This is a genomic window from Luteolibacter sp. (assembly GCF_039920825.1).
Classification (GTDB): Bacteria; Verrucomicrobiota; Verrucomicrobiia; order Verrucomicrobiales; family Akkermansiaceae; genus Luteolibacter.
In genome coordinates this window covers 57672-115342 of the sequence record NZ_JBDSCX010000077.1, presented here as the reverse complement: position 1 = coordinate 115342, position 57671 = coordinate 57672, and the positions used below count along the sequence as shown (strand labels likewise).

The window sequence follows — 57671 nt, the reverse complement described above, 5'->3', positions numbered from 1 at the left end:
CGAACAACGTCATCCGTAAACCGGAAGAGGGTCTTCATGCAACGATGGGGGGATGGGACGGCGGAAGGAAACCCGTGCAACGGGAGAGTGGAGGGAGCTCAGTCAACAAAGCGGGAGGGGTATGGCGGCGGCGGGCAAAAGGGGAATGTATGAGTGGGAAATCAAGGCTGATTGACCTTCAATATCAGGACGCCGGATCACGCCATTGTATCACAAGAGACATAGCAATCCCACCGTCGCGAGCAAGTCATTTCTCCCGCAGCCATGCTACTGCCGGAGCCCGATTCGATAGAAGCTCATCGCGTTTGGCTGCGATTCGGAGTGAGGGAAATCGATCGTCCCGGCTTGGGTGATAGTGATTTCGCCGACCGTTTCCCAAGTGATCAAATCGACCGAGCGTTGGAGAAAATACGTTCCCGGTTGAGTGGCAGCGATTTGGACGACAATTGATCCCGGAATTCCCAACAACGTCGCAGGTCCAAGCACCGTCGTTTCCGGAGGCAGGCCGTTGTCGGTCGGTGGCGCATAAACCCGCACGTGATCGAGCAGGAGGTCGATCGACTGTGTCGTAGTCGATCTATCCTTGAAAGTAAGCAGTGTGGAATCACTGTCCGCGACGAACGTGAATACCTGTGGCACCCAGCGGACGGTTCCGTTTCCGAGGCCGGTGATGACAATTTGGTGCGACAGCAAGGTGCCGTTGCCTGTCACCGTGATTTGAAGTTGTTGTTGGTTGGTATTGTAGGACAGAACACCGACGTCGAATGCTAGCGTGTAGGTTACGCCCGACCGGGTCGGGACTGTTTGTGATACCACTCCGGTATGGACTTGATTTGCGCCGTTGAAAACCAAGGCCTTCGTTCCGTCTGTCCCGCCGGTGAGGATCGCTTGGTTGCCGCTCGCATTCCATGCCGTGTAGTTCAACTCGAAGCTTCCGTTAACCGCCAACTGGGGACCGGGTGCGGGTGGGGCTTCTCCGGTCAGGCGTAGGGCGATGTCTTCCTGATAGATCGGAGATGCGAGCGTCCGTTGGCCTCCGGCGTGGCTGAACGCGGCGATCGATCCGGCCACCGCGCCGGTCTTGGTATCGATCCAATCTCCCTGATAGGTTGCGGCGGGAAGATTTAAGATCAGATTGGCCTGGCTCCCGCCTCTCAGGTAAACGCCGTATTTTTTTCCAGGCAATCCGATGGCCCGCGCCGCGCCGCCGGATGGAATTCCGCCAGCAACCAGATCCGGCTGTGGCGCGATTTGCACCAGCGGCAGATTTTCCATAAATCGGCGCAACACGCCGAGCTGGCGTCGGATCGCAGGACCGCCGCCGCCCGGAGCCGATTGCAAGGCCATTCCATCCTCACGAGCGGTGGTGAACGAAAAATCGAGATGATCGAAAAGCGCGCCTCCCGACATCATGAATTCCCACGCCTCGCGACGATAAGGAAAATCCGTTTGCCCGGCGAATCCGGTTTCATCATCACCGATGGCCCGGTTCAATCCTTGATTCTGCGACGCGGCTTCTGGATAAGCGTAGTGGAAATTGAGAATCGAAACCGCGGGATGGGGATTCGAGATAACACCCTGATAGTTGGCGACATTTCTGGCGATCAAATGCCGGACCGGCAAGGACGCCTCGGTCGCGGTGAGTTCGTCGATGATTTGATTTTCCCATGCTGACGACACGCTGCCGTTGTAAGGCTCGTTACAGGTTTCATAAATCACATTGTCGTATGCGTTCAGCTCGGTGGCGCATTTGCGGACCAGACTTTTCTGATAGGCAAGCAGGTCGCTGGTGGAGCTGTAACAATTGATCCTGCCGCCGGATCCGACACCGTTGATGTGGTTGGCACTGTTCATCGGGGAAAGCTTCCACAGGTTGTCATCATAGATCGCACTGTAGAATGTCAGCTCAACGATGATGCCCCGGCTTCCTGCTTCACTGACGAGACTGCGCAAACGATTGAAATAAGCGGGATCCCACTGGCTCAGGTCAAACTTGGTTCCTCCATCAGCCGCTCCCGCAGTGGCAGTCCGTTTCCATGGCGCAATGAATCGCGCGGTGGGTGGTGCCAGCGTGTTGTCCTGGATCCCGAATGAGCCCGTCGCTTCCCGGTAAGTTCCGCTGAAGATGCGGATCAAATTCAAACCCCGGCTGCGCACCTCGTCGAGATAAGGAATGTAGTCGAAATCAAGATTGATCAGAGCCCCATAATGCTCGGAAGAACCTACCAAGACGACCGGCTTTTGATGGAAATTGAAATACCGCGGGCTGTCCGGGTGCAGGCGGATCGGATCCTGCGCTATGGACCGCGCTCCTGACACGATCAGGAACAGCGCGGCCACGAGAAGTGTGCGGTGGAGATTGGTATTTGACCTGGATGGATTTTTCATGCTTCACGCTCGTTGGATCAGATCCGAGGGGAAGAAATGATGATGCTTGTCGGTTAGGTGGAATCAAGTTGACGATCGCCGCTTTCGTGGATCGGATATCACTGGCTTAAGGAGTGGAAATCACCGCGACGTTATCGAGCAGGAGATCAAGTGAGTTGCTTGAGCTGGAGATATCGCGGAAGGTGAGTATGGAGGTCGAACTGTTTGCAACAAAAGTGAAACTTTGAGGCAGCCAGCGATTTGTCCCGTTGCCGGATCCATAAAGTGTCACGGAGCCGGAAAGCAAACTGCCAGAGCCGGTGATCGCTACCTGAAGGGTCTGTGAATTCGTATTGTAGGAGAAAACACCGGCATCAAACGTCAGCGTGTAGCGACTCCCCGCAGTGGTTGGAAACGACTGGGCGAGCGTTGCGTTAGGCGCGAGATTTCCGCCGTTGAAAGCTACAAGTTTGGATCCATTGGTCGCGAGATAGGGAGCCGCGGATTTGAGTTCCTGGTTTCCCGAGATCGTCCAGTTGTTGAAACCGGACTCAAAGCTACCGTTGACCAGAGCGGTTGATCCACCGGATGTTGCGTTGACGTTGATAGTCACCGCAACGACATTGGAACTGAGACTTCCATCGTGGGCATGATAGGTAAAGGAATCGGTTCCCGTGAAATTGTTTGCCGGGTTATAGGTAAATCCGCCGTTGCTGCTCAACGAAACGCTCCCGTTGGAGGGATTCGATCTGAGAACAGCTGTGAGGGGTTGAGATTGCGCATCCGAATCGTTGGCGAGCACGCCGTTTGCTGGAACCACCAGCGCTGTGTTTTTGTTGGTGGAATGAGTGTCGGGGGCCGCAGTCGGCGCCGTATTGGAAGTGCCGCCGCCTCCTCCGCCATTTCCCGTGACTCGGACATTGTCGAGCAGCAGATCAAGGGCGTTGGTCGTTGTGGACATGTCGCGAAAGGTCAGGGTGGTGGCGCTGCTGTTGGCCACGAAGCTGAAATTCTGTCGAACCCAGCGCGTTCCATTTCCCGATCCCGAAACAGAGACCGTCTGCAGGAGCAACGAGCCGGATCCCGTGACGGCAACCTGAAGTCGCTGCTCGCTGTTAGTGTAAGCCAGCACTCCTGCATCGAAGGAGAGGGCATAAGTAACTCCTGGAGTCGTCGAAAATGTCTGGGCGAGAATACCGTTAGGTGCGGAGTTGCCTGCGTTGAAGGCGACCAATCGAATACCGTCGGTGGCCGTATAGGCACCGGACGACTGGATCATCTTGTTCCCGGAGCCGCTCCAACCCGCGAAGTCGGACTCGAAGCTGCCGTTGGTGAGAACCTGCGGCCCTGTGGCAGGAGGCGGATTGGTTCCGCCGCCGATGGCACCGAACCAGAAATCACCCATTTGATTGTATCCGGCCTGCCCTGGGTGGGTGCCGTCACCGGGTTGGAAAAAATTCTTGGATGGATCCGAAAAGGTATAAACCAAGCCCGCACTCATATCTGTGAGGAAGACCTTGCGACCTTGATTCGCGTATTGCGCAACGAGTGAGCGCACTTGGTCGTTATAGGCGTCGATGATGACTTTCCATTCCGCCGGGGTGTGACCGTCGCGGGTGTCGATGATCGGGATGATCGTGGCGACATAGAGTTTCCGGTTAGGAGAATTGACGGTGATTTGCTGGATGATTTGGCTGAGATTGCCGATGGCGGTGCCGATCGCCACATGTTGGATCATGTCGTTCGTGCCGAGGTGCACGAGCACCACATCGGGATTGACCGCAAGCCATCCGGATAGAGCTGATAGCGCCTGATCGGTACGGATGCCCGGATAGCCATTGTGATCCGGATCGATGCCGGGAGCTGGATTCAAGTTGCTGTTGCCCACGAAATCGTAGCTGATTCCAGCACCTGCGAGCCGGATCCCGAGCTGTTTTCGATATCCCCCCGGAGGACTTCCGTTGGGATAATTGATTCCATTAAAGCCGTAAGTGATCGAGTCGCCCAATGGCATTACCTTGAGTGGGGTTTGTGCGCCAGCGGGACACATCATCAGAAATAGCGACGCGATCAATAATGTTAGAAACCCGGTGTGCTGAGGGGCTTCGGACTTGCAGCGAGTTGCATCTTGGGGAGGTTGGGATATTGCTTTCATAACAGATAGATGTGATCTTGTGAGTTCCATCGGGGGCGGTTGGACTCCATGGCTTAAGTCGCAGATGCCATGCCCCGCCTCGCTGCATTGCCCGAACACGCCGCAGGTCAACGGAATAGAGAGATCTCAAAGAGAACTGCTCGATGTCGTGAAATGGCTTTTTTGCAGGGTATTCGTGCAAACCGCATGGCCTCCGCGGATTATGCGTTGACCCCGTATCGAGACTTCGCCACCGTGAATTTGATGATTTTTGAAGCAAACCAAGTGGCGGTCGTCACCGGTGCCAGCAGCGGGGTGGGCAAGGCAATTGCACTCGCGCTTGCACAGCAGGGAGCGTCGCTCGCCCTCGTCGGCCGCGATCTCGGCGTGCTGCAACAAATCGCACCCGACGGCCCCGGGAAAGTCCGCTGCTACGAAGCCGACCTCACCGACGACGCCGAACTGGCACGCTTCACGAAGCAGGTCATTGCCGACTTCGGCCATGTCGATGTCCTCGTCCACAGCGCGGGTGTTTTCGCGATGGGGAAATTAGAAACAGCGCCACTCGCCGAGTTCGACTTGCAATACCGTTGCAATGTCCGTGCTCCCTACGCCCTCACGCAGCTACTCTTGCCGAAGCTGATCGAGCATCAGGGCCAGATCGTTTTCATCAACTCCACCGCCGGACTGAATGCCGGCGCGGGTGTCAGTCAATACGCCGCCACCAAGCACGCGCTCAAAGCCGTGGCCGACAGCCTGCGTCAGGAAATCAATCCCCGCGGTGTCCGCGTCCTCAGCGTTTTCCTCGGTCGCACCGCCACTCCCATGCAGGAAGCCATCTGCAAACAGGAGGGTAAACCCTACGATCCCGCCTATTTCATCCAGCCCGCCGATGTCGCTGCCACTCTCGTCCACACCCTCGGCCTGCCGCGCAATGCGGAAATCATCGACCTAACAATCCGGCCGATGAAGTCGCCACCCGCTGCGAAATAGATTTCCGGACCTCAGGGTCTTTCGAGTAGCAAATAATCGATACCGAAATAGAACTTCGCTCCGACGGCTGCCGGATTCGCCGCGGAGACTTCGATGCGAAGTTTGATTCGGCCGTTCTGTGGCTTGAAGGTTCCCAACAGCATTTTTTCCGCAGGCCTGACATCTCCAGCGTATCCATCAAACTTCGCTGTCACAGGTTGGTCGTTCACGATGAATTTCAGGATGCCGTAGTCGGGAGCTTGGGTCGCGATCAGGAATAATTTGTGGGACGCACTATCCGGAGCGGGGATTTCCAATTCCGTGAAATCTCCAACCTTCCCAGCCTTTGCTAACAACTGAGCGCCACGGCTCCAGCGCACGCCTCCGAACGGCTCCATGTCCTGCGGTTTTACCTCGATGCCAAGGGTGCTTGCCGCGACCTTGAGCAGTTCGGCATCAATGGCGCCGGGAAATGGCGCTGTCGGAGCTTGCGCTTCGGCCAGCGTGGGGATGGGTGCGGTCGCGTTTTCCAATTCGTGAACACGGTTCGACGAACCGCCGGGAAACGCATACCAATGCGTGGTCGCCGCATAAGTCAGGCGGGTCGGTTTCCATGAAATGAGCTCGATGTCGAAATCGAGCGACTTGCGGAATGGGATGCCATCGAGATTGCGGGTGCGGGTCAGGACGTTGTGGCCCTGAGTCATTTCCTGATCGATGCGGGTCTGATTTGAAAACGGAGTCTGCATGATTCCTCGCGGTGCGAAGGAATAGCCGTAATAGTCCTCTGTCCCGGTGCCGAGGTGCGAGGGGACTGCTTCTCCGTCCACGCGGATCTTCTCGTCGCCCTCGCCATACCACGTCGCCACCGGATTGAAGAGCGAGAGCGTGTCGCCGACGTAGACCCCGCGTCCAGCGAGGCGGATAAAATTCCAGTCCCTCGACGGTGGTGTAGTTAGATTGCTTTCATAATGCCAGGCGGAGTGGAAATACATCGAACGGTCATCCCATTTCCAGGATCCGGTCTGGCATTGGAGTTGGACTTTCACGGGGTGCTTGCCGGCATTGAAAAGCGTGATGCGCCCTGTTTTCGCATACGGCATGGTCCAGCGACAGGTCATCGTGCCGTTGGTCAGGACGCTGCGATACCAGCTCTTCAATTCATTGAGACCGGCTCCGCTACCGAAGAAATCACTGGCAGGACACCACACCGTTTCCTTTCCGTCGAACTGGATAAGCACGATCAACGAGCGAAGCGCAGCCGCATCATTAGGCTCCAAACGAAGCTCCATCATCTTCACCGCGGCGGGCCCCGCGGGCAGATCCAGCGGCACCTCGCCGCCAGCCGGAATCGTCGTGGATTTGGAAAATGAAGCCGCAAGCTTGGAGGACGGTGGGGCAGATAATACCTTGTTAGTGCGCTGGATGGAAGGACCCGCCGCTTCAAACGAAGCGGTGGTGAATGTTTCCACGTTCGTTCCCGCTGCGTATTTTCGGAAATTGATCTGATAGTAGCGCGGGCCTTCGCCTTGTTCCTCCCAAGTGACCTTGCAATGCTTCGCGTAGGGGATCGGCAGCATCAGGGTGTTTCCACCGTTGTCCGTGGCGCTGTAGCCGGGATGGGGGATGGCTAGCGATTCGCCCAATTTCAAATCACCTGCCAGCAAGTCGAAAGCAGGAAAAAACAGTGCGGGCTCCGGATTTTCATCCAGGTAAACACGCAGCACGCCCTTCTTGTTTTTAATCGTCGTCACCCAGAGCCGCACGATGCAACCCGGGCCATCGTCCTCCATCATGACATTTTCCCGGCGTCCTGCGGTTTCTTCGGTGCGGATATATTGCGTGTGATCATCGTTGGCAAACCAGCCCGGCTGATCGGGAGCGACGGTGCGGCGGTCGTAACTGCTCGCCTGAAGGCAGGTGAATTCCGGCTCCGGCCATCGCGCCACCGATTCGAAATCCGTCATCTCGGCAAGGAGCGACTCCAGTGTCACCGGTGGCGCGGCCTGCAACGGAAGCACGGCGAACGCTAGCGCGGAGGAGAATTTCAGAATGGGTTTCATTTTGGTGAAGACTCTTTAATCACGTTGTCCGGAGTAAACAGCATATGCGAAACTTGTGAACAATCCTGCCATGCCAGATCGAGCAACCTGTCAGGGGATGAATGCATTTGACGCTCCATGCCCCTCCCTGCATTTTGCCGGGCGGTCACCGGCCGTCATTGAAAACAAAATCAAAGCGTGGAGCAGGGCGGCAGAGTGATGCGGTGGAATTATCCCAAGGAACTTCCGGTGGTCGAGCACCGGGAGGAAATCCTCGCGGCCATCCGCGCGCATCCGGTCGTCGTGGTCGTCAGTGAAACGGGGTCGGGAAAAACTACCCAGCTTCCGAAAATGGTCTGCGAGGCGCTCGGCGACGACGGCGGACGCATCGGCTGCACCCAGCCACGCCGGATCGCGGCGGCGAGTGTTTCGAAACGCGTGGCAGAGGAACTGCAAGTTCCGCTCGGTGATTACGTCGGTTATCAGGTTCGTTTCGAGGACAAGACCTCCCGCGAAACGCGGATCAAGTTCATGACGGACGGAATTCTGTTAGCCGAAACGCAGGGAGACCGGGATCTTAAACAATACGAAGCCCTCATCCTCGACGAAGCGCACGAACGATCCCTCAATATCGATTTCCTGCTAGGCTACGTGAAACGCCTGCTCGAACGCCGCAAGGACCTCAAGCTCGTCATTTCGTCCGCCACGCTCGACGCCGGATCCTTCGCCGAATTTTTCTCAAACAACGGCGTGCCCGCGCCCGTGATCGAAGCACCCGGCCGGATGTTTCCCGTCGCGGAGTTTTTCCTTCCTCCCTTCGACGACGAGGATCTGCCGCAGCACGTCGCCCGCGCGGTGGACTATCTCGGCGAAGTGGAACCGAATGGCGACGTTCTGATCTTCCTGCCAGGCGAGCGCGAGATCCGCGAGTGCGCCGACGCACTCGAAGGCCGTCAATACCGTGGCACGGAAGTTCTGCCACTGTTTGCAAGACTCGGCCTCGGCGACCAGCAACGCGTTTTCAATCCCGGCAACAAACGCCGCCTCATCCTCGCGACCAACGTCGCGGAAACATCGCTAACAATTCCTCGTATCGCCTGTGTCATCGATTCCGGCGTCGCCCGCGTCAGCCGTTGGAGCCCGGGAAAAGGCGTACAGCGCTTACAGGTCGAGCCTGTCAGCCAAGCCAGCGCCCGCCAGCGGAAAGGCCGCTGCGGTCGTGTCCGAGATGGTGTTTGCGTCCGGCTTTATGAGGAAATCGAACTCACCGAGCGTCCCGAATTCACCGATCCGGAAATCCGCCGCAGTTCTCTAGCGGGTGTGATCCTGCGGATGAAAGCGCTGAACCTGCCGGAGATCGACGAGTTTCCTTTTCTTGATCCACCATCGCCGAAAGCTGTCTCCGAAGGCTACCGCACGCTGCGCGAGGTCAACGCGCTCGATAAGGAAAAGAACCTCACCGACTACGGCCGCCAGATGGCGCGCCTGCCGGTCGATCCGCGGTTAGGCCGCATGCTGATCGAAGCCCGCAAGGAACATTGCCTCGCGGAAGTGTTGCCCATCGTCGCGGCGCTGGAGTCCAACGATCCCCGTGAACGTCCCGCTGAAAAAGCCCGCGAGGCCGATGCCGCGCATGCGAAATGGAAGGATGGTGACAGCGATTTCATCTCACTCCTCCGCCTGTGGAACGAACTCGCAAAATTCCGCGACAACCGCGGCCGCTGGCAGCGCAACGCCCTGCGGAAATTCTGCGGTCCCGCATTTCTCAACGCCCGCCGCGTGATGGAGTGGGCGAACGTCCGCGACGAACTCGCCGATCTGTTGGAGCGTGAGTGGAAACTCAAACTCGGTGAGATCGGCAAGGATTTGTCGGGTGCGGGTGCCTATTCGACCATCCATAAGGCGCTTCTGTCAGGCGTGCCGCGCCAGTTCGGCCTATGGGACCGCGAGTCGAAATCCTACCGCAGCGCGAATGGCGGATTCTTCGCCGTGTTTCCCGGCTCCGGCCTTTTCGGAATTCCCAAACGCCACGAGTGGGTGATGGCCATGGAGCTTGTCGAAACCTCACGGCTATGGGCGCGCCGCGTGGCGCGGATCGATCCGGCGTGGGTCGAGCAAGTCGCGCCGCATCTCTGCAAGAGCAAGTATGGAGAGGCGCATTGGGATGAAAACCAAGGCGCGGTCTATGGCAAGGAAACCGTCGTCTGCGGCGGACTACACATCGTCGCAGGCCGGCGAATCCACTACGGCCGTGTCGATCCCAAGGCTGCTAGAACAATTTTCCTGCGTGAGGGTGTGGTCGGCGGTGCTTTGAAGCAACGCAGCAAATTCCTCGACTACGTCGCCGACATGCGCGCGGAGATTGAGGCCATCGAACAAAAGCTTCGCCGCCCCGGCGGGCTGTGGAGCGACGAGGCGATCATCCGGTTTTACGAAAACCACATCCCCGGTGAAATCCACACCGCCGCCGCGTTCCACAAATGGCTTGAGAGGCACGAGGACAGTTTGATGTTAGGTGTGGGCGATGTGGTGGACGAAGATCTCGGCTATCTCGGACTCGAGGGATTTCCCGATACGCTGCTCCACGGCGGCGTGGAGTATTCGCTCTACTATCACACGGCTCAGGGCGAACGCGACGACGGCGTGACCATCGGGGTGCATGTCGATCAATTGCCGAAATTTCCCGACTGGCTTTCGGCTTGGGGCGTTGATGGAAATCTCCGCGAACGCGCCGAAATCCTGCTGCGTTCGCTGCCGAAAGACTACCGCCGCATCTGCCAGCCGATCGGGCCCTCAGCCGAAAGTTTTGCTGAATTATGGAGCTTCGCGCCCAAGGATCGTTCCATTTTCCAAGCGCTCTCCGAGCACATGAAGGATCGCAACGGAGCCTATGTCCCGGTCGGCGAATACGATGTTAGCAAACTGCCACCAGAACTCGTTACCAAGATCTGGGTCTGCGATGACAACGCCGAGGAACTCGCAATGGGTGACGATGTGGCTGTCCTCAAACTTCAGCTCGCCGACCGCATGCGTGTCCGCTTCGAAGCCGCGGCTAATGCCGACGTCGAGCGAAAGGGCATCAGCACGTGGGATGGCGAAAGCCTGCCGGAACTTGTCATGACTCCCGGCGGCGCGGCCTATCCGGCGTTGGTGGACGAGGGGGAATCCGTCGGCGTCCGAGCCGTCACCAGCGCCGCGCTCGCCGCCGAGTCCCACCGCGCGGGTGGAGCGAGATTGCTCTGGCTGGCGCATCAGGATCAGGTGAATTACTTGAAGAAGAAATTTCCGCTAGGTCTGATGGCAAAGGTGGAAATGCCGAGACTCGGAGTCGGCGGCACGACCCTTGATACACTGATCTTGTTAGCCGCCGAAGGTGCGGCGGGCGGAGTCTTCCCACGCTCGCCGGATGAGTTTAGAGCTCTCACCGAAAAGGCGAAAGGAGGTTGGTATGACGCCGCCGCTGTCCTTGGAAAATCGATCGACGAAATTTTCGAAATCCTGCCGGAGATTCAAAAGTGGGTTGCTGCCAATCTCAAGGACCGCAACCTCGGCGAGATCGCGGAGGACATCGAGGAGCAGCTCACCTGGCTATTCCGCAAGGATTTCGCCTGGCGTGCCGGTTTCGCGAGTCTTCGTGAATATCCGCGGAGGCTGCGTGCCATCCGTTCCCGGTTAGGCCGGCTGTCCTCATTGCCGATCGTCAAGGATCTTGAGAAAATGGATCGGTTCCGGCGTCTTTGGCTGCCGTGGTTTAAGGATCACACAGAGTCTCCCGATGATCCCGCTCATTGGCCGGCAGGGTGGGCGTTGGAAGAATACCGCATCTCACTTTTCGCTCCGGACATTCAGCTGTTAGGAAAGGTCTCGGAAAAAAGGATCGAAGAAATGCTCTCGGAAAAGCGCTAGCGTTCCGATCTTCCACAACAGCCGCTATGAAAAGCCGGTCAGCTTTTCATTTCGTGCGGGTGCTTCATCATGTGAAGCTCGTGGATCCGTTCCTGCTCACGGTTTCTCTCGTCCATTTTCTGCTGCTTGTGCTGCTGCTGTTGGGCTTGAGTCTTCCGTTTCGCCTTTGGATTTTTGTCACTCATGACAGTGGAGGTTGAGTTTTCCGCCTCGATTGCGGGCATGGCGGCGGCGGAAAGCCGCCAGCGGGGAATCAACGATTCCAGACACCATCGCCCGGAACTTGAATTTTGCCACGGAAATCTGCGCTGCGAAGTGGGGCCTGCAAAATGTTTGGGTTACGAAGGGGATGTGCCATATTCCGGACCATGACGCCTGAAGGAACCCGGAAAATCGGCATCCATTTCGATCCGTGCTACGAGCGGCACGATACCGGACTTGGCCATCCGGAGTCAGCGGAGAGATATCAGGTGCTGGAAGCGGCGCTGGCCCGACTACCGGATGATTTTGTGCGGCTGCCGGGTCGGCGGGCGCGGGTCGCGGAAATCCTCCTCGCGCACGATCACGATTATCACGATCTGGTTTACCGCGACGTGGAGACTTTTTCGGACTGCCTGCGGACGGGTGACACGGCGATCTGTCATGAGAGCTACGATGTCGCATTGGAGGCGACTGGTGCGGTGTTAGGGGCAGTGGACGCGGTGATGCTCGGTGACGTTTCCTCGGCATTCTGCGCGGTGAGGCCGCCGGGTCATCATGCGACGGCGACGCGCGGGATGGGGTTCTGTATTTTCAACCATGTCGCGATTGCCGCCCGATATTTGCAGTCGCGACATGGACTCGGGAAAATTGCGATCATCGACTGGGATGTCCATCATGGTAACGGCACGGAGGCGATTTTCCTCCGGGATCCCTCGGTGTTCTACGCCTCGCTCCACGAACAGAATATCTATCCATTTACCGGTCCCGCCGCGGAGCGAGGTCAAGGCGCGGGCGAGGGGATGACGCTCAATATTCCGCTGCCGGGAAATTCGGATGGTGGTGTCGCCCTGGCGGCGTGGAGTGCTTGGTTAGAACCTGCAATCGACGCGTTCCAGCCGGACTTTCTGCTGATTTCCGCAGGCTTCGACGCACGGGTGGATGATCCCATCGGCGGGTTGCGCTGGAATGATGAGACTTTGGCCGAAATGACCCGCCGCTGCGTTGTTCTCGCGGAGAAATGGTGTGGCGGCCGGATTGTTTCGTCACTGGAAGGCGGCTACAATCCGCAGGGATTGGCTTCGGCGGCGGTCGCGCACGTCCGGGCGCTCTGATCGCAAAAAAAACCGGCGGGACCCCAAGTGCCCCGCCGGTTGGATGATTGCCTGAAATGAATCAATACTGTTAGCGACCCGCAACCCAGTTCACCGAGTTGGTAAGGATGGCTTTGTAAGCGGGATTGTCGTGGGCTTTGTCATCGTGACCGAGGGTGATGCAAACGATGCGCGTCTTGCGGTCCTTGACGGTCCAGACACTCGCGTGTGGATCCGGGCCACCGTCGGGGGCATTTTCGGCGCAGATGTCGTATTTGGCCTTCGGCCCCGGCTCGAAATGGTAGTTTTCATCGTAGATTTTGAAAGTCGCCGGGACGCCTTTCATCAGAGGCGACTTCGTATCCTTGACGGTGACTTCGAAGTCCCCCTTGCCGTGATTGGGAGTCTTGCCGTTGATGAAGCGATCGTTGTAGCCTTTCCAAGCGGAGTGGTCCCAAGTGGCGGCGTGGAGGAAGACCAGTCCCTTGCGCTTGTCGGCGAAGTCGTTGAGCGCTTTCTGGAACTCTTCCTTGCCGTATTGATCGTGGTTGCCGCTGAAAACCAACACGTCGGCTTCGGGAAGAAGTGCGAGTGCTTCCTCAAGATTCGGCGTGGCGGCGACGTCCATGCCACCGGCGGCTTTGAGGGTGACCTCGTCACTACCGAGGAAGTATTTCGGGAAATCGTGCGAGCTCCCGGAACCGACCAGCAGGACGCGGAGGGTTTTCGCGAGCTTGGGATTGGCGAATTTCTGACCCATCGGTTCGGTGCTTTCCGGGCTTTGCGCGGCCAACGGTTGGCTGAGGGCGGGAGCAAGAGCGAAAGCGCAAAGCGCCAAGCGGGAGATTTTTGATAGATTGGTTTTCATGAAATGTCGGTGATGGGATGGGTTAGTTCTGGAGAGCATTCAGTGGGTGGTCTTCGGAGCGCAGGAACGGATATAACCGATGATGTCGCGGAGGTTGTCGGCACCCATGGCTTCGAGTCCTTCGGGCATGAGCGAGTTCTCACCCTTCTTGCGCGAGGCGATGTCGCCGGGTTTCAAATCAATGGTGACACCACCGGGCTGGCGGATCTGCACGCGCGCGTCGTTTTCGCTGGCGATGAGGGCGGAGTATAGGGTTCCGTCTTTCATAACGATGTTCCAAGTGCGGTGCTCGTCGTCAACGACCAGACTTGGATTCACGATGTGCGTGAGGAGTTCGAGGTAGGGGTGCGAGCCGATGCCTGATAGATCGGGACCGAAGACATTTCCGGCACCTTCAAGCTGATGGCACATGGAGCAAACGGCGGTGAACATCTGCTTGCCGTTGGCGATGTTGGCTGGCTTCTCGATTTGCGGAAGCAACTGGGTGATGATTTGATCCTTGCCGGGCTCGGCTCCGCTGCCGGGACCACCGAACAGAGCGCTTGCGCGTTTGGCGGTTTCCGCGTCGGGATGGGAGGTGAGGCGCGAAATCTGGGCGGGGCCGAATGACGACGCCGGGATTTTCTTCGACTCGATCGCATCCAATAGCAGTTTCGTCCAAGTAGGTCGGCCGACAAGCGCTGTGAAATCAGCTTCCTGCTGGCCGGGAGGAAGGGTCGGATAGGCATCGGTCAGGGCGCTGCCCGCTTCAGGCTCACCGGTGGTGGCGAGCGAGGTAACAAGCGGAATGCCGAGGGAATCCGGCTGGGGTTTGGTCAGAAGCGCGAGGATGTTAGGCAGGATGAACTTGTTGGCGGAGCGGGCCGGAAGCAAGGTGCGGATCGCGTCGGCGCGGACCAGATCCGGTTGTTTAGGATCGCGGGCGACGGCGATGAGTTCACCTGCGGCCTTGGTGATTTCCTTGTTCAAGAATCCGCTCTTGTCCCACGCGACGGCGAGCGGAAGAGCTGCTGCGGCAAGAGCCCTGTCGGACGATGCCAGGATGGGCCGGAGAGCCTCAAGAGCGGCACTCAGGTTGCGCGGAGCTGCTGGAGGGGACTTGCCGAGATCAGTCAGGACGACCGCGACGAGCTTGGGATTCGGCGAGGAAGAGGAGGCCTGGAGGACGCCCAGCAACTGGCCTTGGTTGCCACCTGAGGCAAGCGAGGAGGCTAGCGAGCGTACGGATTCCTCGCTTTGGCCGGCGTTTCCGGCTTCAGTCAGGATCGTCTCCAACTGTGAGGAGGGATTGCGGGCGCTGGCTGCGTCGGCGGCCGCCTTCGACCAGTCGTCGGGAAATTTTCCACCGCTGGCGAGGAGCAGGGAGGTGACTTCCGGTGACATGGGAGATGCGCCGAGAGCACGCAACGTGGCGAGGCGGACCCGCGCGTCTTTGTCGGCGATGCCCGCGCTGGCCTCCTTGGCTGCCAGCGGGATGCCGCCGGACTCGGCGATGAGCATGGCGTTTTTCCTAACGGTCGCTTCGGAGGCCGAGAAAGCGGTATCGAGCGTCGCCGGCTTCAGTTCGCCGAGGCGCTGCAGTGCCCACAGGGCGAGAATGCGGGCGGGGGCGAACGATTCTCCGGTGGCCATCGCGGTCAGCGCCGGGACCGCTTGTTTTCCGAAATCCTTCGGCTTCTCCAACAGAATGCGGATGGCATTGAAACGGACGGTTTTGTTAGGATGCTTGAACGCGGCGACCAGCGCGGCGGCATTGGCCTTGTAGAGATCCGGGATCGGGAACTTGGTGGCGGACGCGCTCTGGATACGATAGATGCGGCCGAAATACTGGTCGCGGTCCGGACGGATGGATGCTCCGGAAGCACTGTGCGCCGGTCCGCGGGTATCGTTGTGGGTGACAACCGGAGTGTAAAAATCCAGGACATACATTGCGCCATCGGGACCGAAGGATACATCGACCGGGCAGAACCAATAGTCCATCGAGCGCAGCCATTCCTGATCTTTCAATACCAACTCGCCCTTTAGGGACGGTCCATCGGGCTTGAGTTCCTCGAAATGGATGATGTCGAGGATCGGCTCGCTGGTGAAAATCTTGCCATCATATTCCTTCGGCCATGCTCCGCCTTCGTAGATGGCGGTCGAGCATGCGGCGCTGTAGCGGCCGACCTGGTCGATCTGCATGATCGGCGCACGGTCTGATAGATCGGTGCGGGCGACGGTGCGTCCCGGGTTCACGGAAACAAAGCTTGGAGCCTTGGTGTTAGGTGCTTTCGAGAGAACCCACTCCGGAAGGACGACGTATTGGATCGGGTTGCCGCTGGTGGCCTTGCCGTGGAAGATTTCCATGTCGCTGGTGACTTCGCCGCCGAACGAATTTCCGCCTTGGGACGCCACTTGCTCGATGGCGGATCCGTCCGGACGGAATCGGAAGACGCCTGGAGAAATCTTGGCCATCACTTTTCCTGACTTCGGATCGGTGGCATCGGCACCGCTGCCGGTACTGGCGTAGATCCAACCATCGGGGGCGCTGTTGAAATGATTGGCGACGAAGTGGGTGTCTCCGGGAGCGAAGCCACCGAAGAGCGGAGTCGCGGTATCGGCCGTGCCGTCGCCATTGACGTCCTGAAGGTAAACGATGTTAGGCTGGGCGACCGCGATGACGCCGTCCTCATGCAGACAGAAACCGGTGACAAGTTCCAGGCCGGTGTAGAACACGTGCTTCTTGTCCATCTTGCCGTCGTGATTGGAATCCTCAAGAATGCTGATGCTGTCGCGGCCGGGGCGGTCGTAGTGTCCCGGGTCGAGCACGCCGGTTTCCTTCCATGCCGGGCCTTTGAGCGGGCGCTTTCCGTTAGGATATTCCGGAGTTTCCGCGACCCATAGGCGGCCGGCACCGTCCCATTGGATGGCGATCGGCTTGTTGATCAGCGGCTCTTCGGCAACGACGCTGGCGACGAAGCCGGGCTGCATTTTGAATTGCTTGATCTCATCCTCCGCACGGCGCGGACCGCCAGCCGGATAGCGTAAGGTGGCAAGGTCGGCCTTGGTGCAGAACTCATCGACGTTCTCGCGCTTTGCGGTCCAGGCCACGGCACGCAGGATGAATGAACGCATGCTCGCGTGGGCAAGTGTTTCAGGCGCACCTTGCAGGAAAACCGCCGCGCGATGCTTCGGCGTTTCATAAGTCCACATCTGCGGCTGCAGGTCGTAAATGGAAGCACGCACATCGCGACCCGGGACATTCGGGCCATCGCCGCGTTTCGCGTCGCGTCCTTTGGGCGTGAATGCGGAGCCGAGCACGAAGATGTCATCAGATAGTGTTAGATCGTAAAGCGTTTCATCAACAATGTCGAAGGGCGAGGAGTCTTTGACGATCGGGTGGGAATTGCTCACCACGTAGAGCATCATGAGGCTGCTGAATTTCCGGCTGTCCTTCTCGTCCCAGCCGCCGCCGAGGGTGGCCTTGCCCCATTCCGCGGTGCCTGCGGCGATTGCACCGTTGACCGCCACAATGCCGCCGCCGCGATTGGCGAATGCCGTCAGCGCGGATTGCGTGGCGACGGTGTAGGCCTCGAATTTCTTGCGGTGGATCAGAACCACATCCGCGTGTGATAGCTTCGCCTCGTCCGGCTCGCTGGTGACGACGATCTGGGCACCGCCGCTTTTCAATGCCGCCGAGTAGGGATCGCTGAACGCATTGTCATCGCTGGCGACAAGGACCCTCAGCGGGGCGGCCATCAGCGAGGAGCCGGCAGCAAGGATGGCGAGCAGGGAAACCAGAGGTGGCAGGGATTTCATGAAGTAGGAAATGAGCGGGTGGGTTCTTGAAATGTTGTCCGGCTTAACGGGCCAGCGGTAGGAAATTTGTCCGGAAACAGGTCACTGGTGGATGTGGAATATCAAGCGGTGTATCAGCGCAGGGTTTTCAAATAAGCGAACAAGTCCGAAACCTGTCGCTCGGAAAATCCATCGATCAAGCCCTCCGGCATGAGCGAGCGGCGCGACACTTCGTGGGAAATCACTTCCGCCCGCGGAATCACCCGTTCATCCTCGCCGATGATCCGGAGGGTGATCGAGTCCTCATTTTCACTGGCGAGAAATCCACTGACGACCGTCCCATCGCGCTTTTTCACATCATGACGATAATAGCCGCTTTCAAGCTGGGCGTTGGGTGTGAGGATGTTCCGCAGCAAAGCCTCGACGCCCATGGCTCCGGCACCACTGAGATTGGGGCCGATGGAGGTGCCCTCACCCTGGATTTGGTGGCACATCATGCAGGTCGCTTGGACGAGTTTTTTTCCGTTGGCAGCATCTCCCTGTAGCGCCGTCATGGCTCTGAAACGCGTGAATTTCTCATCCAGTGCGAGCGCCTCGGCAGGGGAGACGAGCTTCGGAAAATCCATGGTGAGGGTGATGCCGGCGCTGCCTTCCGGTTTTTCGAGAGGCTGGTCGCCGGTGATTCTCATCACGAGTCCAGCCGGCGTCGTTCCACCGGAATAACGTGTCTGGGCATCGCGGCGGATCTCTTCCGAGGTGCGGGCGATTTTCCAAACCCGGACTTCGTCGAAACTTGCGGCGGTGTCCCTTCCGCGATGGGTTTCAGCGAGATTGAATGCGGTGAAATCGCCTGCGAATTCCTTGCCTTGTGCGGTGTCGGGCTCGCCATCCAGATAGATTTTGAAACGGTTCGCCGCGTCGCGGGTGATCGCGCAATGGGTCCACAGGTCCGGTTTGATTTCACGATCCGCGCTGATGATGTCGCCGACATCGTCGCCGCCAAATACCCTGAGGTGGGCGCCGTAGAAATTGATGTCCGGGCCGCCTTGTTTTCCTAACAGTCCATCGTTGTTGTCGATCGGAGCGGGCAGCTTGATCCACGTTTCGACGGTGAATGGGCCCTTGAGGGTCGTGTTCGTCACGATGCGGCCCGGGCCATCGTTTCCGAAACGAAGCACCGGCATCAACAGGCCTTTGTTCGCGTTGAGCACCGCGGCGACATCCGGGTGTCCGGCTCCGAGCGCGGCGATGAGTTTTTCAATCGCAGTGCCGTCGAATCCTTGGAATTTTCCGGCTGCCATGGCTTTGGCGAAGGCTGTGGCTTTCAGCGGACTCGAGGTCATCCCGTTCACGGCCAGCGAGCGCTGTGATCCAGTTAGGGATTGCCAGCGCTCTGAAAACTCACCAACCACCACGGCATCGTCGGCGCTGGCGAAACCAATGATTGCTTCGCGCCGAACGAGGTCATCGGCGTGGTCCAGATAGGTGCGGAACCCCTGTGGATCCACCGCGCCGATTTCACGAAGGCTGGCGAGTCCTTCCGCCAGTTCGGCGTTGTTTCGTTGTGGGCTTTTCAGCCAGCGGTTTACTTCGTTGGAAAGCGACCGCAGTCGGAATCGCCGCGCCAGTTGGACGACGAGGTGCTCGCGATCCGGCGTCCGCTGTTCGTCCAATAGCTTCGTGCAGGCGAGTTCCACCGCCTTGGCCAGTGTTGCTGATGTGCTGGTTTTGGCATCGAACTGGAGCATGCTGCGCAGCATCGGCTCGCAGCGGGCCGGGTCTCCGAGAAGCTCGCTGAATCCCCGCATCACATCGGGTTGGGACAGTTGGGTTCCTAACAAGGAGAGTTCATCGGACGCCAGCGGGCGCTTGATGTCGGGAAGCAATTTGACCATCCCGGCGGCTGCCTCGGTCGTGTCCAGTGAACGCACGGCCAACAGCTTTGCCTCGATCGTCAGCGGGACAGTCGCGATCATTTCCTTTGTGGCTTCGGGATGGACGGACATCGCCCACCGGGCCAGATAGCGTTCAAAGGTCCGGTCGTAGGCGGCGCGGTCATTTCCCTTGGCGGGTTCGAGTCCGAGTGCCGCGGCGCAGGCGATGATTTTCGGAGTGGGTTGGCGGTGTTGACGCACCGCATTGGCAATGGCGGCGCGGACCCGGAAGTGGGATTCATTTCCCAACGCGGAGATGACCGCGAGAAAATCGCTCTCTCCGAGTGAATTCTCACCGGCGATCCGCACAGCTTCATAACGAAACTCGGCTTCAGGCGACCCCGCGAGTTTTACCAGCAAGGGAGGTCTGACCGTGTGCAATCCTTCAAGCGCCCAAAGCGCTCCCAGACGTTTCTGAAGCGGCTTCGAGGAATCGGTGATCATCGCCTGAAGTGGATCGGTTAGTTCAACCGCCTTTCGATCACCGATTTCCTGCCATACGTGTGACGAGATCAGGGCATTGTCTCCAGCGAGTTGGCCGATCAGCTCTTTATCGGGAACTTTCGCCAAATCGATTTGCGGGGGAGGCTGCTGGCTTTCATGACGAATTCGCCAGATCCGTCCGCGGGTCTTGTCACGGTCCGGATGGGTCCGCGGCACCTCGTTGTGGGAAATGATCTTGTTATACCAATCGACCACATAGAGGCATCCGTCCGGTCCGAAGTGGACGGAAATCGGTCTGAACCATGGATCACCAGTAGTCATGAAATCCGCGCCCTTTTTGTAAATCGGGTGACCGCTCACATCGCGGGTCATTGTCACAATCTGGATCTTCGAAGTGATCGGGTTCGCCAGGTAAAACACCGCGCCATCTCCCTGTCCCTTGGCGAAAGGAGTATCGGTATCCTCGGCCAAGGCGAGGCCGCTGAGTCCGGTTCCACCCATTGGCTCGTTAGGAGTGGACGGAGTCAGGATAGGAGCGTCATCGCGGAGTTTCGTTCCTGAACCGGTCGGATAATGCGTGCCGGGTGCGAATTCGGCGACGGGATAGCCGAGGTCGTTCGCTTCCTGGACGAAAGTCTCGCCATTGCGGGTAATGACCAGTCCCCAGATATTGTTAGGTCCTCCGGTCAGCGGCTCGAATGCCGAGCCATCGGGTCGGAAGCGGGCGAGCTTGCAGTTGTTGAAATCGACGGTCGTGGTGCCATCATCGAATTTCAGCCCGTTCGGCCGACGCACCTTCGAATAATTGAAAGCGCCCTGCGCCAGATAAATCCAGCCGCCCTGCGCGCGTTCGAACTGGTGGGGGAACAGGTGGGAGTCCTGGAATCCGAAACCTTCGAGAACGACATCGAATCCGTCAGCCTCGCCGTCGCCGTCGTCATCATGATAACGCCGGATCTCGGGACCGTGCTGGACGTAAACGCCCTGATCGGTCGGCAGAATTCCCAGTGGAATCGCCAAGCCGTCCGCAAAGACCCGCGGTGTCAGCGGGCCCGCTGTGTTAGGTTCGTCGAAGACCAGAACCCGGTCTTTCCCTCCGTGTTGATAAAGCTGTCTCGCGGCCGCTTCGTTCTCGTTCGCATCCACCGGATATTCGAGAGCGGTCATCGTCCACATCTTTCCATGCTTGTCCCAAGCCACGGTGATCGGTTTGCCGACTCCCTGTTCTTCGGACGCGACGAGTTCGGCGGAGTATCCGGCAGGAAGTTTGAAGCTGGCGCGTTCGGTCTCCGGCGACCGGACTCCACCCGGCGACGGGAGTTCGGTGATAAAAATGTCCTTCAGTTGCACCAGAAATTTTCCTCCACCGTGGGCTTGCAGACCGAGAAAACCGTTAGCTGCGATACCGGGATCCTTCTCCGTGAAATCCACCGCAACCACGCCGTTGATCCAAGTCCGGATTCGCGATCCCTCACAGAGCACGCGGTAGTCGTTCCACTCCCAATCCTTCGCCGTGGTGCCGTCCGATTTCGCCATGGCGACATTCCGGCGGGACTCGTCGTAAAGATCTCCCCAATAGCCGGCCCCGGCGTCCACCTGATAGCCGATCATCTCGGAATCAGCTTCGGCCCGCTTGCTCCGAATCTGCATCCCGGAGTTCATGAAACCCTCACCCTTGACCAACCGGAGTTTGTAGCTGAGATCGAAATCGCCATAAGCCTTGGCGGACGCGATGAAGGTATTGAATGGCACGGTTTCCGTGAGCGATCCGCCGGTGATCATGCCGTCCTCGACCTTCCACCACTTTTCCTCGCCCTTGCGAATTTCCCAACCGGCAAACGATTTACCATCAAAAAGAGAGACCGGAGCGGCAGGCAGCAGCGAGACCACGCCCAAAGTCAACGCGGCTTGAATGAGAAGGCTTTTGATCATGGGTTGAACCTGTCACTACCAACACCACGTCTTGGATTTTTCAATTCCGGGGCGCAGTCATCAATTCAAGAAGCTTTTCGGCACAAGCCCGGGCGAAAATCGGGCTGTTGATCTCCTCGTCAAACTCCTCGACCGGAACGCGGGCATTCTCACGGATCGCCGAAAACAATGCCTCGTCGGCGGCGGGATCGTGAAACGGCTGGCCTGCCGCGCTGATGACGCTGATCGCCCTTTTCGGAATCAGGATCGCGGCCGGAGCTTCGTAGCGGTTGACCTTATCCGCGATGATGCGGCCGAGTTGGCTGCATTCTTCCGGCGTGGTCCGCATGAGCGTGACCTGCGGGTTGTGGATGTAGAAATTTCGTCCCGCGTATTTCTCCGGAACCGATGCCTTCTCACCGAAATTGACCATGTCGAGGCAACCCGGAGCGATCACCGCCGGGACCTTCGCCCTCGCAACGGCGTCCATCCGATCAGGGCCCGCATTCAGCGCTCCACCGACCAGTTCGTCCGCCCACTCGGTGGTAGTTAGATCGAGCACGCCGGCGACCATCCCGCTGTCGATCAACGCCTCCATCGACTTTCCACCTGCTCCGGTCGCCGCGAAAACGAGCACTTCGTAACCGGCCTCCTCAATGATGCGCTTCGCTTCCGTGATGCAGGCGGTTGTGTTTCCGAACATGCTGGCCACTACCAGCGGGCGGGCGTCATCGGATTCGATCTTCGCTTCCACCATCCCGCAGATCGCCCCAGCTGCTCGTGAGAAGATGAGTCTTGATAGGCGGTTAAGCCCCGCGATATCCGCAATGCTCGGCATCATGACGATGTCCTTCGTGCCAAGATATGGAGCTGTATTTCCCGCTGCCAGAGTGGACACCATCAGTTTCGGAAAACCGAGTGGCAAAGCCCGCATCGCGGCGGTGGAAATCGCCGTGCCGCCGCCGCCGCCGAGGGAGATGACTCCGTCGATGTCGTGTGCAGCCGCCAGTTTGGATAGGAAAACGGGGGCGGCCTTGCTCATCGCCACCACGCATTCGCCGCGATCCTTCCGGACTAACAAATCCGTGAGATCAAGCCCCGCAAAGGCGGCGACCTGCTCGCGGGTGAAGTCCGGCGTGACCGTGGGAGGATCTCCGCTGCCGACGTCGATCAGCAAAGCGCGATGCCCGCGCGCGCGAATTTTCTCCGCGACGAAGGCGTGCTCCTCACCCTTGGAATCGAGGGTTCCGATTACCGCGATGGTGGCCATGGCGGATGGGTGTTAGTTCTTCCGTTTGACGGTGATTGCCTTGAACTCACGGGTCAGATTGGTCAGCGAGGCCTCGACACCCATGCGCTCCAAGCTCGACGCACCGACGAAGCCGACGCAATCGGTGGCCTTGATCACGCGTTCGGCGTCTTCGGGAGTGTTGATCGGGCCGCCGTGGCAGAGGAAGAAGATGTCCTTGTTGATGGTTTTCGCCGCATCGATGATATCCTGGGTGCGTTTGATGGTGTCGTCCCAGCTAACAACCGCGTTGGTCACGCCGATCGAGCCGCCGACGGTGGTGCCGACGTGGGCGATGATCGCGTCCGCGCCGTTTTTCGCCATTTGAACGGCCTCATCCGGCGAGCCGACATAGACGATGGAGAACATGTCCATTTTTCCGGCGAGGCCGACCATGTCGTATTCCTTCTGGACGCTCATGCCGGTCTCTTCTAACACGCCGCGGAAGTGGCCGTCCACGATGGTGTGGGTGGGGAAATTGTTTACACCGGAGAAGCCCATTTCCTTCACCTTGCCGAGCCAGTGCCACATGCGGCGGCGCGGGTCGGTGGCGTGAACGCCGCAGATTACGGGGATTTCCTCGACGACGGGAAGCACTTCGTATTCGCCGATTTCCATGGCGATCGCGTTGGCGTCACCGTAGGCCATCATGCCCGCGGTCGAGCCGTGGCCCATCATGCGGAAGCGGCCGCTGTTATAAATGATGATGAGATCGGCACCGCCTTTTTCGATGAATTTCGCGCTGATCCCAGCCCCCGCGCCGGCGGCGATGATCGCCTGGCCCTTGTCGAGCGTGTCATTGAGACGGGCGACGACTTCACTGCGGGTGTAAGGATTTCCTTTTCCAGTCCATTTGTTTGGCATGACGTTTGTATTACTGCGGGGATTCGCGGCGTCGAGTGTGGATGCGTGCGGTTCATCCACTTTCGACTATCCGCCATCCACATGCGAATCGAAAGCTCGACGCCCCATGTGGCCGCCGCTAGCCTTTTCCGGACCGTCCCATGAGAGTTTCCGAAAACGCAACCCAGCCGCACGACGTCGAAATTCTCGGCAAGTCAACGCGCTACCAAGTCGTGCGGGCCGACGTTTCCGATCTGCGAGGTTGGATGCAGGATGGGCCGGTTTGTCCGCTGCTCGCGCAGCATCACATTTCGCACTGCGGGATTATGAAAGCGGTGCCACCGTTTGAAATTGTCCGTGCCAACCAAAGCGGCACCTTCATGTTGGCCTGCCTCGAAGGGGAAGGGGTGATCCTCGCCGATGGCCAGTGGAAACGCATCCGCTCGGGCCAGGCGTGTCTGCTCCCGCCATTCGTAATGAACGCGCTGAAATGCCTTCCCGGAAAGCCGTGGAATTTTGCTTGGGTGCGCTACCGCGAAGCCCGCGAGACGCGGCCCATTGTTTCGTCGATCTCACCCGTCACCGGAGCCTTCGACACCGCACCGCTCAAGGCGGCGATTGAAGGACTCCATGCCGAGAGCACATCGCAAAACGGAGCGTCCGCGCTGCATCATTGGAGCGAACTGGTGCATCATTATGTGCTGCGGTTCGCCCAACCTCATACTTCGGATGACCGGCTCTGGCGGGTCTGGCAACGGGTGGAAACCGACCTCGCCCATTCGTGGACGCTCGACGAACTCGCTGCTGTTGCTTGCCTCAGCGGCGAACATCTGCGCCGACTCTGCCGGAAGGAGCTCGGCCGCAGCCCGATGCAGCATCTAACGCATCTTCGTCTCCAGCGGGCGCGTCACCTGCTGTCCATCACCGATGACAAGGTGGAGGTCATCGCCCGCTCCGTTGGGTTTGAAAGCGCATTCACGTTTTCCAATACGTTTAACAAATGGATCGGCTGGCGGCCTTCCGAGTTCCGGCATTGAAACAGTTCCGTTAGTCCTTTTGGAGCTCGGGTTTCTTCGGTTGCCACGGCCAGCGGCCTTCGAGTTCCACCTGCAGGGAGACGCTCAGGAACGTCCTGATGATGACGATAACTCCCAAGACCTTCACGTTTTCCATGGTAGGAGCCACGACCACGGTGCGCAGGATGTCGCCGGCTACCAGGAATTCGAGTCCTAACAAAATTGAGCGGCCGATTTCCTGTCGGTAGAGGATGTAGCTTCCTTCCCCAGTCAGGCGGCAGTTCGAAAGAAACCGCCAGGTGGCGAGCATCATGCCGATGACAATGACCGCGACACCGGTGACGTCAACGCCGGTGCCTATGGCATCAGTCCATTCTCGGAGAGAGGAAAACATGCGATGGATGGGATAGTTCTCTTCGAGATTGGGGACGTCCGGGTGAAAATCAACCTCGGATCGTAGCCCACGGTTTTTCGCCGCTCACGTCCACCATGAACGGCCCGACCTGTGAGCCGGGTGATAGAATCGCGAGAATGACGGCATCCTTGTCGCTGATGTTGAACGTCGCATGGATGACGCCCGGCAGCATGTGTGCGACCTCGCCGACCTTGAGAAGCTTCTTTTCTTCTCCGACCCATTGCTCGACCTCGCCTTCGAGGACGTAGATCACTTCCTCAAGCTCGGGATGGTGATGGAAATTATGGCCTTCACCCGCGGGCAGGACGGCGCGACAGACTTGCAGGTCTTTGGCGTTGGTGATTTCCGGGCGGCACATCCAGTAGTTGGTGCGGCCTTTGAAATCTTCCTTCATGGCTTCGGCTTCGGTGATGAACGGGGTTTTCATAAATCAGGTGAGTTCGGTATTGGCGACCATTTCAGTGAGCAACGCACCGGCTTGGGAAATCAGGGTTTCCAATGGCAGGCCGGTGTCGGCGAGAGCGTGGAGTGATTGGAAAATTCCGCTGGCCCGCGCCTCGTCGTCCGCCATCCCGCAGAAGCCGGTGACCGGGACCGACTGGCTTGCGGCGAGCCTGGCGAGGGCGACCGGACCTTTTCCTGATAGGCTCTGATGATCGATGGAGCCCTCGCCCGTGATCACATGATCCGCCATCCTGATCCGGTTTTCCAAATCCAACAATCCTGCTAGCAGGTCGAAGCCGGAGATGAGCTTTGCCTCGGCGAAATGCAACAGCCCGAAGCCAAGCCCGCCTGCGGCTCCGGCACCGGGGATGAGTGCTGCATCTTCGGCATCACTGACCGTGACCAGATGCGCGAGCGCCGCTTCCAGCGAAATTCTTGTATCCTCGGTGGATCCCTTTTGAGCGGAGAAAATCGCGGTCGCACCGCGGGAACCAAGGAGGGGATTGTCCACATCGCACGCCGCGATGATTTCCGGCAAGGCGATGCGGAAATTCCCGTCGATTCGTCGGACAGTCGGTAAATTGGTTGGATTCGGTTCGATGGGCTCGTCATTCGTACTCAGGAAATCGATGCCGAGCGCGGCCGCCATTCCACTGCCTCCGTCGTTCGTCGCGCTGCCTCCGATACCGAGAATAATCCGTGTCACCGCATGTTGGGAAATCGCGTGGGCGATCTGCATGCCCACTCCCTTGGTCGTCGTGATCATGGGATTCCTTTCGTCCGCCGTGAGTCGCCACAATCCGGCGGTCTCGGCCATTTCCATAACGGCTGTCGGCCCTTCGGGTGTTTTGGCCAGCACATAGCGGCTTTCAATCGCCCGGTCTAACGCATCGACCGCAGGACAGGAAATCCAATGCCCGTCCAGTGTTGTGGCCAAAGTTTCCATAAATCCTTCGCCACCATCGGCGATCGGACAGAGGTCGATCAATGCATCCGGCTCGCGCTGCCGGATGCCGTCGGCGATCGCCGCAGCCGCCTCTGGTGCCGAGAGCGACCCTTTGAACTTGTCCGGGGCAATGAGATAGCGGCGTGGCATCGCATGCAGCTAACTCGCTTTTTCCCCTCTGGAAAAGCGGCATTTTCTGCCGCGAGTCCACATTCCCTTACTCCGCGTCCACATGTGGCGCCGCACCCGCTAGTGCAAATTCAGGATGGCTCCTGCGGTGGTGAAATAGATCATCATCCCGGAGATATCGACCGTGGACGCCAGCGAAGGGGCTGAGACAACCGCCGGATCGAGCTTGATGGCACGGGCGCAGATCGGCAGGAGCGCCCCCAAAGTAGTGGCCGACAGAACCTGGGCCAGAAGAGCGGTCGATACGGCAAGGGCGAGATGCAGGAAATCAAAATCCGCTCCGGTTCCCTTCTTCATGTGCGGAAGAATGAAAATGATGAAGGTCGCCATCGCGATGCCGAGTGTAAGACCTAACAATACTCCCGTGCGGGCTTCCTTCCATGCGATCTTCAACGCTTTTCCGGTGCCGACTTCCCCCAAGGTCATCGCCCGGATGACCATGGTGGCTGCTTGTCCTCCGGAGTTTCCTCCAGCGGCCACGACCATCGGCAGGAAAAGTGCCAGCAGCTTCACTTTCTCCAGCTCCTCGCTGAAACGGAACATGACATATCCCGAACCGATCGAGACAAATGCCAGTCCCACCAGCCAGGAAACACGGCGGCGATATTGCAGGACGACGCTCGTGTTGAGATAAGAAACCTCGGATTGCTCGCCGCCGATACCGGAGAGTTTTTCGATATCCTCGGTGGACTCTTCCTGGAGAATTTCCAACGCATCGTCGTATGTTAGGACACCGAGCAAATGGTGGAATTCATCGACCACAGGCAGCACGATCAAGTCGTATTTGGACAAGGTTCGGGCGGCTTCCTCCTGGTCGGCGGAAGCGAGGATGTATTCGTCCGCCGCTTCCATGATGTCGTGGATCGGTGTGTCCCAAGTACTGAACGCGAGATCGCGGAGGCGAACTTTTCCGACCAGCCGGCCCTGGGCATCGACGACGAAAATCCGCGCCAGCGTTTCCGTATCCTCACGATCGCGGCGGAGCACGGTGATGGCCTGTTTCACCGTCATGTCCGCGGTGATACGGCCGACTTGGGTCGTCATCCGGCCGCCTGCGGTGTCCTCGTTGTATTTGAGAAGATTGCGGGTGAGCTCCTTGTCGCGGGGACCTAACAAGCTGAAGAAGCGAACCTGCGCCTCCTCGCTGACGACTTGGAAAACGTCCACCCGGTCGTCGTCCGACAGGTTTCCCAGCAACACGCGGAGCTGGGCAGGCTTGAAATGGTTCAGCGCCTCCTCGATGAGCGGGTAAGGGAGTTCGGCGACCACATCAGTCGCCAGTTCCGGGCCGATCGTCTTGAGCAGAAGGTCGCGTTTCTCGTCGTCGAGGTTTTCGTAAAGATGGGCGAGGTCGGCATAGTGGATATCCTCGGCGGCCGCGAGCAAGGCCGAGCAGTCGGACGCCTCCAGCGCCCGAAGCAATTCGGTCATGGGTTCTTCATCGAGGATTTCCGCCACGCGCGGAGAGTGCGCGGCAGCCTTGGAACCGGCAAGGAAAAGGAGGGCCAAGCGAGAAACTTCAAACGCGTAGCGATACCCGTTGGATCATCCGCCAATCAAATTCCGCACCAGAAACTCCGCACGTCGCCGCTTGCCATAGGGCGTTTCCGCAGCGCCGTGGTTTGCGTTCATGATCGGCAGGAAATCGAAATCCTTGTTCGCTTTCTCAAGGGCGTTGACGACCTGGGCGGTAGAGGCCGGATCCACATTTGTATCCAACTCGCCGACGACGAGAAGCAGTTTGCCGGTCAGCTTGTCGATGTGGGTCACGTTTGAATTCCGCTCGTAGCTTTCGTCCACCGGCCAGCCCATCCATGCCTCGTTCCACCAGATCTTGTCCATCCGGTTGTCGTGGCAGCCGCAGTCGGCGACACCGACTTTATAGAAATCTCCGTGATGCAGCAGCCCGGCGAGCGCGTTCTGACCACCCGCGCTGCCGCCGTAGATGCCGATGCGGGAAAGATCCATCCACGGACGACCCGCTGCCGCGGCCTTGATCCATGCGATGCGGTCAGGGAATCCAGCGTCCGCGAGGTTTTTCCAACAGACATCATGAAAGGCCCTGCTGCGCCAGTTCGTGCCCATGCCGTCGATGCTGACAACAATGAAACCGAGTTCGGCCATCGCGTTCATTCCGGACCACGGGAGATAGGCTTTCGGAACGAACTGATCATGCGGACCGGCATAGATGTTCTCGACCACGGGATACTTTTTTGACGGATCGAAATTCGCCGGGCGGATGATGATGCCGTAAATGTCGGTCTTGCCATCGCGGCCTTTCGCCGTGAAGCGTTCCGGGCGGCTCCAGCCGGTTTTCGTCAACGCTGTATCATCGGCGCGCTCGAGTTCGCTGACGAGCTTGCCATCGTCAGCGCGGCGAAGTTCCACGACTTGCGGTTGATCCACCCGCGACCAGGTATCGATAATGAATTTCCGGTCCGGCGAGAAATCGATCCGGTGCGTGCCGTCGCTGCTTGTTAGGGGAGTGAATCCGCTGCCGTCGAAGTTCACTCTCGCGAAATGCGCGTAGTAAGGATCCTGGCCGGTCACGCCGACCTGTTTGATCAGAAGTTCGCGCTTCCCGTCGTCCACAGCGATCACTTCGCGGACGTTCCAATTTCCCTTGGTGACGGGATTCCTGATCTCGCCCGAAATCTCATCGATCAGATAGAGATGGTTCCATCCCTCGCGCTCCGAGGCCCAGAGGATCTCGCGGGTGGCGGGCAGGCGGTGGATGAAGAATTTCTGCGAGTAGTCGATGAAGGTTTTGCTGGTGTCCTCGAAGATCGTTCTAACCGATCCTGAGTCCGCGCGGATGCCGACGATGCGCATCACCTGGTGTCCGCGTTGGTTGTAAACGAAGGAGAATTCTGTGGAATCGTTCGTCCAGGCGAGTTCGGAGATTTCCCAAGGATTGTCGAACAGCGCGTGATCGACGGGGATTTCGCGGCTGTTCTCCACATCGAACAGATGCGGCATTGGTTGTGCAATGTCATCGCCGGGTTTCGGATAGTCGATGGTCTTGAGCTTCGGCTGGAGCTGATCCGGCGGCGAGGACTGGACGATGTGGATCTTCCGCGTTTCTACTTTTTTCACGCGGAAAGCGACGAGTTTTTTCGAGTCCGGCGACCATTGCAGCGGATGGGTATAGGAGTCGCCTTCGGTGCCGTCCTTGGACAGGGTGATGGAGGTTCCGCTGGCAACGGGCTCAATGACGAGGTTGTTGTTCAGAATGAGCGCCCGCCATTTGCCATCGGGTGATAGATTTTCCTTCGGCCGTGGTTGCGGCCTCACCCGTTCGGTGACGCGTGCCAGTGACGGCGCGTCGGGAGTCACCACTCCGGCCAAGGGCTGTCCGTTGTTGTCGGTCATCAGCCAGACATGTCCGGCGTAAGTCTGTTGTGTGGAGCTTTGACCTGGCGGGAGCTTGCCGTACGACTTGCGCTCGCCGGTGCGGTCGACCCAGAACATCTCGATCTCACCCGGAGTGGCATTCTCGATGGTGAGCGCCGTCGCGTCGCCATTGCGGCGGGTGCCGCGCATGGCGGCTTCGGGCGGTAACAGATCGACGCCTTTGGGTGGCAGATCGCCGGGTGAAACCTGTTGGTCGGCGACGGTGTAGCGCCACGATTTTCCGAACGCGCGGAAGCGCAGGGATTGCGAGTCTGCCGCGACTTCCAACTGCTCGACGGGAAGATTGTTCGGATCGACGTTTTGCTCCGCCGCCTTGCCGAGCGCGGTCGCTAACAGCGCGTGATCGAACGCCGGTGATTTCGCCCCCGAGGCGAGATCGACCTGGATAAACCGATGCTCGTTGACGCCGGAGTTGACGCGATAGATCAAGTGAGAATCTTCCGCCGACCAGTAAGGTCGCACTTCGTTTCCGAGCAACAGGGAAGGTGCCTTTTTACCGAACTCGTCGGCCCGCTGCATTTCCTTCTGAACGTCGAGGGCGAACACCGCCGGGGCAATGAGGCTGGAGAGACAGAGAATCGCGGTGGGGAACTTCATGTTTGGCTCGGAAACTAGTGCGATGCAGGGCCTCTTGCAAGTAATCCAAAAATGGAGGGAATCCCCAACGATTCATGCGAAAATCGCACAAATCCGGGGTGGTCGCACCTCCGGCGATAGAGCGTGGTCGTCTTGACCCACATCGCCCTTGGGATGAAACTCTTCTCAAACTACGGGAACCGGCATTGAGCAGGTGACCACGCAGCCGTCCGGGATGCCTCGTTGGACAGAGATTCCGGCCCCGATCAGGGCGGCACGATACTGGAGGATATGCAGGCCCATGCCGGTTTCCCCGCCTGGCTCCGGTGGCGTGAAGCCGATGCCATTGTCCGTAATGGTGAGTGTTAGGATGCCGTTTTCCTGTAGAAATGCGATCTGGATGTGGGTCGCGCTCCCGTGCTTGAGCGCGTTGTTGATGGCCTCCTGGACGATGCGGTAGAGATGGATCTCCGTCGGCTTTCCGAAGCTGAATTCGTCGGCTGCCGTTACCTTGCAGGACACTTTGGATAACAGCTCCGTCCTCAGGGCCAGGTCCTGCAACGCGAGGATCAGGCCACCTCGCTCCAGTTCGACCGGATAGAACGATTTCGCGAGATTGCGCGTGGTGGTGATGCTCTGGGTGAGGCAACTGGCGATGCGCTCTGCGTCCGCGGCGCATGGATGAACCTCTTTCTGAAGCCGGCTGACCAGAACTTGGGAGAGCATGCCGATCCCTGCGAGCTGCTGCCCGAGATCATCGTGGAGGTCTTGGCCCAGCCGGGTTTGTTCGCGTTCGCTCAACTTGAGGATCTCGCCTTCCAGCCGGCGGCGCGCGGCGATTTCGCTCTCCAGTTCGCGGACCGTGCTGCGGAGTTCTGTTGTCCGCTCGACCACGGATTCGGCGAGCTTGGCATTGAAATTCCTCAATGCCTCCTCCGCAGCTTTTTGTTCGGTGATGTCCACGAAGGTTCCGAGGCTGCCGGTCACGTTCCCTTTGGCGTCGAAGAGGGGAATGGCATTTCCAAGAATCCGGCAAATGTCCCCGTTTGTGAATACCAGTTCCAGCTCGGAGTCGACAACGGGCTGCCCGGTGGACGCTGCCCTCGAGATCGGCAACTCCTCGGCGCTCAGTAGCTGACCTTCGCGGAAAACCCGGAAGTCCATGTCGGGCGAGTGGAGAAAGATGTCCGATTGCTCGCCGAGACGGAGCAATTTCCTGCCGGTGGGATTCGTGGTGATGAATTCGGAGCCCGCGCCACGGCCGATGAAGATGGCCACCGGAACTTCCCGCATGACCGTTTCCAGTTCGGCGGTGCGTGCGGATAGGGCGAGCTCGGCTACTTTGAGCCGGGTGATATTGGTGTGGGCGATGATGGCCCCCCCGACATTCGCCGGTGCGGCGCTTGCATGCATGAGGAACCAGCGTTTTTCGGTCGGAGAATCGCACGGGTATTCCAAATAGTATTCTCCCGCGCGTCCATTGAGGACGGATTCGATTCCCGCAAGCGCTTCGTCGGCAAGCGGATCGCCAGCGCGCGCGGAATTCGCTATGACATGGAGGTAATTGGAATCCAGTCTGGCGGATTTGTGGGACGGGCTGCCGTTTTCCCGTCCAAAGCGAAGCCAGGATTCATTCACCGCCAGAATATTGCCGGACCGGTCGAGAACGGCGATTTCCGCAGGAATGGCATCCAGAACCGCCGCTTTGAATTGCTCGTGCTGGTGCGCCATCTCGTCCGCAATTTTGTTGTCGGTAATGTCACGAATGATGCCTGCATAGGTGGCTGATGGGCCCGACATTTCCCCCAGCGCCCGCCCGCATACCCGGATCCAGCGGACATTCCCGTCGCGGCGCCGGATGCGGCATTCAAAATCCCAGCCCAGTTGCGTTGCGAACCCGTCCTCCAATAGCCGGGCGACCTCCTCGCGATCATCGGGCACGAGATGCGCCATGAAATCGTCGTGGGTCCACGTGGGCAGCATCGTTTCATATCCGAAGATCTGGTCATGCCTGAGAGAACGAACGACCGAGCCGTCGGCGAAATTCATACGCCAGAGGCCTGTTTTCTCCGCCTCCATGGCGAAACGAAGCAGCTCCTCGCTCTCCACCAGCGCTTGTTCCGCCCGTTTGCGCGGGGTGACATCGCTTGCCGCGCCGAACCATTCGACGATTTCCCCGGTGGCATCCTGGATCGGAACCGCTCGCGAGATCGTCCAGCCCAAGCTGCCGTCCGCCTGTCGGACCCGGTGTTCCAACTGGAAGGTACTCTTGGTCCGGATGGCCTCATCGATGGCCGCCATGACCTGCGGCTGATCGTCCGGATAGATGTATTCCTTGAGCCAGTTGCGGTTAGCCTCGACGGTAGGAGCGAGAAAATCCCGGCTTTGGAGCTGGATCATCTGGCTCCAATCCGGAGTCATCTGATAGACCACGTCGGAAATGGCGGTGACGAGCGCGCGGAAGCGTTCCTCGCTCTTGCGCAGCGCGGCGTCGCCTTTCCGGCGTTCTTTTTGTTCCCTGGCAAGCTGCCAGAAGGCTCCTCCGACCAGGGCGAACGCGGTCAAACTCGCGGATACAACCGCCCAGCGGGTCGCGCGAGTGCTGGATTCGCTTTTATTCAACCGTCTTTCAAACTGCGTGTGTTCGTGGTCCGACATTTCCGTGGCGACTCGATAGATTCTCTCCAGCATCCTCTCGCCTCTCCCGGTGGCCACGTTTTTCTGAACCGCCTCGAAGCCTTCCTTCCTTCGCAACTGGACATGGTTCTTGGCCAGTTGCTCCCGGTCGGCGATCCCTTCCCCGAGTTCCGACAGCCGCTGCATCTGGGAAGGGCTGTCGGTGACCAGCAATTTCAATTGCGCCATGGCGGCATCCCGGTCCATTACCGCCTGCAGGTGTTTGGCCATGAATTCTTCGTCGCCGGTGATCAGGAATCCACGGTGACTCACCGAATCATAGCTGACAATTTTGACCAGCTTCTCAATGACCGCCATAACCTCCTGGGAGTGTTCAACCCGCCGTGCATCGGCCGTCATCCGCATCGTGCTGTGAAACGAAATTGCGGCGACCCCGGCCAGCAGCAGCAGCGCGAGGACAAAAGCGGCGGTAATCCTCTTGTAGGTCGGGAGTTTCATTTGAAGAGCCCAGAGGCTGATACAATGACTGGTCGCCTTGAAAAGTCGCTACATTTCTCGTCGCGCCCTGGAGCTATCAACGGGTTGTGGTAGAAACCCGGCGCGCCCCTAGTCTTGCGAGGGGGAATCGGCGAGCAACTGTTGGAGTCCCGCCTCATCGAGAATCGCAACACCGAGTTTCTCCGCCTTGTCGCGCTTCGAACCACCGCCTTCGCCAGCGAGGACGAAATTGGTTTTCGCGGAAACGGAACCGCTGACCTTGCCGCCTTTGGATTCAATGAACTCCTTCATCGCGTCACGGTCCATGCTCAGCGTGCCGGTGATGACGAAGGTTTTTCCGGCGAGCGGCATGGCTGATAGATCGGCTTCGGCAGCGACGGGCAGGTAGTTGTCGGAAACCGGATCGATGCCGAGTTCCGCGAGGCGGGCGAGGACGTGCCGGCCTGCTTCGGATTTGAAAAACGTGGTGATCGTCTCCGCCACCGCGGGGCCGACGTCGCCGGTGATGGAGTATTTTGCGAGGAACTCGTTCTGCTTCTTCGCGGTGGCGCGGGTGTCGCGCAGGAGTTCCGCGAGGATTTCGGAGTCCGCGATTTCGCCGATGGTGTGATGGAGGCGGGAAAGTTCCTTCGCCGCGGACTCGCCTAACTGGCGGATCCCCATCGCGAATAGCCAACGGTGAAGTGGCTTGGATTTCGCCGCTTCGAGCGCTGATAGAACTTTGGCGGCATTCTTCTCTCCAAAGCGGCGCGGAGATTCGTCGGTGCCGAGATTGAGATTGGCCAGAGTTTCTTCAGTGAGGCGGAAAAGGTCGAGTGGCGTCGTGCAATGTCCATGACGGACGAGTGCCTCGGCGACGATTTCACCGAGTCCGTCGAGATCGAGAGCCTTGCGGGAAGCGAAGTGTTTGATGCTGGTGACCGCTTGGGCGGGACAGGCGAAGTTCGTGCAGCGCCAGGCGACGAACCCTTCTTCTTGCGAAATCGGGCCGCCGCACGACGGGCATTTTCCTTCGACGCTGTCGTAGAGCGAATAGGGAACCGCACCGTCCGCGTGGCGGATGATCTTGACGATGGCGGGGATGATTTCGCCCGCTTTCTCGATGAGCACCGTCGCTCCGAGACGGATGTCCTTTTTGGTGATTTCGTCCTGGTTGTGAAGGGTGGCGCGGGAAACCGTAGAGCCGGAAACCAGCACGGGTGTCAGCTCGGCCACGGGTGTTAGGACCCCGGTGCGCCCGACTTGGATGATGATGTTGTTGAGCGTGGTTTCCTTTTGCTCGGGAAGGAATTTGTAAGCGGCGGCCCAGCGAGGGGCACGGGACGTGAAGCCCAGTTGCTCGCGCTCGGCGCGGTCGAGGACCTTGATGACCGCGCCGTCGGTGCCGTAGTCGAAGTGGTGGCGCTTGATGTTGATCTGTGCAACTGCTGCTAGAAGCTCTTCGAGGTTGCCGGCATTGAGAATCGGAAGATTCTGCGGGATGCCTAGAGCTCCCAACAGATCGTGGAATTGATGTTCGGTTTCCAGCGACGGACCGTCGTAAGCGCCGAGGCCGTGGGCGAGAAACGCGAGCGGACGCTTGGCGACGATTTTCGGGTCGAGCAGCTTGAGCGTTCCTGCGGCGGAGTTGCGCGGGTTGGCGAAGGTGGGAAGCCCTGCTTCGTCGCGTTCGGCATTGAGCGCGGCGAACGCTTCGTTCGGCATGAAAATTTCGCCACGGACTTCCAGCAGTGAAGGATGCGGCGAGGGAAGAACGAGCGGGATGTTACGAATTGTCCGCACATTATGCGTCACATCGTCGCCGGTTTGGCCGTCGCCGCGGGTGGCGGCGTAGGCGAGTTTACCGTCGCGGTAGAGGAGGGAAACGGCGGCTCCGTCGATTTTTGGTTCGATGGTGATCGCGACGTCTTCGTGTTTCAGATTCTTTTGAAGCCGCTGATAGAAGTCGATCAATTCCTGTTCAGGGCGACTGGCCCCTGCTTTTTCCATGCTCTCGGCGCTGAGTTCGAACACGTCATCGATGCTGAGCATCGGGACCGCGTGCTTGATCTGTTGGAAGCCTTCGATGGGGGCGCCGCCGACCCGCAGGGTGGGGGAGTTCGGATCATGGAACTCGGGATGCTTTTGTTCCAGGTCCTCCAGTTCACGGAAGAGCTTGTCGTATTCCGCATCGGAGATTTCCGGCGTGGCCTTGTTATAATAGAGCCGGTTGTGGTGATCGAGCGAGGATCGCAGGGCAAGGATCCGTTCCTGCGGATCGGGTTGCGGCGGGGTGGAAAAGAGGTCGAGATCGGCCATGGCGGGAGTCTCGGTTTGGCGGGCGGCAATTCAAGAACCGAGTCAGTGCGGCCGGCTCATGGGACTTCCACTTGCTGGATCTTTTTCTGCGTGAAGCGCACGACGAGTTGGTATTTTTTCCCGTCGCGGGCCGTCCCGAGCAGGGCTCCTCCGCCGCTTTCGAGCGCCCACAGGTGGGATGGGGAAAAGGTTCCGTCGGAGAGACTGGACATCGCCGGCATCGGTCCTTTTTGCACCGGTTGGCCGTAGAGCGTGCTCAGGAGCTCGACCATCGCCGTCCAAGTGGGTTCGAGGTCGCTCTTGTAGGCGGTGTCTGGAAGGAGTTCCGTTTGAAGGGTGAGTTCCTTGAGGCTTCCGTCATCGGTCCAGTCGAAATAGAGCGAGGCCTTGACCTTGCCGATTTTCTGGCGGGTGAAAAAGACTCCGTTGAGTCCGGAGCGGCCGAGAAATGCCTCGTCGGTGGTCATTTCGACGATCTTGCTGGCTTTGAGTTTTTTTTCCACCGTCTCGCGGCTGTCGCCGAAAAGCAGGGTGTCGAAAACCGCTGCCGGATCGGGGTCTCCATTCCCGACAGGAGTGAGCGAGTGGTTTGCGTTCAGCCATTTGGTTTCGTCGGCGTGAAGCTTGGTCAACTCGATGGTCGTTTCCTTCCCGCTGTCGAGGCGGATGGTGACCGTGGCGGCGTCACGCTTCACGAAATCCCCTTGGACGGTCTTCATTCCGTCGGCGCTCTTCCACGGCCTCGTTTCGGCAAATGCGGGGAAAGCGGAGGCGGCGGTGAGCAGAAAAATCAGTGGAAATCGGGGTGGCATGGGCATGTGGAAGCAGATGACATACACAAACTCATCCGCTTGTCTAACGTCGCGGTGTGATTTTTTTGACAAGCATCAAGCCGAGCCGCGTTTGGCATCGACTTCATTTCGACAATCACCGCAGGCTGAATTCGCCCGAGACGATGATGATTTTCAATCGAACCAATCCCCGGATGATCATTGGCTGGCTGCTAATTGCCGGTGCGATAAGCGTGTTTGTTCTGGTAGTCGGGAAAACGGATCAGCCGACCACACGTCCCGGTGTCTCCGCATCCTCTTCCACCGAACCTCTTACCGACGGGGCGACCCGGCAGTCATTCAATTCCGGGAAGCGGGAGCGCATATCCCAGCCGGAATCGGTCACCGACACTGTTGCCAGCCGCCGTCTTGAAGACGAACTCGCCGCCGGAAAACTCGGGGCCATCGAAGAAACCCTGACCACTCTGGCGGAGACTCGCCAACTCGGCTTGGTGGCCGGTGTGCTGAAAAAATGGTGCCGGGAGGGCGGTGTCGAAGTCGCCCAATGGTGTCTCGTGTATTCCGAGGACAGCGACCCGGAGCTATCACTCACCCTCTGTGCGGAAGCCCTATCCAATCCATCCGACGTCATCCGCGACATGGCTGCCGCACGGTTGGAAAACAAAACCGGGACACGGTTTTCTAACGCATCTGACGCCCGGGCCTGGCTGTCGAGCCAACCGAAGCACTGAGCGGATCAATCCGATGTCGCCAGCGCACCCAGTGTTTTCCAGTTTCCCGGACTAAGCACCACCCGGCCACCGTCGAAAATACGGACAAACTGCCAACTCTCGCTGGCCTGCAGGATGATTCCCCTGCGACACAGCGTCAGCGGTCCACCCTCGAACTGCAAAATCCGGCGATCACTCACAAATTCGAATTTGTCAGAACAGATCAATGTTTTTTCGGAAGCGGAAGGAGTCATCCACGCCTGAATTCCGCCGCTTCCAGTGAGATGCATCATTCGCTCCAGTTCCACGACCGTCTCGCGGATACGGATGCCACCCAGGCTGAAGAGGCATGACTTCGGGGCGAGAATGGCCGTCCGTCCTACGAGATCCATTTCGAATATGCCAAGATCGATTTGCCCTCCCTGACGTCCCATGATCATGAAGTCCGAAGCCCGGCGAATGCCGGTTTGATTCGGAACCAGCTCCTCCGTCACCCGACTCCAGCATTTGAGAAATGTCGTCAGATCCCCTGCGAAATCCTGAACCTGTCCGATGGGAGTCATCTCCGTGCCGGAAAGATGGCGGCCGGGACGAAAGGGGGAAGGGGGAGCGCATGTGAGTTCTTCCCATGTCTCATCTCCTGCGGGCGGAGGTGGTTTCACCAGAGAGCTCAGGTGGATTTCGAAGTCGTCCGAAAAGTCGAATCTCCGCGACTTCACTTCACCCGTCAGTCGCGAACCTTCGAAACGCATGCCAAGCGCGTTCCCTTGGAAGGGTCCTCGCGTTTGAAGCGTGCCCGTCATGAAATCATAAACCGCCTCCGGAGCCGTGACCGAATAGGAACGATCTCCACCTCCTCCCCGGAAGGCAAAACCGTCGATCCACATGAGATTGGCCGGATCCCGGATCTCGGCATTTTTGGCAACCAGCACCTGTCCTTGATTCCCGTCTCGGGAGTTGATCTGATAGGAAAAATCCTTCAACCCCATGCCGGGACGCATGATTTTCGACATCATTGCGGAACTTCCGGCAGCGTCCACCATGCCGGATACCGCGGGTAACAACGCAATTGACCAAAGCGGAAGTGCCAGCCGACGGAAATTCATCGAATGAGGTGGGAACCAACGACCGGCGAATGCCAAATGCCGGATGGAATACTCAGAGCTGGATATTGAGCGTCTTGTTCACACTGACCGCTCCCCCTCCGGCTGCGCTGAGGGTGATCGTTAGGGTTGCCTTTCCCGCAGGCATGAAATCAGGGATGGTCAGGATCTCCACGGATGACTGTTCACCTGACAAATTGTTCAATTCCTTTTTCGTCTTCGCCGCTCCGCCCGAGTCCGCAGGCAGGGTGGCGAGTGCGGCAAGCTTCCCGGACAGGGTTACCGGCGTGTTCGAGCCGGTAGGCAGCACGGAAAGAACGTAGGTGAGGGTGACATTCTTGTTTGCAATGAGCTGGATGTCAGTCACTGAGAGTTTCAATTTGACGTCCTGGCCGACTCTCGCACTGGTGATCTCCTTGCCCGTCTTCAGAGAGAGGATTTTCAACGAACCATCTAATTTTTCCGCTCCGATGGCGGGTAGGGAGCTGAGGGCGAGGGCGATAATCAGGGGAGATACTTTGTTTTTCATGTCGTAATCAAAATGATCTCTCTAGCAGACAGGCGTCAAGCTGAATCCTGATGACGGGAACCGTCATTGTTGGCAAAGCAGAAAAGGAAGTCCCGTTAATTCCACCTTCGATTCTGATGGATCGCCGTTCTGCTTACCTCAATGCCCCTGCGGCTTCTGCCTCGGCTCCCATTCTTTTCTCGAACGCGAGCGGACTGATAGAACCACAGGAATGCCCGGCGCCGGGTGGGCGGCGCGGTATTTGTTGACGATGTAGGACTCGTAGCTCTGGGCCATGAGGCGCTTGTCGTTGACGAAGAGGACGATGGTAGGCACCGGGATGACGCTGTATTTCTCCTCCACGGCGGCAGTGGCGTAATAGAGCTTGAGGCGTTTGCGGAGCTTGTTGTCGATCGGCGGCGGGGTGGCTTCGAAGGCACCTTGGAGTATGCGATTGAGCTGGCCGGTGCCGGGAATGTTCTGCGCGCCTTTTTTGATTTTCAGGGCTTCCTTGAGCACGTGCTCGACGGAGCCGCCGGTTTTCGCAGAGCAGGCGACGAAGGGGGCGTAGTGGAGGAAGAAGAGTTCCTTTTTGACGTGCTCGGTCGCTTCTTCCAACCGCGCGGTGCGGTTGGCTCCGGGGTGGAAGAGGTCGAATTTATTGAGAACAATCAGGCAGGGTTTTTTCTCCTCCATGATGAGCTGCGCGATCTTGCGATCCATGGAGGTGATGCCTGCTGCCAGATCGATGACGAGCACGCAGAGATCGGAGCGACGGACCGCCTTCTCGGTGCGCATGGCGGAGAAGACTTCGACGGAGTTGTCGCGCTTCGCCCGCGGACGGAGACCGGCGGTGTCGATGAGGGTGAAATTTTCTCCTGCAAACGAGTAGGGGAGATCGACGGCATCGCGGGTGGTGCCGGCGATTTCGGAGACGATCGTGCGCTCGTCTTTGAGGATCGCGTTGACCAGCGAGGATTTACCGGCGTTCGGCTTGCCGACGATGGCGAGCTTGATGCCGACCGCTTCGGCGACGACGGCTTCGGCTTCGGTTTCGGATACGAGCGGGGCGATGACCGTGTCGATTTCATCGCAGAGATGGCCGAAATTGCGGCCGTGTTCGGCGGAAACGAAGACGCTGTTGCCAAGGCCCAGGCGGGTGAAATCCGAGTGGGAGTTCTCGTGCTTGTCGTCGTCCACCTTGTTGATGACGAGCAGGACGGGCGGCTTGGCCTTGCGGAGTTTTTGCGCGAGCGCCTGATCGACGGCAGTCAGTCCGGAATGCGCATCGACCACGAAGAGGATCAGATCCGCCGTTTGCATCGCGATATCCGCTTCGATGGAAACCTGTTCGTCGAAACCATCCTCGATGCCACCGCCGATACCGCCGGTATCGATGAGTGTGCAGGCAACCTGTGTGGCCTGCGATGGCGCGGCGATGCGGTCGCGGGTGACGCCCGGTTGGTCGTGGACAATGGCGATCTTCCTCCCGGCAAGGCGGTTGAAGAGAGCGGACTTGCCGACATTAGGGCGTCCGACGATGGCAACGGTGGGCATGGGAAATAGAATGCGGAATGAATGAGCCGGCAACAAGACCGGAGAGGACCAGAAAGAAAAACCCCGCCTTTGCAGGCGGGGTTGATTTTACCGAAACAGGGATGGCGGAGCGGACGGGACTCGAACCCGCGACCTCCAACGTGACAGGCTGGCGCTCTAACCAACTGAGCTACCGCTCCATGTCCCGTTCGGGTGCGGGAAGCTATTTAGCCGACCCGGACTGCGCAATCACTTTTTTAACCTTTTCTGACTTTTTTTTCAGTGGCGTTTTGAGGGTCAGGAAAGCGCTTCAACGGCGGTTTCCAGAGAGGCCAGATCCTCGACAGAATGGACGATTGCTTCCTTGTCGATCTTCGAAACGAGACCGGCGATGACCTTGCCGGGGCCGAGTTCGAGGAAGGTTTTGTGACCCATCGCGATGAGTGCCTGGATGGATTCCGTCCAGCGCACGGAGCCGGTGACCTGCTTTTTCAGCATGCTGCGGATCTCGGGGGGATCGGAAACCGGGGAGGCTCCGAAATTGCAAATGACGGGCACGGACGGGGGCTTGATATAGACCGTGGAGAGCTCGGCGGCGAGCTGGTCTTGGGCGCTTTGCATCAGGCGCGAGTGGTAGGCTCCGGCGACGTTCAGCTTGATCGCGCGGCGGATTCCAAATTCCTTGGCTTGGGCAATGGCGGCGTCGATCCCGGCAACCGTGCCGGAAATCACGATCTGCCCAGGGGCGTTCAAATTCGCGACATCGACGTCGGCCGCCGCTGCGAGCGCGCGGACTTGCGCTTCATCGCCGCCAATCAATGCGGCCATCGAGCCTTCGGTCGCTTTACAAGCTTCCTCCATGAATTCGCCACGGCGGGCGACCAAACGCAGTCCATCCTCGAAGGAAAAACTTCCCGCCGCCGCGTGGGCGGTAAATTCCCCCAGCGAAAGTCCCGCCGCGGCGACCGGCACGAAATCCGGCAGTCGCTCGCGGATCAATTCCAGTGCGATCAAGCCGTGAAGATACAGCGCGGGCTGGCAGCGCGAGGTTTTCGTCAGCTCCTCGTCGGGGCCGTCGAACATGATGTCCGAGATGGAAAACCCGAGGACCTTGTCAGCCTGAATGGCCATTTTGCGGGCCGTGGCGGAGGATTCCACCCAATCCTTGCCCATGCCCACCTTCTGGGCGCCTTGTCCGGAGAATAAAAGAACGATTTGGCTCATGTCCCGCGAGGTTTAGGTAAATCCAAGCGACGAGGAAAGTGGAAATACGGCGCGGTTTTCCTTCCCGCCTTGTGGGTTGCTGAAATTACGCGATTCTAGCGGCATCCACCTGATGCCCCGATTTTCGACGTTCGTTTTTTCCGTTTTCGCCGCACTGGCGCTTTCTTCCTGCCAGACCGTTCATTTCTACGGTCAGGCTGTTAGCGGGCAGTATGAGATCCTCGCCAGGAGCCGGTCTAACAAAGTGGTGATGGCCGATCCCGCCAGTCCGCCGTTGCTTCGCCGCCAGCTTGCTTCAATCGAGGAAATCCGCGGTTTCGCCAGCGATCAACTTCTCCTGCCGGGAGACGAAAGTTACGGGCGCTATACAGACCTTGGACGCCCGCACGTCGTTTGGGTGCTTTACGCCGCACCGGAGTTTTCGCTCGAACCGAAGACCTGGTTCTATCCTGCAATCGGTGAAATGGACTACCGCGGCTATTTTCACGAAGATGACACTACCGCGCTTGCGAGCCAGCTTCGCAACGAGGGCTACGACGTTTATGTCGGCGGGGTGGATGCCTATTCGACGCTCGGCTGGTTTCATGATCCGGTGTTGAATACGTTCGTCGATTATCCGGACATCGATCTGGCGGAAACGCTTTTCCATGAACTCACGCATCGCAAGGTGTTCCATCGCGGCGATACGGTGTTTAATGAATCGCTCGCGAACGCCGTAGCGGAAGAAGGTGTGAAGCGCTGGTTGAAATTCCACGGACGCGATGCCGACCTTCGGAAATACGAGGGCCGCCTGGTCCGGAGGCGCGAGTTCTATCATGAAATCGACATCGCCCGCGCGAACCTGAAAACGCTCTATGCTTCCGGGCAGCCAGCCTCGGTGATGCGGTCGCGAAAGGCGGCGATTCTCGAAAAACTGCGCGATCAATTCCGCGAACTCCGCCGCCGCTGGGGCGGTCACGGCCTCGAATCCTGGCTGGAGGAAGACCTGAACAACGGCCACATTGTCTCGCTGGATCTTTACTTCCAGCAAATGCCGGTTTTCGAAAAACTGCTTGCCGAATGTAATGGCGATTTGAAGTTGTTTTTCAAGAAGGCGGATTGCCTGAAACTCCCATGAATACCCAGCCTAACAAAATGCGCATCGAGCGCGACTCGATGGGTGAAATGGAAGTCCCGGCCGATGCGCTCTACGGCGCGTCCACCCGGCGGGCGGTGCTGAATTTTCCGATCTCCGGAAACGGCCTGCCGCTGCCGCTCATTCACGCTTACGGGATGATCAAAAAGGCCGCCGCTCTCACCAACTCGGAACTCGGTCTGCTTGATCCGGCGCTCGCTGCAAAAATTGCGGAAGCCGCCGATGAGATTGCGAATGGAAAACACGACGCGCAATTTCCCGTGGACGTCTATCAGACCGGCTCCGGCACCTCGACCAACACGAATGTCAACGAGGTGATCGTGAACCGCTGCGCCCAACTTGGAGTGACCGTTCATCCTAATGACCATGTGAATCTCGGGCAATCGTCCAACGACACGTTTCCCACGGCGATTCACCTATCGGCTGCGGTGGAGATCGCAAATCGTCTGGTTCCGGCGCTCGAAAAACTGGCGGACGCCTTGGAAGCGAAGTCCGGCGAGTTTCATGATGTTCTCAAAATCGGCCGGACGCATCTGATGGATGCCACACCAGTTAGGCTCGGCCAGGAATTCGGCGGCTGGTCACGGCAGGCTCGGCTCTCGGCGTCCCGTGCGCGCAAGGCGGTCGATGCGCTGGCGGAACTTTCGTTAGGCGGCACGGCGGTTGGCACGGGACTCAACGCGCATCCGGAGTTCGCTGCGAGGACCATCAGGCTGCTGGCGAAGGTTACCGGGATTCCGTTTCTTGAGGCGGAAAATCATTTCGAAGCGCAGGCAGCGAAGGATGCCTGTGTGGAGGCTCACGGCCAGCTTGCGACCATCGCTGTTTCCCTGCACAAGATCGCCAGCGATATTCGCTTGTTAGGTTCCGGTCCGCGTTGCGGGGTGGGGGAGATCCGGCTGCCCGTCACCCAGCCCGGTTCGTCGATCATGCCGGGGAAGGTCAATCCGGTGATGTCGGAATCGGTCACGATGGTCGCCGCGCGCGTCGCGGGAAACCAAACGACGCTCGCGTGGTGCGGCGTTGGCGGATTTCTCGAACTCAATGTTTCGATGCCGTTGCTCGGAGCTTGTTTGCTGGAATCGATTGGATTGCTGGCGAATGTGGCGAACGCGTTTCGTGAGTGTTGTGTGGAGGGGATTCAAGCGGATGAAAAGCGCTGCAACGAACTGATCGAGTTGTCGCTGTCGATGGTCACCGCACTTGCTCCGCGCATCGGCTATGATCGGGCGGCGGCGATTGCAAAGGAGTCGGTGGCCAGCGGACGGCCGGTGAGGGAAATTTGTGAAAGCCGTTTGGTGGAGTTGGGCATCACTGCTTCGGAGTTGGAGGAATTGCTGGATCCGGCCCGGATGAGCGGCGATGCGGGGTAGCCGAGCACGGCGCTTGCGATTTCCATCCGGCGCACTATTCTACCGCCAACCAATCCAAGACATGTCCGAAACCACCTCATCCCCGAAAATCACCGCCTATTTGAAAACCTTCTGCGGCTGGAGCGAAGGCATCCGCGCGATCATGCGGAAATACGAACTGCCTTACGAAGAGAAGGACATCATCAAAAACCCGGCATTCCGTTGGGAAATGGAGCAGCGCAGCGGCCAGCCGCTTTCGCCGTGCGTCGAAATCGACGGCCACATGCTGCCCGATATTTCCGGTGAGGAAGTGGAAAAGTGGATGCTGGAAAACGGCTACCTCCAGCAAAACGACGCTGCTCCGGACGCTCCGATCAACTCGTCCTGCACCGACGAGCAGCACGCGGAAATGGCAATGGGCCGTTTGCCGACTCCCGGGAAAATCCGTTTTCTCGACTGAGATCGATTTTTCAGACAAAAGCATCCGCTTGAGGCATTTTCTCCACTGAACGATGAATTCTCCCGCAAGTGAATGGAAACAGTGGCTGGCCGAAAACGGTCCCCGGCTGCTTCTTTTCGCCCGTGGGTGGAGTAATTCCCGCCACGATGCGGAAGATCTCGTCCAAGAGGCGATTCTCCGGATGTGGAATTTTCAAGCTGACAAAGGCGGTGCTCCGCCGGATCTTCCGCTGGTGTTTTCGACGATCCGCTTCTGCGGATTGAACCATCACCGCAGCGAGTCGCGCCGCCGGAAGCGGGAGGAATCGGTGATTTATCTCAATGATTTCCAAGACGTCTGGCTCGACCCGGTGCTTGAGGAGGATGAGGAAGCGATGATTTTGCGCGATGCCGTCCAGAACCTGAGTCAGAAATTACGCGAAGTCGTGGTGATGAAATTCTGGGGAGGACTGACGTTTGCGCAAATTTCGGAAACCCTCGCGATTTCACCAAATACGGCGGCCTCGCGCTATCGTTACGCACTCGAACAACTGGCGCACGAACTGCGCCGCATCAAGGAGGAACGCCATGCAAGCGCCTGATCCAGTTGAAGCCATTCTTGCCCGCTTGATGCCGCCGGCATTGAGTCAGGATTGCCAGTATGAACTTGAGGCGATGATCGATGATCTCACCGGTCCCGAGCCTGCGAATGTGGTAGAGATTTCCCAAGTGAATTGGACGGCCCGCTGGCTGATCGGTGGTGGAATCGCCGCCGCCTTCGGAGCGCTGTGCGCGGTTTTTCCGATCCATGAAAATACTTCCGCATCCCAAACCGCGGTGGCACTTCCCAAGGAATCGCCGTCCGGGCTGGTGCTCGTCAGTCAGTCGGACCGTGTCGAATCGATGACCGATGAAGGTTGGAAGGAAGATGCCGACGGTTTGGCGCTCCATGCCGTGCGTTTGAACGTCGTAGGGGAAAACAAGATGCGCGACCGGGAAACCGGGATGGTCGTTCAGATTTCCGAGCCTCGCGAAGAGGTCCTGCTCATGCCTATCAGTTCATTCTAACCATGAAATCACGTCACATCATCGCCCTGTTGTTCGCGCAGACATTGCTGTCCGCCGCCGAACCTGCGGAGTTGAAAGGATTGCGCCCGGCTCTGTCGAATCAGGCACCGCGTGCCTGGCTGGGACTGCAGGTGTCGAAGCCGGATGCAACGACGACGGCGCATGTGCCGTCATTGCCGCCGGGCGTCGGTTTCGTGGTGAAATCGGTCGATGAAGCCGGTCCGGCAAAAGCCGCGGGATTTCAGGAGTTCGATCTGATTTGGAAATTTGGTGATCAGATGCTGATCAACGAGGCCCAACTCGCAACTTTGCTCCGACTCGCCAAGCCCGGTGAGGAGGTGGCGCTTTCCGGCTTCCGTGCGGGCAAACCGCTGGAGTTGAAATTGAAACTCGGCGAGGCACCTTCGTTGGTGCGTCCGTTCGGCGGTGAATTCGCCGAAGCGGCCGTCCTTCCGGGCGTGTCCGGCGGGCCGATGCGGGTGGTGAATGTTTCCGAGAAAATCGCCAGTTTCAAGGAGGACGAATTTACCGAAGACGAAAGGACCGCGACGGTCCATCGCGAAGGGGATGTTTATAAGATCAAAATCCAAGGAGCTAAGAACCTGGTGATCTACGAAGGCGAGCTTTCGAAAGACGGCGGCCTCGACAAAATCCCCGAAAACTGGCGGCGGAAAATCCAAGTCCTTTGCCGCACGCTTGATCAAGCGATTGACGGAAATACGGAAACAGAACGTCAGCCGCGCCCACGCGTGGTGCCGCCTGCGCTTCCGAATCCGTAAAATGCTCGGTCTGGCAGATTTATCAAGGGAATGCCTTGCGTTTTTCAACTCGGCTTCCCATCTTCCGCCACATGCATCCTGACGTGGCGAAGCTGGTTGAGGCCGGTCGCATTCCCAAACCGGTCGGCGAGCGCCTTTCTCAATTGGCTCCCGGAAACTTTTGTATTCATAAATCCTTCGGTGCCGGCAAGGTGATCGACTGGGATCTTCCTGCCAAAAAAGTCACCATCGATTTTGAAAAATCGACGGGACAGGCAATGGAATTGCAGTTTGCGTTCCAAAAGACCGAGTGGATCGGCTCTGACGATTTTCGGGCGAAGAAAATCGAGCAACTCGAGGAACTCCGCACGCTTTCCAAAAGCGATCCGATCGCCTTGGTGGTTCACCTTCTGGGCAGCCACGGCGGCAGCATGACTGGTGATGCTCTCGAAAAGGAACTTTCCGGCGCTGTGATCCCGGAAGCTGGATTTAAAAAATGGTGGGATGCCACCAAGAAGGCTCTGCGCGAAAGCCGCCTCGCCGTGGTGCCGCAAAAGCGCACCGAAGCCATCATTCTCCGCCGCGGCGATCGCAGCCCTGCCGAAGCCTTGGTTGCGGATTTCGAAGCCGCCCGCGACATCAAGGGAATGATCCGCGCTTTGGAAGCCATCGCCGCGGATATCGGCGCTTTCGAGAACGATACAGAGGCTCTCAAACGCTTGCTCAGCGACATCGACGAAGGTGCAAAAAAGGCCGCCCGCGTCCAGCTCGGCCAAGCCCTCCAGCTCGTCGCCGCCCGCGATGAGGTCATTGGAACCTCCAAGTCGCTTGAGCTGGATCCGAGTGCCGTTCGTCTATCGGATCTCTTGCTTTCAGCCGACCCGACTCGTTTGGCGGAAGAAGCTGGCGCACTGCCATCCAGCCGCCAGCGTGCGGTTTACGAAGCGTTTCCAAATGCCTTCGGCGATGTGTGGGTGAGCAAGATGGTGAAGGTTTTCGACAGCGTCGGCGCGCGTGGCGTGACCGAAATCGCACGGATTCTTCAAGAACGCGAGTCCATGCCCGCTCTCGTCAACCACCTCCGCTCGGCCATTGCCCGCCGTGCGTTGGGACCGGATGCCTTGATTTGGGTTTGCCGCGAGCGCAAGGGATCTTCACAGGAAGTCTTCAGCGCGGATGTGGGTGCCGCGGTGCTCAATTTGCTGGAAAACGACCACCTTTCAGACGGACCTCGCAAGACATCGCGCCTTCAATCTCTCCTTGGTGATGATAAGACCCTGCTAACAGATCTCGTTGCCATCATGGACATCAACGAGACCCGCAATTTTGCGCGTCGTCTTCTCGATTGCCCGGTCTTCGGCGATCTTGAGAAAAAGTCCCTCATGGCCCGCATCATCAAGTCGCGTCCGGAAACGGCGGAGCTTGTCAGCGGAGCCAATCAGAAACGTCCGGATGAAATCCTGCTCGTTTCATGGGAGAGCCTCGAAAAGAAAAAGGCCGAACTCGACGACATCATCCGCAACAAAATCCCGCAGAATCTCAACGACGTGAAAATCGCCCGCTCCTACGGCGACCTTCGTGAGAACTTCGAATACAAGTCCGCCAAGGATCTGGAGAAATACCTCGGCCATCGCCGCAACGCGCTGGACAAGGAGATCAACAACGCCCGCGGCACCGATTTCAAAGGCTCCGACGCCAGCAAGGTCAACATCGGCACTGTCGTCACTCTCGCAGACTCCGCCGGTGCGGAAACCGTCATGACCGTTCTCGGCGCATGGGATTCCATCCCGGAAACCCGGACCGTTTCCTATCTATCCGAAGTCGGCAAGGCCCTCGTCGGCCGCGCGCCGGGCGACACCGTCGAGATCCGAGATGAAGTCACCGAAGTCATGCAGACCCTGACGGTCCGCTCGATCAAGCCGTTCAATCCCTGATTTTCAAAAACCCACCTTACCTAACCACAAAGCTAACATTATGGACTATACCACCATTGTTGAAATCCGCGGCCGCGAAGTAATTGATTCCCGTGGCAATCCCACCGTCGAAGTTGATGTCCATCTTGAAGGTGGTGCCATTGGCCGCGCCGCTGTTCCTTCCGGTGCTTCCACCGGTGAGCACGAAGCCGTCGAACTCCGCGATGGAGACAAAGCACGTTACCTCGGCAAAGGCGTGCTCAAGGCCGTTGAAAACGTCAACGCCGTGCTTGCTCCAGCTCTCCTCGGCTATTGCGCCACCGAACAAGCTTCCATCGACGCCACCATGCTCGCGCTGGACGGCACCTCGACCAAGAAGAATCTCGGTGCCAACGCCATCCTCGGCGTTTCCCTCGCCGTCGCCAAGGCCGCCGCTTCGCAACTCGGCGTCCCGCTTTACAAATACCTCGGCGGCCCTAACGCCAAGGTGCTTCCCGTCCCGATGATGAATGTCATCAACGGCGGTGCCCACTCCGATGCGCCGATCGACTTCCAGGAATTCATGATCGTGCCTATCGGCGCGCCGACTTTCCGTGAGTCGCTTCGTTACGGTGCGGAAGTTTTCCACTCGCTGAAGAAGGTTCTCCACGACCGCGGTCTCTCCACGGCCGTCGGTGACGAAGGCGGCTTTGCTCCGAAGCTCGACGGTGTCGAGGACGCGATGAAGGTTCTCTGCCAGGCAATCGAACAGGCCGGCTACAAGGTCGGTGAGGATATCGCCTTCGCCCTCGACGTCGCTTCCTCCGAGTTCTTCAAGGACGGGAAATACGTCTTCAAGAAAGGTGACGGCTCCGTGCGTTCCGCCGCCGAACTGGTCGATTTCTACGCCGACCTCCAGAAGCGCTACCCAATTATCTCCATCGAAGACGGCTGTGCCGAAAACGATTGGGATGGTTGGAAAATCCTCACCGACAAGATCGGCTCCAAGACCCAGCTTGTCGGCGACGACCTGTTCGTCACCAATGTCGATTTCCTCAGCAAGGGCATCAAGATGGGCGTCGCCAACTCGATCCTCGTCAAGGTGAACCAGATCGGTTCCCTCACCGAGACCTTCGACGCCGTCGAGCTCGCCCAAGAAAATGGTTACACCGCCGTCCTCAGCCACCGTTCCGGTGAGACCGAAGACAGCACTATCGCCGACCTCGCCGTCGCCACCAACTGCGGACAGATCAAGACTGGTTCGATGAGCCGCTCGGATCGTATCGCGAAATACAACCAACTCCTCCGCATCGAGGAAGAGCTGGGTGATGACGCCGTCTTCGGCATCAAGAAGCTCAAAGTGCTCAACAAGTAAGAAGCCGGGACATTTTTGTCCTCCTTCCCTTCATTCAAAAACGGCGGATCTCTAACGAGGTCCGCCGTTTTTTTTGTGAGATCCGGAGCCTGATTTGCCAGAAAGCAAAATATGCGCAGTGCAAGACAGGCAGGACGTAGCTCGATGGTGGTTCGGTCGCAAGAATGGCACCGCAAATCGAAGCAAAACCACCATGAAACAAACTATCACCACACTGGGCGCGCTCGGAATCCTCAGCTCGTTCGTTTTCGCCGGCTCCGTTGTCACCGATACCGCCAACCCGGTGGCCACCGCTTCCAGCGACGGATTCGCCCAGGCCCGCCGTCCGATCAGCAATCCGACGCTGTTCGATCTGGCGCTGCCAACGACCAACCTCCATCCGATTTTCATCTATCACAGCCTTCCCAGCAACATCAACACCACGGCCGGCAACCTGCCGCTCGGCGGAGATGTGGAGGTGTATGCCCTGCAACTCGAGTATGCGTTGAACGACCGCCTCTCCATCGTGGCCTCCAAAGACGGCTACGTGGACATGAATCCGGACAACACCCTGGCTGATCAAAGCGGATTCGCCAATCTCGCGGCCGGCGTGAAATACGCGTTCATCCTCGATCCCGTTTCCAAGACCGCGGTGAGCGGCACCCTGTCCTTCGAAGTGCCCACCGGAAATAGTGACGTCTTCCAAGGCGAAGGCGACGGCATGGTGAATGCCATCGTTTCCGGATTGAAACTGGTCGATCAATGGCAATTTGCCGGAGGTGCAGGCCTGCAAATTCCGTTCTCCGGCGAACTCTCCACCAAGTCGTGGATGAGCGGCCATGTCAGCTACGAGGTTTGCCAGTGGTTCATTCCTCTGGTCGAGGTGAACTGGTTCCACGTTCTCAGCGCGGGCGACGGCTCCAGCTCCGCCGTTTCCTCTATCGTGAAATTCGAGGGTGGTGATTTCTTCAATCTCGGGGCCTCCAACTCGGTGGCCAGCCGCGATTTCGTTTCCACTGCCGTTGGTTTCCGCTCACGCCTCTCCGAGTCGGTCGATGCGGGCGTCGCTTATGAACTCCCTCTAACCGACGAAAACAACAGTCTGATGGAGAACCGCGTGACCGTCGATTTGGTCTGGCGATTCTGAATCCAAACGTTGCAAGTCAGGATTGAGCGAAGTCCGGTGTGGTCCTCCATGCCGGACTTTTTCCGGACAACGGTCCGGGTGATCTTCAGGCTTTTTCCAGCGACTCCAGAATTCCTCCGCAGCCGTCTTCCAGCAGTTTAATGACATGGTCGAATCCACGCTGGCCTCCATAGTAGGGGTCCGGCACCCTGAGATCGTCATGATCCCTGCAAAAACCGACAAACGGGTGGATCTTCGAATGGAGTGATGCGGTTTTGTCGAGCCGCCGGACATCGGTGAGATTGGATTCATCCATCGTCACGATGAGATCGAAGCGTTCCAAATCCGCGGCATGGATCTGCCTTGCCCGTCCTTGGATCGTGTAACCCTGACGTTTGAGGGATTCCGACATCCTCGGATCGGGCGGCGCACCTTCGTGATGACCGATAGTTCCGGCGGAATCGATTTCAAAATCCGTCTCGCGCCCGGCGTCGGCCACGAGTTTCCTGAAAATGATCTCTGCTGCAGGAGATCGGCAGATGTTTCCAAGGCACACGAAAAGCACGCGGTGTGGAGATGGGGTGGATGGCATGGGTGTGGCATCCAAATCCGCTGAAAAATCGCGGTCTGACAATTGAAATTTTGCCGGATCTATTCAAAAGCTTCCGACGATCGATGGGTGGCATCGGCACCTTTTGAAATTCCTCCGCAACCATGCGGCGACCTTGGGGTTGAAGCCGCACTACTTCCTAATTATATGAAAAATTCTTGGATTATCCCTGTTGCCACGTTGGTGGTTGGTGCCGCCGGTGGCTATATTTCCGGAAAAGGTTCCGGCTCGGGCGACAGCCACTCCGCGATTGAAGAGTCCGCCCAGCGGACCCGTTCAACCCGTCCTGAAGGATCCGGTGCCTCCGAAACAACAAAGAAATCCCGCGGTGCCAATACCGAGCAAATCGCCCGGATGCCCGGAAACTCGGCACGGATTCAAGCGCTCATGGATTTCTATGGCGGCCTCACTCCCGACCAACTCGCTGACGAAGCGACCAAGCTCGACAATCTACCGATGAACGAGCGGATCATGGCTTCGATCCTTCTCTTCGGTCGCTGGGCCGAAGTGGATCCTACCGCGGCGATGACATTTTCCAACACCATGGGCTTTGCCGGTGGCTTCGTTCGCCCAACCATCCTTCAAAGCTGGGCCAGCGTGGACCCAGCGAGTGCGGCACAATACTATGCGAAAAACCCGCGTGAATTCGCCATGATGGGCATGATGGGCGGTGGCGGTCGCGGCCCGATGGGCGGGCAAGACGGCGCGGGAATCATCGCCAGCGAATGGGCTCGCCAAGATCCCACCGCGGCCATGGCCTGGGCCTCCTCGCTGACCTCAGGAAAAGGTCAGGCGATGAGTTCCGTGATTAGCGAAATCGCAAAAACCGATCCAACCAAGGCGGCGGAAATGGTCAAACAAATGGACCCCGAAGACCAAGCCGGTGCTTACCGCTCGGTGGCAGCCCAATACGGTGCCAAAGATTTTGTAGCCGCCAAGAATTGGATCGGCACGCTTCCTGCGGACGAGCAGGCTGCAGCTCTGGCCTCCGCCATTGGCGGGCTTTCCAATACCGATCCTGTCTCCGCCACCAAGCAAGTTGCCTTGATGGAGGACGGCGACGCCAAAGATCGCGTGATCAACGACGTGATGGGCGATCTCTCGCGTCAGAACCCACAGGCCGCTGCGGATTTTCTTAAGGAACAAACCAGCGAGCGTGCCCAGCGTGATGGGATGCGTGAGTTGATGCCGACCTGGACCAACCAGAATCCGGCCGCCGCACTCGCCTACGCCGAGTCCTTCCCCGAAGGAGGAGTCCGTGACAGCGCGGTCCAAGCCTACGTCTGGAGCAACAACACCACGGCTCCCGCTGATTTGATCAAAGCCGCTGAAACCATTGGCGACGAAGGCGATCGGGATCGCACGGTCGGCATCGCCTACATGCGCTGGATGCGGGAAGATGCAACTGCCGCGAAAGCTGCGGTCGAAGCGTCAACCACCCTTTCAGACGATGCCAAACAGCGCATCACCGAAGGCCGCGGCATGTGGGGCGGTGGTGGTCCTGGCGGCGGCGGAAATGGTGGCGGTGGCAACCGCAGAGCTGGCCGGGTTAACGGTGGCGGAAATTGAGCCCCTGCTGAAGAAATTTCAAACCGTGGATCTTTCGGGATCCGCGGTTTTTTTGTCTTCGGAATCAGCGTTTCTGGTCCAGCACGAGGAACGCTCCTCCCGCACCGCGATCATCCGTTAGCTGCTGGTCGTTGCCCTGTGGATCGATCGCGCCTTCAAGAAATTCGCGGAAGGTCGTCAGGCGTTGCTCGCCGATCCACGGTTGGCTCCAGTTCATGAGATCGGTGAAATTCACATCGGTTGTTAGGTCTTGTCTGCCTGGATTCTCATAGATCGCGAGCCCTTCGAGGAGTTGCTGGAGAAGGTAGGCGCGGACTGTTCCGCGGGGGCGGCGGTGATAGAGGTTTTCCGCAGTCGCGCCATAATCGATGGTGAGCATGCGCCCGGATTTCCAGAACGGCAGCCACTCGGTTAGATATCGGTGGTAGGAATCGTGAACCTCGATGCATTGGCCCGACGGATGCTTTTCCAGAAACCCGGATGAATCGGGCAGCGGGGCGGGGAGGATCAGGGACTCGCAAGCTCGCTTTTGATCGTCGAAATGGACCGCAAGTTCCTGCCAGCCATCGGCGGTCTTCTGGAATCGGCGCACGGGAAAGGCGTCGACCAGTTCATTGGAAAAAATCACCGCACGACCTTCACACGCGGCCAGTGCCTCGCACATGTCTTGATGCCAAGTGGCGCGGCTGCCCAGCAATTCCCGCTGGCGAGCGGCGAGCGGCACGGACGTTTCCACAAGGTGGAGCCGGGTTTTCCAGCGGACATGCCATGGCAGGTTCTTAAGCACTCCTGCGGCGAGCTTGCCTTCGCCCGGACCGATCTCGATGAGGTTCCGGCATCCTGTTTCGCGCAACGCCTTCGTAGCCCAAGCGGCGATGGCGCGGGCGGGTGCTTCCGAGAGCATTGGCGCGGTAGTGAAATCCCCACGGCCGCCAACACCGGAAATCCTACGGGCATAGTAGCCATGCTCCGGATCATGGAGCGCACGGGCCATGAATTGCTCGAAGGGGATGGGAGCCATGGGAAAATAAGTTCAGGAGGCGGGGACGCCTCCCGCAACAGTCTGGAGCGAGACGCTCCAGCCACTTGTTGAAACAAAACAACCGCGATTCCTTGCGGAACGCGGTTGTTTGAGAAATTTAGAAAAATCGGGAATCGATCAAGCCTTAGCTGCCGCGGTGCGGGCCTTGCGGATCATGCTGTTCACGGTTTCGGATGGCTTGGCACCCACTGCGAGCCACTTGTCGGCGATCGCGAGATCGATGGTGAAATTGGTGCCTTCGAGAAGCGGATCGTAGGTGCCGAGCTGCTCAATGTAACGTCCGTCGCGACGCTTGCGGCTGTCAACAGCAACGATTTTATAGTAAGGGCGGTCTTTGGTGCCCTTGCGGTTGAGTCGGATGGATACGGCCATGATGTTAAAGCTCTTTTACGTGCCCGGAGACGGGCGGGCGCGGAAATTGCAAGATCCACCGCGGAATGCCAAGCAGAATCTTGATGAATTTCCGAATTGTTTAACTTTCCTTAAATTCTTGTGAGGCAACCCCCGGCTCAGTCGGAAGTTTCGGGACGGGAAATCAGTTTGGAAAACTCGGTTTCAAGCTGCTTGAGCTGGTCTGGGTCTTCGATCTTTTTTCCATCCGCCGTGGTGATGTAGAGCGTGTCCATGGCAACGCCTTTCTCGGTGCAGATCCGGGCGTGGGCGGTGTTGAGACCGTGCTGGTTGATGGTGTGGAAAAGGTCGTGAAGCAGCCCGATGCGGTCGAGTCCCTGGATTTCCACCGTGGTACAGGTAGGGTGGAGCGAATTGGTGACGTAGGCGCGGACGGGAACCTTGATTCCGCTGTCGGAACGGGGTTTGAGGAAATTGATTTTGCGACGGAGGAATTTCTCGGGGTCGTAGCTTTCCACAATGAGGATGGCCTCGAAGGTTTCGAGGAACCGCTTGCGGGTGGAGGCTGCGGAAACGGTTTCGAAGTTGGTGGTGCAGACGCGGAAGATGTTGACGACGATGCCGTCCTTCCGGGTGAACAGGTCGGCTGATAGAATATTGATTTGCTCGGAGGCGAGGGCGCAGCAGACTTTTTCCAACAGCAGCGGTTTGTCGCGACAGGCGAGCACGAGTTCGGTGTAGCCCTTGTCGGTGTGGTCGATCCATTTGATGCACGAAGCGAATGGATCGGAAGTTTCCGCCTCCCGCTGGAGGAAGTGGCGGACAGTGCGGACTTGGGTGACAATGTGGGCGGCCTGCCGGAAATGGAAGGCGGCGGCGGGCATTTGTTCGAAGTGGCGCTTCACATCCGGGTGATAGTCCTCGCGCATGATGCCAATGACTTCGTCCCGGAGGGCGAGACGGTCGGCATTGAGCTTGCGCGAGTATTTTTCCCGTCCGCCTTCGAGGTAGTTGCGGGTGGCGTTGTGGAGCTGGAGCATCAGGCTTTCCTTCCAGCCGTTCCAGCCGTCGGGCGAAGTTCCGTTAGAGTCCGCGAAGGTGAATAGGAAAAGCGCGTCGAGATTGGACGGGGTTTTGACGATCTTGGCGAACTCGCTGATGACTTCGAGGTCATCGAGATTGCGCGTGGTGGCGGTGCGCCAGAAGGTCAAATGGTTGTCCACGAGGAACATGATCAGCGTCCGCCGGGCACCATGGATCTGGAGCCGGTTGCAAAGCCGCGCCGCAAGCATGGCTGAACCATCGATGTGTTCGCGTACGTTCTCGGCGCGGCCCGTGTCGTGGAGAATGACTGCGAGATAGAGCGCGTAGGAGTCCTGCACGTCGAGAAAGAGGCGGCGATAAATCTCCCTGCGCGGGTCGGTTTCCGCGATGAGTTGGTCGAGCTGATCCACGCAGCGCAGCGTATGCTCGTCGGCGGTGTAACGATGGAAAAACTCGTGCTGCACGAGGCAGTCGAGCGCGCCGAACTCGGGCAGATAACGGCCGAGGAAACCGACGCGATGCATCAGCCGGAGGGTGCGGGCGACCTCGCCCTTGCGCTCGAGAATTCCTTGGAACACCTGGCGGTTGGTTTTCGAGTAACGGAAGGGCCGGTCGATATCCTCCCAATGCGCGGCGATGAGCCGGCGCATCTGCGGGCTGAGCTTGAGATTGCGAAGCTGACAATGCTGGAACAACCGCATCAGGCGATAAGGATCATCCTTGAAAATTTCCTGGTTCGAAGGAAACAGCCTGCCGTTCCTGGCAATGAAGCCGTCGAACTCCTCGCGGCTCTTCTGGCGGAATGTTAGGAATGAGCGGAAGCCGGATTCCGCCCGGGTGTCCTGTTCGATCTGGAAGGTTTCCATCAGCGAGGTGGTGTGCTGATAGAGATGCCGCGTGTGGCGGTAGTAATCGCGCATGAAGGCCTCGACGCGGCGGAGGATGTCTTTCTGCGGATATTCGAACGCGGTGGCGACGATGCCCTGCAACTGAAGGGTGAGCTGGTCGGTGGCTTTCTTGCTGTGGTAGTGGAGTTCGTTGCGGACGCGATGGAGGAAATCGTGCGCAGCCTCGATTTCGTTGCGGGTGTTAGCGGTGATGATGCGATCCTCGACCAGTGCCGCCAGATCAGTGCTGCCGTGCTTGACGCGGGCAACCCAGAGGATGTTGTGGAAATCGCGCAGACCGCCGCAGCTTTCCTTCACGTTGGGCTCTTGGAGGAAAACCGTGTGCGAATATTTCTTATGACGGTCCCGCAGGTCGTTGCGGCGGATTTCGAAAAATTCGGATTGCCCCTTGTCGATGCATTCCTTTTTAAAGCGCTCCTGGAACTGCTGGAAAAGCGCGGTATCGCCGGTGATCAGGCGCGCGTCCATCAGCGAGGTTTTGTTTTCCGGGTCGGCCCGCGCCTGTTCGATGCACTCGTTGATCGAGCGGCAGGCATGGCCGACCTTGAATCCGACATCCCATAACAGATAGAGAATGTCCTGAACCAGTTCTCGAAGCGGCTCCGGCAGCTTGGTCGATGCGCGGGGAAGGAGGAAAAGGATGTCGATGTCCGAACCCGGATTGAGCGTGCCGCGTCCGTAGCCGCCGGTTGCGACGAGTGAAATTGGCAGGAGTTCGCCCCGCTTGCGTGCGTTCAGCGAGGCTTCGAGGATCGAACGGATGACGGTGTCGATCAGAGCGGCGCGTGCTCGCGCGATTTCAAGGCCACCGGACCCGGACCGATGATGAAGAAGGATCCGGTGCTCCTCCGTTTTCAAAAACCTCTTATAAAGAGCGATCCGTTCGGCGGGCGAGAGGTGGCCTTCCAATGCGGGTTTCAGTGCTTCACGGGCGTGCTCTT

40 protein-coding genes and 1 tRNA gene (1 of these 41 only partly in view) are annotated in these 57671 nt (G+C 58.6%); 15 read left to right on the top strand and 26 right to left on the bottom strand.

What is annotated here, in order from left to right:
* Positions 1–267 precede the first annotated feature (267 nt).
* Entirely contained in the window at positions 268–2388 is a 2121-nt protein-coding gene (locus tag ABIQ96_RS21900; protein ID WP_348216776.1) for a cellulase family glycosylhydrolase, read from the bottom strand.
* 106 nt (positions 2389–2494) lie between these two features.
* The gene (locus ABIQ96_RS21895; RefSeq protein WP_348216775.1) at positions 2495–4381 is read right to left on the bottom strand and encodes a GDSL-type esterase/lipase family protein; all 1887 of its coding nucleotides are present in this window, start codon (positions 4379–4381) and stop codon (positions 2495–2497) included.
* Positions 4382–4708: 327 nt separating this feature from the next.
* On the opposite strand from ABIQ96_RS21895, the gene ABIQ96_RS21890 reads away from it, so the two are divergent.
* Entirely contained in the window at positions 4709–5494 is a 786-nt protein-coding gene (locus tag ABIQ96_RS21890; protein ID WP_348216774.1) for an SDR family oxidoreductase, read from the top strand.
* Between the two features lie 11 nt (positions 5495–5505).
* Here ABIQ96_RS21890 and ABIQ96_RS21885 read toward each other — a convergent pair whose 3' ends face one another.
* Positions 5506–7536, bottom strand: a complete 2031-nt coding sequence (locus tag ABIQ96_RS21885; protein WP_348216773.1) for a glycoside hydrolase family 172 protein — start codon at positions 7534–7536, stop codon at positions 5506–5508.
* Positions 7537–7734: 198 nt separating this feature from the next.
* On the opposite strand from ABIQ96_RS21885, the gene hrpA reads away from it, so the two are divergent.
* Entirely contained in the window at positions 7735–11421 is a 3687-nt protein-coding gene (gene hrpA / locus ABIQ96_RS21880) for an ATP-dependent RNA helicase HrpA (RefSeq protein ID WP_348216772.1), read from the top strand.
* Positions 11422–11459: 38 nt separating this feature from the next.
* Here the strand turns inward: hrpA and ABIQ96_RS21875 are convergent, their stop codons facing one another.
* Positions 11460–11606, bottom strand: coding sequence for a hypothetical protein (locus tag ABIQ96_RS21875; RefSeq protein WP_348216771.1), 147 nt, complete (start codon positions 11604–11606; stop codon positions 11460–11462).
* A gap of 183 nt (positions 11607–11789) precedes the next feature.
* On the opposite strand from ABIQ96_RS21875, the gene ABIQ96_RS21870 reads away from it, so the two are divergent.
* Positions 11790–12734 (top strand): histone deacetylase, encoded by a 945-nt coding sequence (locus ABIQ96_RS21870; protein ID WP_348216770.1) that lies wholly within the window; start codon positions 11790–11792, stop codon positions 12732–12734.
* A 70-nt stretch (positions 12735–12804) separates the two neighbouring features.
* On the opposite strand, the gene ABIQ96_RS21865 is transcribed toward ABIQ96_RS21870, so the two are convergent.
* The 5 genes from ABIQ96_RS21865 to ABIQ96_RS21845 all read right to left on the bottom strand — a co-directional run bounded on the left by ABIQ96_RS21865 (position 12805) and on the right by ABIQ96_RS21845 (position 23799).
* The gene (locus ABIQ96_RS21865; RefSeq protein WP_348216769.1) at positions 12805–13581 is read right to left on the bottom strand and encodes a ThuA domain-containing protein; all 777 of its coding nucleotides are present in this window, start codon (positions 13579–13581) and stop codon (positions 12805–12807) included.
* Positions 13582–13620: 39 nt separating this feature from the next.
* Complete coding sequence (locus ABIQ96_RS21860; RefSeq protein ID WP_348216768.1) at positions 13621–17379, bottom strand: PVC-type heme-binding CxxCH protein; 3759 nt, start codon at positions 17377–17379, stop codon at positions 13621–13623.
* Positions 17380–17492: 113 nt separating this feature from the next.
* Positions 17493–21668: a PVC-type heme-binding CxxCH protein gene (locus tag ABIQ96_RS21855; protein WP_348216767.1), complete on the bottom strand. Its 4176-nt coding sequence runs from the start codon at positions 21666–21668 to the stop codon at positions 17493–17495.
* A gap of 40 nt (positions 21669–21708) precedes the next feature.
* On the bottom strand, positions 21709–22917 hold the full coding sequence (locus ABIQ96_RS21850; RefSeq protein ID WP_348216766.1) for a Tm-1-like ATP-binding domain-containing protein: 1209 nt from the start codon (positions 22915–22917) through the stop codon (positions 21709–21711).
* A gap of 12 nt (positions 22918–22929) precedes the next feature.
* Positions 22930–23799, bottom strand: a complete 870-nt coding sequence (locus tag ABIQ96_RS21845) for a phosphoenolpyruvate hydrolase family protein (RefSeq protein ID WP_348216765.1) — start codon at positions 23797–23799, stop codon at positions 22930–22932.
* Positions 23800–23939: 140 nt separating this feature from the next.
* Between ABIQ96_RS21845 and ABIQ96_RS21840 the strand changes: the two genes are divergently transcribed.
* Entirely contained in the window at positions 23940–24815 is an 876-nt protein-coding gene (locus tag ABIQ96_RS21840) for an AraC family transcriptional regulator (RefSeq protein WP_348216764.1), read from the top strand.
* Positions 24816–24825: 10 nt separating this feature from the next.
* On the opposite strand, the gene ABIQ96_RS21835 is transcribed toward ABIQ96_RS21840, so the two are convergent.
* The 8 genes from ABIQ96_RS21835 to ABIQ96_RS21800 all read right to left on the bottom strand — a co-directional run bounded on the left by ABIQ96_RS21835 (position 24826) and on the right by ABIQ96_RS21800 (position 37023).
* The gene (locus ABIQ96_RS21835) at positions 24826–25188 is read right to left on the bottom strand and encodes a DUF1622 domain-containing protein (RefSeq protein ID WP_348216763.1); all 363 of its coding nucleotides are present in this window, start codon (positions 25186–25188) and stop codon (positions 24826–24828) included.
* Positions 25189–25237: 49 nt separating this feature from the next.
* On the bottom strand, positions 25238–25636 hold the full coding sequence (locus ABIQ96_RS21830; RefSeq protein WP_348216762.1) for a cupin domain-containing protein: 399 nt from the start codon (positions 25634–25636) through the stop codon (positions 25238–25240).
* A gap of 3 nt (positions 25637–25639) precedes the next feature.
* Entirely contained in the window at positions 25640–26749 is a 1110-nt protein-coding gene (locus ABIQ96_RS21825; protein ID WP_348216761.1) for a glycerate kinase, read from the bottom strand.
* Positions 26750–26848: 99 nt separating this feature from the next.
* Positions 26849–28297: a magnesium transporter gene (gene mgtE / locus ABIQ96_RS21820; protein WP_348216760.1), complete on the bottom strand. Its 1449-nt coding sequence runs from the start codon at positions 28295–28297 to the stop codon at positions 26849–26851.
* 36 nt (positions 28298–28333) lie between these two features.
* The gene (locus ABIQ96_RS21815) at positions 28334–30799 is read right to left on the bottom strand and encodes a DPP IV N-terminal domain-containing protein (protein WP_348216759.1); all 2466 of its coding nucleotides are present in this window, start codon (positions 30797–30799) and stop codon (positions 28334–28336) included.
* 165 nt (positions 30800–30964) lie between these two features.
* Positions 30965–33913, bottom strand: a complete 2949-nt coding sequence (locus ABIQ96_RS21810) for a PAS domain-containing protein (RefSeq protein ID WP_348216758.1) — start codon at positions 33911–33913, stop codon at positions 30965–30967.
* A gap of 108 nt (positions 33914–34021) precedes the next feature.
* Entirely contained in the window at positions 34022–36211 is a 2190-nt protein-coding gene (ligA, locus tag ABIQ96_RS21805; protein WP_348216757.1) for an NAD-dependent DNA ligase LigA, read from the bottom strand.
* A gap of 56 nt (positions 36212–36267) precedes the next feature.
* Positions 36268–37023: a hypothetical protein gene (locus tag ABIQ96_RS21800; protein WP_348216756.1), complete on the bottom strand. Its 756-nt coding sequence runs from the start codon at positions 37021–37023 to the stop codon at positions 36268–36270.
* A gap of 173 nt (positions 37024–37196) precedes the next feature.
* Here ABIQ96_RS21800 and ABIQ96_RS21795 point away from each other — a divergent pair, with 173 nt between their 5' ends.
* Positions 37197–37733 (top strand): hypothetical protein, encoded by a 537-nt coding sequence (locus tag ABIQ96_RS21795; RefSeq protein ID WP_348216755.1) that lies wholly within the window; start codon positions 37197–37199, stop codon positions 37731–37733.
* Between the two features lie 5 nt (positions 37734–37738).
* On the opposite strand, the gene ABIQ96_RS21790 is transcribed toward ABIQ96_RS21795, so the two are convergent.
* The 5 genes from ABIQ96_RS21790 to fabD form a co-directional block, all read right to left on the bottom strand.
* On the bottom strand, positions 37739–38818 hold the full coding sequence (locus ABIQ96_RS21790; protein ID WP_348216754.1) for a hypothetical protein: 1080 nt from the start codon (positions 38816–38818) through the stop codon (positions 37739–37741).
* A gap of 52 nt (positions 38819–38870) precedes the next feature.
* On the bottom strand, positions 38871–39344 hold the full coding sequence (locus tag ABIQ96_RS21785) for a hypothetical protein (protein WP_348216753.1): 474 nt from the start codon (positions 39342–39344) through the stop codon (positions 38871–38873).
* A 138-nt stretch (positions 39345–39482) separates the two neighbouring features.
* Positions 39483–40880: a ribosome biogenesis GTPase Der gene (der, locus tag ABIQ96_RS21780; protein WP_348216752.1), complete on the bottom strand. Its 1398-nt coding sequence runs from the start codon at positions 40878–40880 to the stop codon at positions 39483–39485.
* 102 nt (positions 40881–40982) lie between these two features.
* Positions 40983–41059: transfer RNA gene (locus ABIQ96_RS21775), tRNA-Asp, on the bottom strand.
* 97 nt (positions 41060–41156) lie between these two features.
* A complete protein-coding gene (gene fabD / locus ABIQ96_RS21770; protein WP_348216751.1) occupies positions 41157–42083 on the bottom strand; it encodes an ACP S-malonyltransferase in 927 nt (308 codons plus the stop codon).
* A 112-nt stretch (positions 42084–42195) separates the two neighbouring features.
* Here fabD and ABIQ96_RS21765 point away from each other — a divergent pair, with 112 nt between their 5' ends.
* From ABIQ96_RS21765 to ABIQ96_RS21725, 9 genes are all read left to right on the top strand, one after another.
* The gene (locus ABIQ96_RS21765) at positions 42196–43200 is read left to right on the top strand and encodes an aminopeptidase (RefSeq protein ID WP_348216750.1); all 1005 of its coding nucleotides are present in this window, start codon (positions 42196–42198) and stop codon (positions 43198–43200) included.
* Positions 43197–44591 (top strand): class II fumarate hydratase, encoded by a 1395-nt coding sequence (locus tag ABIQ96_RS21760; protein ID WP_348216749.1) that lies wholly within the window; start codon positions 43197–43199, stop codon positions 44589–44591. Before ABIQ96_RS21765 ends, ABIQ96_RS21760 begins: the two co-directional genes overlap by 4 nt.
* Positions 44592–44652: 61 nt before the next feature.
* Positions 44653–45030, top strand: a complete 378-nt coding sequence (locus ABIQ96_RS21755; protein WP_348216748.1) for a glutaredoxin — start codon at positions 44653–44655, stop codon at positions 45028–45030.
* Between the two features lie 52 nt (positions 45031–45082).
* Positions 45083–45610, top strand: a complete 528-nt coding sequence (locus tag ABIQ96_RS21750) for a sigma-70 family RNA polymerase sigma factor (RefSeq protein ID WP_348216747.1) — start codon at positions 45083–45085, stop codon at positions 45608–45610.
* On the top strand, positions 45597–46076 hold the full coding sequence (locus ABIQ96_RS21745) for a hypothetical protein (RefSeq protein WP_348216746.1): 480 nt from the start codon (positions 45597–45599) through the stop codon (positions 46074–46076). Before ABIQ96_RS21750 ends, ABIQ96_RS21745 begins: the two co-directional genes overlap by 14 nt.
* A 2-nt stretch (positions 46077–46078) precedes the next feature.
* Positions 46079–46855: a S1C family serine protease gene (locus ABIQ96_RS21740; protein WP_348216745.1), complete on the top strand. Its 777-nt coding sequence runs from the start codon at positions 46079–46081 to the stop codon at positions 46853–46855.
* A gap of 71 nt (positions 46856–46926) precedes the next feature.
* On the top strand, positions 46927–48768 hold the full coding sequence (locus ABIQ96_RS21735) for a GreA/GreB family elongation factor (RefSeq protein WP_348216744.1): 1842 nt from the start codon (positions 46927–46929) through the stop codon (positions 48766–48768).
* A gap of 40 nt (positions 48769–48808) precedes the next feature.
* Positions 48809–50101: a phosphopyruvate hydratase gene (eno, locus tag ABIQ96_RS21730; protein WP_348216743.1), complete on the top strand. Its 1293-nt coding sequence runs from the start codon at positions 48809–48811 to the stop codon at positions 50099–50101.
* 193 nt (positions 50102–50294) lie between these two features.
* Positions 50295–51227 carry a hypothetical protein gene (locus ABIQ96_RS21725; RefSeq protein ID WP_348216742.1) on the top strand — a complete coding sequence of 311 codons (933 nt, stop codon included), beginning with the start codon at positions 50295–50297 and terminating at the stop codon, positions 51225–51227.
* Positions 51228–51312: 85 nt separating this feature from the next.
* Here ABIQ96_RS21725 and ABIQ96_RS21720 read toward each other — a convergent pair whose 3' ends face one another.
* A complete protein-coding gene (locus ABIQ96_RS21720) occupies positions 51313–51798 on the bottom strand; it encodes a low molecular weight protein-tyrosine-phosphatase (RefSeq protein WP_348216741.1) in 486 nt (161 codons plus the stop codon).
* A 165-nt stretch (positions 51799–51963) separates the two neighbouring features.
* Here ABIQ96_RS21720 and ABIQ96_RS21715 point away from each other — a divergent pair, with 165 nt between their 5' ends.
* A complete protein-coding gene (locus ABIQ96_RS21715) occupies positions 51964–53385 on the top strand; it encodes a hypothetical protein (protein ID WP_348216740.1) in 1422 nt (473 codons plus the stop codon).
* A gap of 64 nt (positions 53386–53449) precedes the next feature.
* On the opposite strand, the gene ABIQ96_RS21710 is transcribed toward ABIQ96_RS21715, so the two are convergent.
* From ABIQ96_RS21710 to glnD, 3 genes are all read right to left on the bottom strand, one after another.
* Positions 53450–54406 (bottom strand): SAM-dependent methyltransferase, encoded by a 957-nt coding sequence (locus ABIQ96_RS21710; protein ID WP_348216739.1) that lies wholly within the window; start codon positions 54404–54406, stop codon positions 53450–53452.
* Positions 54407–54544: 138 nt separating this feature from the next.
* Positions 54545–54799, bottom strand: coding sequence for a 30S ribosomal protein S16 (gene rpsP, locus ABIQ96_RS21705; RefSeq protein WP_348216738.1), 255 nt, complete (start codon positions 54797–54799; stop codon positions 54545–54547).
* 137 nt (positions 54800–54936) lie between these two features.
* Positions 54937–57671: the 3' portion of a [protein-PII] uridylyltransferase gene (gene glnD, locus ABIQ96_RS21700; RefSeq protein WP_348216737.1), read on the bottom strand. Its footprint extends 25 nt past the window's final position; only the last 2735 of its 2760 coding nucleotides appear in the window; its start codon lies off the right edge, out of view; it ends in the stop codon at positions 54937–54939.

Excerpts from the sequence above, each read along its gene's own strand:
- ABIQ96_RS21855 (WP_348216767.1), bottom strand. The coding sequence starts at position 21,668 with ATGATCAAAAGCCTTCTCATTCAAGCCGCGTTGACTTTGGGCGTGGTC.
- ligA (WP_348216757.1), bottom strand. The coding sequence starts at position 36,211 with ATGGCCGATCTCGACCTCTTTTCCACCCCGCCGCAACCCGATCCGCAG.
- ABIQ96_RS21835 (WP_348216763.1), bottom strand. The coding sequence starts at position 25,188 with ATGTTTTCCTCTCTCCGAGAATGGACTGATGCCATAGGCACCGGCGTT.
- ABIQ96_RS21710 (WP_348216739.1), bottom strand. The coding sequence starts at position 54,406 with ATGGCTCCCATCCCCTTCGAGCAATTCATGGCCCGTGCGCTCCATGAT.
- ABIQ96_RS21840 (WP_348216764.1), top strand. The coding sequence starts at position 23,940 with ATGAGAGTTTCCGAAAACGCAACCCAGCCGCACGACGTCGAAATTCTC.
- ABIQ96_RS21885 (WP_348216773.1), bottom strand. The coding sequence starts at position 7,536 with ATGAAACCCATTCTGAAATTCTCCTCCGCGCTAGCGTTCGCCGTGCTT.
- ABIQ96_RS21845 (WP_348216765.1), bottom strand. The coding sequence starts at position 23,799 with ATGCCAAACAAATGGACTGGAAAAGGAAATCCTTACACCCGCAGTGAA.
- ABIQ96_RS21815 (WP_348216759.1), bottom strand. The coding sequence starts at position 30,799 with ATGAAGTTCCCCACCGCGATTCTCTGTCTCTCCAGCCTCATTGCCCCG.
- ABIQ96_RS21765 (WP_348216750.1), top strand. The coding sequence starts at position 42,196 with ATGCCCCGATTTTCGACGTTCGTTTTTTCCGTTTTCGCCGCACTGGCG.
- ABIQ96_RS21760 (WP_348216749.1), top strand. The coding sequence starts at position 43,197 with ATGAATACCCAGCCTAACAAAATGCGCATCGAGCGCGACTCGATGGGT.
- ABIQ96_RS21870 (WP_348216770.1), top strand. The coding sequence starts at position 11,790 with ATGACGCCTGAAGGAACCCGGAAAATCGGCATCCATTTCGATCCGTGC.
- rpsP (WP_348216738.1), bottom strand. The coding sequence starts at position 54,799 with ATGGCCGTATCCATCCGACTCAACCGCAAGGGCACCAAAGACCGCCCT.
- ABIQ96_RS21795 (WP_348216755.1), top strand. The coding sequence starts at position 37,197 with ATGATCATTGGCTGGCTGCTAATTGCCGGTGCGATAAGCGTGTTTGTT.
- ABIQ96_RS21790 (WP_348216754.1), bottom strand. The coding sequence starts at position 38,818 with ATGAATTTCCGTCGGCTGGCACTTCCGCTTTGGTCAATTGCGTTGTTA.
- ABIQ96_RS21860 (WP_348216768.1), bottom strand. The coding sequence starts at position 17,379 with ATGAAATCCCTGCCACCTCTGGTTTCCCTGCTCGCCATCCTTGCTGCC.
- ABIQ96_RS21800 (WP_348216756.1), bottom strand. The coding sequence starts at position 37,023 with ATGCCACCCCGATTTCCACTGATTTTTCTGCTCACCGCCGCCTCCGCT.
- ABIQ96_RS21825 (WP_348216761.1), bottom strand. The coding sequence starts at position 26,749 with ATGCCACGCCGCTATCTCATTGCCCCGGACAAGTTCAAAGGGTCGCTC.
- ABIQ96_RS21865 (WP_348216769.1), bottom strand. The coding sequence starts at position 13,581 with ATGAAAACCAATCTATCAAAAATCTCCCGCTTGGCGCTTTGCGCTTTC.
- ABIQ96_RS21725 (WP_348216742.1), top strand. The coding sequence starts at position 50,295 with ATGAAACAAACTATCACCACACTGGGCGCGCTCGGAATCCTCAGCTCG.
- ABIQ96_RS21890 (WP_348216774.1), top strand. The coding sequence starts at position 4,709 with ATGGCCTCCGCGGATTATGCGTTGACCCCGTATCGAGACTTCGCCACC.
- ABIQ96_RS21785 (WP_348216753.1), bottom strand. The coding sequence starts at position 39,344 with ATGAAAAACAAAGTATCTCCCCTGATTATCGCCCTCGCCCTCAGCTCC.
- ABIQ96_RS21755 (WP_348216748.1), top strand. The coding sequence starts at position 44,653 with ATGTCCGAAACCACCTCATCCCCGAAAATCACCGCCTATTTGAAAACC.
- ABIQ96_RS21720 (WP_348216741.1), bottom strand. The coding sequence starts at position 51,798 with ATGCCATCCACCCCATCTCCACACCGCGTGCTTTTCGTGTGCCTTGGA.
- ABIQ96_RS21750 (WP_348216747.1), top strand. The coding sequence starts at position 45,083 with ATGAATTCTCCCGCAAGTGAATGGAAACAGTGGCTGGCCGAAAACGGT.
- ABIQ96_RS21745 (WP_348216746.1), top strand. The coding sequence starts at position 45,597 with ATGCAAGCGCCTGATCCAGTTGAAGCCATTCTTGCCCGCTTGATGCCG.
- ABIQ96_RS21895 (WP_348216775.1), bottom strand. The coding sequence starts at position 4,381 with ATGCCATTGGGCGACTCGATCACTTACGGCTTTAATGGAATCAATTAT.
- ABIQ96_RS21740 (WP_348216745.1), top strand. The coding sequence starts at position 46,079 with ATGAAATCACGTCACATCATCGCCCTGTTGTTCGCGCAGACATTGCTG.
- ABIQ96_RS21900 (WP_348216776.1), bottom strand. The coding sequence starts at position 2,388 with ATGAAAAATCCATCCAGGTCAAATACCAATCTCCACCGCACACTTCTC.
- ABIQ96_RS21735 (WP_348216744.1), top strand. The coding sequence starts at position 46,927 with ATGCATCCTGACGTGGCGAAGCTGGTTGAGGCCGGTCGCATTCCCAAA.
- fabD (WP_348216751.1), bottom strand. The coding sequence starts at position 42,083 with ATGAGCCAAATCGTTCTTTTATTCTCCGGACAAGGCGCCCAGAAGGTG.
- ABIQ96_RS21875 (WP_348216771.1), bottom strand. The coding sequence starts at position 11,606 with ATGAGTGACAAAAATCCAAAGGCGAAACGGAAGACTCAAGCCCAACAG.
- ABIQ96_RS21850 (WP_348216766.1), bottom strand. The coding sequence starts at position 22,917 with ATGGCCACCATCGCGGTAATCGGAACCCTCGATTCCAAGGGTGAGGAG.
- eno (WP_348216743.1), top strand. The coding sequence starts at position 48,809 with ATGGACTATACCACCATTGTTGAAATCCGCGGCCGCGAAGTAATTGAT.
- ABIQ96_RS21810 (WP_348216758.1), bottom strand. The coding sequence starts at position 33,913 with ATGAAACTCCCGACCTACAAGAGGATTACCGCCGCTTTTGTCCTCGCG.
- der (WP_348216752.1), bottom strand. The coding sequence starts at position 40,880 with ATGCCCACCGTTGCCATCGTCGGACGCCCTAATGTCGGCAAGTCCGCT.
- ABIQ96_RS21715 (WP_348216740.1), top strand. The coding sequence starts at position 51,964 with ATGAAAAATTCTTGGATTATCCCTGTTGCCACGTTGGTGGTTGGTGCC.
- ABIQ96_RS21830 (WP_348216762.1), bottom strand. The coding sequence starts at position 25,636 with ATGAAAACCCCGTTCATCACCGAAGCCGAAGCCATGAAGGAAGATTTC.
- hrpA (WP_348216772.1), top strand. The coding sequence starts at position 7,735 with ATGCGGTGGAATTATCCCAAGGAACTTCCGGTGGTCGAGCACCGGGAG.